At 62.2% G+C, this 54,924-nt stretch carries 53 protein-coding genes (1 of these 53 cut by a window edge); 31 read left to right on the forward strand and 22 right to left on the reverse strand.

What is annotated here, in order from left to right; translation table 11 throughout:
- Positions 1-140: 140 nt before the first annotated feature.
- From AC1Q64_RS04795 to AC1Q64_RS04845, 11 genes are all read left to right on the forward strand, one after another.
- Entirely contained in the window at positions 141-1,421 is a 1,281-nt protein-coding gene (locus AC1Q64_RS04795) for a c-type cytochrome (protein ID WP_492250639.1), read from the forward strand.
- A gap of 59 nt (positions 1,422-1,480) precedes the next feature.
- On the forward strand, positions 1,481-1,882 hold the full coding sequence (locus AC1Q64_RS04800; protein ID WP_492250640.1) for a thioredoxin family protein: 402 nt from the start codon (positions 1,481-1,483) through the stop codon (positions 1,880-1,882).
- Positions 1,883-2,083: 201 nt separating this feature from the next.
- On the forward strand, positions 2,084-5,449 hold the full coding sequence (locus tag AC1Q64_RS04805; protein ID WP_492250688.1) for an SNF2-related protein: 3,366 nt from the start codon (positions 2,084-2,086) through the stop codon (positions 5,447-5,449).
- A 289-nt stretch (positions 5,450-5,738) separates the two neighbouring features.
- Complete coding sequence (gene rimP, locus AC1Q64_RS04810) at positions 5,739-6,335, forward strand: ribosome maturation factor RimP (RefSeq protein ID WP_056063893.1); 597 nt, start codon at positions 5,739-5,741, stop codon at positions 6,333-6,335.
- 80 nt (positions 6,336-6,415) lie between these two features.
- Complete coding sequence (gene nusA, locus AC1Q64_RS04815) at positions 6,416-7,900, forward strand: transcription termination factor NusA (RefSeq protein ID WP_056063891.1); 1,485 nt, start codon at positions 6,416-6,418, stop codon at positions 7,898-7,900.
- A 24-nt stretch (positions 7,901-7,924) separates the two neighbouring features.
- Complete coding sequence (gene infB / locus AC1Q64_RS04820; protein ID WP_291434841.1) at positions 7,925-10,798, forward strand: translation initiation factor IF-2; 2,874 nt, start codon at positions 7,925-7,927, stop codon at positions 10,796-10,798.
- 18 nt (positions 10,799-10,816) lie between these two features.
- Positions 10,817-11,188 (forward strand): 30S ribosome-binding factor RbfA, encoded by a 372-nt coding sequence (gene rbfA / locus AC1Q64_RS04825; RefSeq protein WP_008904004.1) that lies wholly within the window; start codon positions 10,817-10,819, stop codon positions 11,186-11,188.
- Between the two features lie 3 nt (positions 11,189-11,191).
- Positions 11,192-12,193 carry a tRNA pseudouridine(55) synthase TruB gene (gene truB, locus AC1Q64_RS04830; protein WP_291434833.1) on the forward strand — a complete coding sequence of 334 codons (1,002 nt, stop codon included), beginning with the start codon at positions 11,192-11,194 and terminating at the stop codon, positions 12,191-12,193.
- Positions 12,190-14,013, forward strand: a complete 1,824-nt coding sequence (gene typA / locus AC1Q64_RS04835; protein WP_291434831.1) for a translational GTPase TypA — start codon at positions 12,190-12,192, stop codon at positions 14,011-14,013. Before truB ends, typA begins: the two co-directional genes overlap by 4 nt.
- Positions 14,014-14,104: 91 nt before the next feature.
- Entirely contained in the window at positions 14,105-14,980 is an 876-nt protein-coding gene (locus AC1Q64_RS04840) for a DMT family transporter (RefSeq protein WP_492250689.1), read from the forward strand.
- A complete protein-coding gene (locus tag AC1Q64_RS04845) occupies positions 14,977-16,071 on the forward strand; it encodes an enoyl-CoA hydratase/isomerase family protein (RefSeq protein ID WP_492250641.1) in 1,095 nt (364 codons plus the stop codon). The genes AC1Q64_RS04840 and AC1Q64_RS04845 overlap by 4 nt, the downstream gene beginning before the upstream one ends.
- Before the next feature lie 40 nt (positions 16,072-16,111).
- On the opposite strand, the gene AC1Q64_RS04850 is transcribed toward AC1Q64_RS04845, so the two are convergent.
- The 4 genes from AC1Q64_RS04850 to smpB all read right to left on the reverse strand — a co-directional run bounded on the left by AC1Q64_RS04850 (position 16,112) and on the right by smpB (position 18,624).
- Entirely contained in the window at positions 16,112-17,017 is a 906-nt protein-coding gene (locus tag AC1Q64_RS04850) for an anti-sigma factor family protein (RefSeq protein ID WP_492250642.1), read from the reverse strand.
- 24 nt (positions 17,018-17,041) lie between these two features.
- Positions 17,042-17,599: an RNA polymerase sigma factor gene (locus AC1Q64_RS04855; RefSeq protein WP_492250643.1), complete on the reverse strand. Its 558-nt coding sequence runs from the start codon at positions 17,597-17,599 to the stop codon at positions 17,042-17,044.
- A 34-nt stretch (positions 17,600-17,633) separates the two neighbouring features.
- A complete protein-coding gene (locus AC1Q64_RS04860) occupies positions 17,634-18,005 on the reverse strand; it encodes a COG4315 family predicted lipoprotein (RefSeq protein ID WP_492250644.1) in 372 nt (123 codons plus the stop codon).
- 145 nt (positions 18,006-18,150) lie between these two features.
- The gene (gene smpB, locus AC1Q64_RS04865; protein ID WP_056063871.1) at positions 18,151-18,624 is read right to left on the reverse strand and encodes an SsrA-binding protein SmpB; all 474 of its coding nucleotides are present in this window, start codon (positions 18,622-18,624) and stop codon (positions 18,151-18,153) included.
- 130 nt (positions 18,625-18,754) lie between these two features.
- On the opposite strand from smpB, the gene AC1Q64_RS04870 reads away from it, so the two are divergent.
- Both AC1Q64_RS04870 and AC1Q64_RS04875 read left to right on the forward strand, forming a co-directional pair.
- Positions 18,755-19,195, forward strand: coding sequence for a type II toxin-antitoxin system RatA family toxin (locus AC1Q64_RS04870; protein WP_146871889.1), 441 nt, complete (start codon positions 18,755-18,757; stop codon positions 19,193-19,195).
- Positions 19,188-19,553 (forward strand): RnfH family protein, encoded by a 366-nt coding sequence (locus AC1Q64_RS04875; RefSeq protein ID WP_291438033.1) that lies wholly within the window; start codon positions 19,188-19,190, stop codon positions 19,551-19,553. Before AC1Q64_RS04870 ends, AC1Q64_RS04875 begins: the two co-directional genes overlap by 8 nt.
- 42 nt (positions 19,554-19,595) lie before the next feature.
- Here the strand turns inward: AC1Q64_RS04875 and AC1Q64_RS04880 are convergent, their stop codons facing one another.
- On the reverse strand, positions 19,596-20,138 hold the full coding sequence (locus AC1Q64_RS04880; protein ID WP_291438032.1) for a DUF4124 domain-containing protein: 543 nt from the start codon (positions 20,136-20,138) through the stop codon (positions 19,596-19,598).
- A 108-nt stretch (positions 20,139-20,246) separates the two neighbouring features.
- Between AC1Q64_RS04880 and guaB the strand changes: the two genes are divergently transcribed.
- The 4 genes from guaB (at position 20,247) to guaA (ending at position 24,136) form a co-directional block, all read left to right on the forward strand.
- Positions 20,247-21,722 carry an IMP dehydrogenase gene (guaB, locus tag AC1Q64_RS04885; RefSeq protein ID WP_492250645.1) on the forward strand — a complete coding sequence of 492 codons (1,476 nt, stop codon included), beginning with the start codon at positions 20,247-20,249 and terminating at the stop codon, positions 21,720-21,722.
- Between the two features lie 93 nt (positions 21,723-21,815).
- Entirely contained in the window at positions 21,816-22,073 is a 258-nt protein-coding gene (locus tag AC1Q64_RS04890) for a type II toxin-antitoxin system Phd/YefM family antitoxin (RefSeq protein ID WP_492250690.1), read from the forward strand.
- Positions 22,070-22,504: a type II toxin-antitoxin system VapC family toxin gene (locus tag AC1Q64_RS04895; RefSeq protein WP_291438031.1), complete on the forward strand. Its 435-nt coding sequence runs from the start codon at positions 22,070-22,072 to the stop codon at positions 22,502-22,504. The genes AC1Q64_RS04890 and AC1Q64_RS04895 overlap by 4 nt, the downstream gene beginning before the upstream one ends.
- A 12-nt stretch (positions 22,505-22,516) precedes the next feature.
- Positions 22,517-24,136: a glutamine-hydrolyzing GMP synthase gene (gene guaA, locus AC1Q64_RS04900; protein ID WP_492250646.1), complete on the forward strand. Its 1,620-nt coding sequence runs from the start codon at positions 22,517-22,519 to the stop codon at positions 24,134-24,136.
- A gap of 155 nt (positions 24,137-24,291) precedes the next feature.
- Here guaA and AC1Q64_RS04905 read toward each other — a convergent pair whose 3' ends face one another.
- On the reverse strand, positions 24,292-25,200 hold the full coding sequence (locus tag AC1Q64_RS04905; protein ID WP_492250647.1) for a hypothetical protein: 909 nt from the start codon (positions 25,198-25,200) through the stop codon (positions 24,292-24,294).
- Positions 25,201-25,645: 445 nt separating this feature from the next.
- Between AC1Q64_RS04905 and AC1Q64_RS04910 the strand changes: the two genes are divergently transcribed.
- The gene (locus tag AC1Q64_RS04910; RefSeq protein WP_492250648.1) at positions 25,646-26,719 is read left to right on the forward strand and encodes a DUF6352 family protein; all 1,074 of its coding nucleotides are present in this window, start codon (positions 25,646-25,648) and stop codon (positions 26,717-26,719) included.
- A gap of 100 nt (positions 26,720-26,819) precedes the next feature.
- Here AC1Q64_RS04910 and putA read toward each other — a convergent pair whose 3' ends face one another.
- On the reverse strand, positions 26,820-30,572 hold the full coding sequence (gene putA, locus AC1Q64_RS04915; RefSeq protein ID WP_291438027.1) for a trifunctional transcriptional regulator/proline dehydrogenase/L-glutamate gamma-semialdehyde dehydrogenase: 3,753 nt from the start codon (positions 30,570-30,572) through the stop codon (positions 26,820-26,822).
- Positions 30,573-30,711: 139 nt separating this feature from the next.
- Here putA and AC1Q64_RS04920 point away from each other — a divergent pair, with 139 nt between their 5' ends.
- The 3 genes from AC1Q64_RS04920 (at position 30,712) to rlmD (ending at position 33,086) form a co-directional block, all read left to right on the forward strand.
- The gene (locus AC1Q64_RS04920; protein ID WP_291438026.1) at positions 30,712-31,185 is read left to right on the forward strand and encodes an Lrp/AsnC ligand binding domain-containing protein; all 474 of its coding nucleotides are present in this window, start codon (positions 30,712-30,714) and stop codon (positions 31,183-31,185) included.
- Positions 31,186-31,267: 82 nt separating this feature from the next.
- Positions 31,268-31,564 carry a hypothetical protein gene (locus AC1Q64_RS04925; RefSeq protein ID WP_099730513.1) on the forward strand — a complete coding sequence of 99 codons (297 nt, stop codon included), beginning with the start codon at positions 31,268-31,270 and terminating at the stop codon, positions 31,562-31,564.
- 58 nt (positions 31,565-31,622) lie between these two features.
- A complete protein-coding gene (rlmD, locus tag AC1Q64_RS04930) occupies positions 31,623-33,086 on the forward strand; it encodes a 23S rRNA (uracil(1939)-C(5))-methyltransferase RlmD (RefSeq protein WP_492250649.1) in 1,464 nt (487 codons plus the stop codon).
- Positions 33,087-33,164: 78 nt separating this feature from the next.
- Here rlmD and AC1Q64_RS04935 read toward each other — a convergent pair whose 3' ends face one another.
- On the reverse strand, positions 33,165-33,539 hold the full coding sequence (locus AC1Q64_RS04935) for a hypothetical protein (RefSeq protein WP_291438024.1): 375 nt from the start codon (positions 33,537-33,539) through the stop codon (positions 33,165-33,167).
- Positions 33,540-33,652: 113 nt separating this feature from the next.
- Positions 33,653-34,348, reverse strand: coding sequence for a Bax inhibitor-1/YccA family protein (locus AC1Q64_RS04940; protein WP_492250650.1), 696 nt, complete (start codon positions 34,346-34,348; stop codon positions 33,653-33,655).
- A gap of 222 nt (positions 34,349-34,570) precedes the next feature.
- On the opposite strand from AC1Q64_RS04940, the gene AC1Q64_RS04945 reads away from it, so the two are divergent.
- The gene (locus tag AC1Q64_RS04945) at positions 34,571-34,978 is read left to right on the forward strand and encodes a GlcG/HbpS family heme-binding protein (RefSeq protein WP_015014564.1); all 408 of its coding nucleotides are present in this window, start codon (positions 34,571-34,573) and stop codon (positions 34,976-34,978) included.
- A gap of 251 nt (positions 34,979-35,229) precedes the next feature.
- Here AC1Q64_RS04945 and hemP read toward each other — a convergent pair whose 3' ends face one another.
- The 9 genes from hemP to AC1Q64_RS04990 all read right to left on the reverse strand — a co-directional run bounded on the left by hemP (position 35,230) and on the right by AC1Q64_RS04990 (position 42,958).
- On the reverse strand, positions 35,230-35,454 hold the full coding sequence (gene hemP, locus AC1Q64_RS04950; RefSeq protein WP_492250651.1) for a hemin uptake protein HemP: 225 nt from the start codon (positions 35,452-35,454) through the stop codon (positions 35,230-35,232).
- A 318-nt stretch (positions 35,455-35,772) separates the two neighbouring features.
- On the reverse strand, positions 35,773-36,186 hold the full coding sequence (locus AC1Q64_RS04955) for an ExbD/TolR family protein (RefSeq protein WP_492250652.1): 414 nt from the start codon (positions 36,184-36,186) through the stop codon (positions 35,773-35,775).
- A gap of 3 nt (positions 36,187-36,189) precedes the next feature.
- Positions 36,190-36,906: a MotA/TolQ/ExbB proton channel family protein gene (locus AC1Q64_RS04960; RefSeq protein ID WP_056063831.1), complete on the reverse strand. Its 717-nt coding sequence runs from the start codon at positions 36,904-36,906 to the stop codon at positions 36,190-36,192.
- Positions 36,907-36,931: 25 nt separating this feature from the next.
- Entirely contained in the window at positions 36,932-37,615 is a 684-nt protein-coding gene (locus AC1Q64_RS04965; protein ID WP_492250653.1) for an energy transducer TonB, read from the reverse strand.
- 103 nt (positions 37,616-37,718) lie between these two features.
- Positions 37,719-37,991, reverse strand: coding sequence for a (2Fe-2S)-binding protein (locus AC1Q64_RS04970; protein ID WP_492250654.1), 273 nt, complete (start codon positions 37,989-37,991; stop codon positions 37,719-37,721).
- A 136-nt stretch (positions 37,992-38,127) separates the two neighbouring features.
- Positions 38,128-39,270 (reverse strand): alpha-hydroxy acid oxidase, encoded by a 1,143-nt coding sequence (locus tag AC1Q64_RS04975; protein ID WP_492250655.1) that lies wholly within the window; start codon positions 39,268-39,270, stop codon positions 38,128-38,130.
- Between the two features lie 115 nt (positions 39,271-39,385).
- On the reverse strand, positions 39,386-40,078 hold the full coding sequence (locus AC1Q64_RS04980) for a Fe2+-dependent dioxygenase (RefSeq protein WP_492250656.1): 693 nt from the start codon (positions 40,076-40,078) through the stop codon (positions 39,386-39,388).
- Positions 40,079-40,144: 66 nt separating this feature from the next.
- Complete coding sequence (locus AC1Q64_RS04985; protein ID WP_056063815.1) at positions 40,145-42,367, reverse strand: TonB-dependent receptor; 2,223 nt, start codon at positions 42,365-42,367, stop codon at positions 40,145-40,147.
- A 270-nt stretch (positions 42,368-42,637) separates the two neighbouring features.
- Positions 42,638-42,958 carry an SWIB/MDM2 domain-containing protein gene (locus AC1Q64_RS04990; protein ID WP_015014555.1) on the reverse strand — a complete coding sequence of 107 codons (321 nt, stop codon included), beginning with the start codon at positions 42,956-42,958 and terminating at the stop codon, positions 42,638-42,640.
- A 436-nt stretch (positions 42,959-43,394) separates the two neighbouring features.
- On the opposite strand from AC1Q64_RS04990, the gene rraA reads away from it, so the two are divergent.
- On the forward strand, positions 43,395-43,916 hold the full coding sequence (rraA, locus tag AC1Q64_RS04995) for a ribonuclease E activity regulator RraA (RefSeq protein ID WP_492250657.1): 522 nt from the start codon (positions 43,395-43,397) through the stop codon (positions 43,914-43,916).
- Positions 43,917-43,989: 73 nt separating this feature from the next.
- Here rraA and AC1Q64_RS05000 read toward each other — a convergent pair whose 3' ends face one another.
- Positions 43,990-44,901: a DMT family transporter gene (locus AC1Q64_RS05000; RefSeq protein ID WP_492250691.1), complete on the reverse strand. Its 912-nt coding sequence runs from the start codon at positions 44,899-44,901 to the stop codon at positions 43,990-43,992.
- 93 nt (positions 44,902-44,994) lie between these two features.
- On the opposite strand from AC1Q64_RS05000, the gene AC1Q64_RS05005 reads away from it, so the two are divergent.
- The 3 genes from AC1Q64_RS05005 to AC1Q64_RS05015 all read left to right on the forward strand — a co-directional run bounded on the left by AC1Q64_RS05005 (position 44,995) and on the right by AC1Q64_RS05015 (position 48,497).
- Positions 44,995-45,417 carry a gamma-glutamylcyclotransferase family protein gene (locus AC1Q64_RS05005; protein ID WP_291437645.1) on the forward strand — a complete coding sequence of 141 codons (423 nt, stop codon included), beginning with the start codon at positions 44,995-44,997 and terminating at the stop codon, positions 45,415-45,417.
- Positions 45,418-45,669: 252 nt separating this feature from the next.
- Positions 45,670-47,001 carry an isocitrate lyase gene (aceA, locus tag AC1Q64_RS05010; RefSeq protein ID WP_055402695.1) on the forward strand — a complete coding sequence of 444 codons (1,332 nt, stop codon included), beginning with the start codon at positions 45,670-45,672 and terminating at the stop codon, positions 46,999-47,001.
- A 188-nt stretch (positions 47,002-47,189) separates the two neighbouring features.
- Positions 47,190-48,497 (forward strand): DNA cytosine methyltransferase, encoded by a 1,308-nt coding sequence (locus AC1Q64_RS05015; RefSeq protein WP_492250658.1) that lies wholly within the window; start codon positions 47,190-47,192, stop codon positions 48,495-48,497.
- Here the strand turns inward: AC1Q64_RS05015 and AC1Q64_RS05020 are convergent.
- From AC1Q64_RS05020 to AC1Q64_RS05030, 3 genes are all read right to left on the reverse strand, one after another.
- Entirely contained in the window at positions 48,378-49,328 is a 951-nt protein-coding gene (locus AC1Q64_RS05020) for a response regulator (RefSeq protein ID WP_492250659.1), read from the reverse strand. The genes AC1Q64_RS05015 and AC1Q64_RS05020 overlap by 120 nt on opposite strands.
- Positions 49,325-51,652, reverse strand: coding sequence for an ATP-binding protein (locus AC1Q64_RS05025; RefSeq protein WP_492250660.1), 2,328 nt, complete (start codon positions 51,650-51,652; stop codon positions 49,325-49,327). Before AC1Q64_RS05025 ends, AC1Q64_RS05020 begins: the two co-directional genes overlap by 4 nt.
- A 521-nt stretch (positions 51,653-52,173) precedes the next feature.
- Complete coding sequence (locus AC1Q64_RS05030; protein ID WP_492250661.1) at positions 52,174-52,425, reverse strand: helix-turn-helix domain-containing protein; 252 nt, start codon at positions 52,423-52,425, stop codon at positions 52,174-52,176.
- A 203-nt stretch (positions 52,426-52,628) separates the two neighbouring features.
- Here AC1Q64_RS05030 and AC1Q64_RS05035 point away from each other — a divergent pair, with 203 nt between their 5' ends.
- The 5 genes from AC1Q64_RS05035 to AC1Q64_RS05055 all read left to right on the forward strand — a co-directional run.
- Positions 52,629-52,946, forward strand: coding sequence for a hypothetical protein (locus tag AC1Q64_RS05035; RefSeq protein WP_492250662.1), 318 nt, complete (start codon positions 52,629-52,631; stop codon positions 52,944-52,946).
- 53 nt (positions 52,947-52,999) lie between these two features.
- The gene (locus AC1Q64_RS05040) at positions 53,000-53,380 is read left to right on the forward strand and encodes a DUF4177 domain-containing protein (RefSeq protein ID WP_056645571.1); all 381 of its coding nucleotides are present in this window, start codon (positions 53,000-53,002) and stop codon (positions 53,378-53,380) included.
- A 38-nt stretch (positions 53,381-53,418) separates the two neighbouring features.
- Positions 53,419-53,826 (forward strand): hypothetical protein, encoded by a 408-nt coding sequence (locus tag AC1Q64_RS05045; RefSeq protein ID WP_492250663.1) that lies wholly within the window; start codon positions 53,419-53,421, stop codon positions 53,824-53,826.
- A 183-nt stretch (positions 53,827-54,009) separates the two neighbouring features.
- On the forward strand, positions 54,010-54,417 hold the full coding sequence (locus tag AC1Q64_RS05050) for a hypothetical protein (RefSeq protein WP_492250664.1): 408 nt from the start codon (positions 54,010-54,012) through the stop codon (positions 54,415-54,417).
- A gap of 152 nt (positions 54,418-54,569) precedes the next feature.
- Positions 54,570-54,924 carry the 5' portion of a hypothetical protein gene (locus AC1Q64_RS05055; protein WP_492250665.1) on the forward strand. Its footprint extends 155 nt past the window's final position, so 355 of the gene's 510 nt are visible here — the first part of the coding sequence; the start codon lies at positions 54,570-54,572; the stop codon falls past the right edge of the window.

The following is a 54,924-nucleotide window of genomic DNA, read 5'->3' on the forward strand; positions in this document are numbered from 1 at the left end:
TCCTCGCGTCTTGCCCCCCATTCCTTGTCGTGCTCCCCCCCCCCGGCCCGCACGCTGCCCGCCGCCATGCCGGCGCGCTGCGGCGGTGTGGCGGAGGTTCCCGTCGCTGCTGCAGCTGCACGCTGAGAAGGGATGCACCGATGAAACGCATCCTCTGGACCCTCTCTTCCGTGCTGGCGGCGCTCGGCATTGCCGCAGCGGTGCTGATCACCCTGAACCTGCGTGGCGAAGAGCCGCTGCCCGCCGCCGAGACGCTGCAATCCACGCCTGAGCTGGTGCAGCGCGGCGAATACCTGGCCCGCGTCGGCAACTGCATGGCCTGCCACACCACCCAGGGCGGCGCGCCGTTTGCAGGCGGGCGCGGCATCGAGACGCCGTTTGGCGTGGTGCACAGCTCCAACCTCACGCCGGACAGGGCGTTGGGCATTGGCAGCTGGACCTCGGCCGAGTTCTGGCGTGCCATGCACCATGGCCGCAGCAAGGACGGGCGGCTGCTGTACCCGGCCTTCCCGTACCCCAACTACACGCAGGTGACGCGCGAGGATTCGGACGCCATCTTTGCCTATCTGCAAAGCGTGCCCGCCTCTGCACAAGCCAACCGCGACCACGCGCTGCGCTTTCCGTACAACACGCAGGCGGCGCTGGGTGTGTGGCGGGCGCTGTTCTTTACCCCGGGGGCGCCCCAACCCCCACCGACGCAAACGGCCGAGTACAACCGTGGCGCCTATTTGGTCAATGGCCTGGGTCACTGCACGGCCTGCCACACGCCGCGTAACGCGCTGGGCGCCACGACCGACGCCAAGGCCTTTACCGGCGGGCTGATCCCCGTGCAGAACTGGTACGCCCCCGCGCTCAATGCGGCGGCCGAGGCGGGCGTGAAGGAGTGGGCGACCGACGACGTGGTGGCGCTGCTCAAGACCGGCGTGGCCCCGCACGGCTCGGTGCTGGGCCCCATGGCCGAGGTGGTGTTCCGCAGCACGCAGTACCTCACCGATGCCGATGCGCGCGCCATGGCCGTGTACCTGCAGGCGCTGCCGCAGCGAGACCGCAAGGCGCCTGCCACCGTGGCCGCACCCCCGGCCAGCGCGATGGCGCGGGGCGGCAAGGTGTACGAGCAGCAGTGCGCACAGTGCCACGGCGATCGGGGGCAGGGCGAGCCCGGCGCGTTTCCGGCACTGGCGGGCAACCGCGCTGTCACGCTGGCCGACCCGACCAACCTGGTGCGTGTGGTGTTGCAGGGAGGTTATCTGCCCGCCACCGCAGGCAACCCGCGCCCGCATGGCATGCCGCCGTTTCAGCAGATGCTGTCGGACGATGAGGTGGCGGCGGTGACCACCTTTGTGCGCAACAGCTGGGGCAACCAGGCGCCGGGTGTGGGTACCATCGAGGTCTATCGCGCTCGCGAGCGGCGCGGCATGTAGCGCCGGGCCATGGGCCAGCGCCAGCCGCTCCGTAGCGCTGCCCTTCAGGAGCCCTTTTGATGTCCAGTCCCGCCGCACTGCCCGAACCCACCCCCACGAGCCTTGGTGCCGCCACGCCCAGCGGCTGGTGGGCTGTGTGCCTGTGTGCAGCGTGGTGTGGCACCTGCGGTATTTATCGACCCTTGTTCGACGAATTGGCCCGTGCACACCCGGACGTGCGGTTTGAATGGGTGGACATCGAAGACGAATCCGATCTGGTCGGGGACCTGGACGTGGAGACCTTTCCCACCCTGCTGATTGCCGACGGCGAGCGGGCCCTGTTCCTGGGCCCGCTGTTGCCGCAGGCACCGGTGCTTACGCGGTTGTTGACCAGCCTGCAGGCGGCGGCGCCCGGTGGTGCCGGGGCGGGGAGCGAAGCGCAGGGCGTTTTCGACCGGGTGCGCGCAGCACGCGGCGCCTAGCGGGCGGTCTCGCGGGCTGGCAGTGGTGGTTGCCGTGCCACCGCCCATATCTGGACTGCTCTTTTTTTGATAGCTGATAGCGCATGATCTTCTAGCGCTACAGCCACTTTTTGCTCGAAATCTGTGTCCACACCCCATCCACCCTGGTTCCCGCTCAATTCGCTGCAGGCCCAGTGCGACAAGGGCGCCTGGGAGCGGGGCATGGAGCTGTACCGCCAGGCGGACGTGGTGCGTGTGGGCATTGCACCGCAGGCCGGGGGCCGCTGGGTCTTGGCGGGTGAGGTGCAGGGCAGCCTGCCCGACCCGTATGAGGTATCCGTGCAACTGGTTCTCGCGCCCAACGGGCAGGTCAAGCACTGGTCGGGCGACTGCAATTGCCCCGTGGGAGCGGATTGCAAACACGCCGTGGCCTTGACCCTGGAGGCTGCGCACCAGGACCCTGCGCTCAGCCCCTCGTCCGCACGGGCTGCAGACGCGCGCAAGAGCCAGCAGGACCGCAAGGAGGCCCTGGCGCGCGCCGAGGCCGAGGCGCGGCTGCTGCATTGGTTGCAGGACTGGGACCGGGCCCTCGGCAGTGTTGCCGCTGCACCCCAGGCCCTGGGCGGGCGGCCAGAGCGGCTTGAGCGGCCCGAGTGCTATCTCTATCTGGTCTCCACCGTAGGGCGGCCGCGCACCACCGTGCCGCAGCTGCAGCTGGAGGCCGTGGTCTCTTACCCCAAGGTTACTGGCGGCTGGGCCAAGCCCCAGCAGATCCGCACGCAGCCAGCACCGGGCCAGGCGGTGTACGACCGCGCCAGCGATGCCGACCGCCAGGTGCTGCAACTGCTGCGCGCCATGCCGCGCAGCGTGGGCTATTACTCGGCCTACAGCGTGGCGCCCATCGGTGTGCCGGAGGGCGCAGTGGGGTTGCTGGCGCTGGAGCAGGCGGCCGCCACGGGGCGGCTGTTTGTGGATGCGGGCGGGTCCACCGTAGGCACCCCCCTGCGCTGGGGCGACGCGCTGCCCATCGCGTGGGGCTGGAAGGCGTCTGTGCCTGCCCAGTGTGGCGAGAGTGTCTGGGGGCTGCAGGCCACGCTGCCTGGCGGCACCGCCATCCTGTGCGACAACCAGCCGCCCTTGTACCTGGACGCCGCCCACGGGGTCTGCGGCCCGGTGCACGCCGAGGGCCTGAGCCCTGCGCAGGTGGCCATGCTGCTCAAGGCGCCCGCGCTCAGTGCTGCGGCGCTGCAAAAACACCATGCCGATGTGGTCCGCCGCATTGGCGGGGTGTTGCCGTTGCCGCCGGCGCTGGGTCCGCTCACACAGGTGCGGGGGGTGAAACCCGTAGCGCGCCTGCATTTGGCCTCGACACCTGCTGACAAGGTGGTCGAAATGGGGCTCATCACCGCCCAATTGCGATTTGACTACCAGGGCCGTGTGGGCTGGTGGGCAGGGCAGGAGCTGGCGGTGCTGGTGCCCGGTGCTGACGGGGACCAGGTGCTGCTGCAGCGCGATGCGGTGGCTGAACGCAGTGCTGTCGAACGCCTGGAGGGTTTGGGCCTCCTGGCCACCGACGACGGCCTGTTCGGCATCCCTGGCGAGCGTCCGCAGGACGACTGGATGCACTGGGCGGACGACGGCTTTGCAGCGCTGCGCGACGCGGGGTTTGATGTCACTTTGGATGCTCCGTTGCATGGTTGGGTTCAGCATGCCGACCGGCTGGATGTGGCGCTGCAGCCAGAGGGTGACGACGCGACTACATCGCCCTGGTTTGCGCTGTCACTGGGCATGGAGATCAGTGGTGTGCGCCACAACATCCTGCCCTGGCTACCCGACCTGATTGCCGCCGCAGCGGCCCAGCCGCAGGACCCTGCGACGGGCCTGCCCCAGCTGCCTGCGCATGTCTACATGCCCTCATTGACCGGCGCCGGGTTTGTGCGCCTGCCCACCGACACCTTGCGGCTCTGGATGGCGGCGCTGCTGGATTTGGTGGGTGATCGCGCGCGTGACTTCAACGCCGACAGCCTGAAGCTCTCGCGCCTGGACGCCCTGCGTACCAGCGCAGCGCTGGGTGAGGGCGCGGTGTGGCAGGGCGCTGGTGCCTTGCGCGACATGGTGGCGCAGTTGCAGGGCGCTAGCGCCTTGCCCGAGGTGCCGCTGCCTGCCAGCGTGCGGGCCACGCTGCGGCCCTACCAGCAACAAGGTCTGAACTGGCTGCAGTTTCTGCGCGCCCACGGCCTGGCCGGGGTGCTGGCCGACGACATGGGCCTGGGCAAGACCCTGCAGACGCTGGCGCACATCCAGGTCGAAAAAGATGCGGGGCGGCTGACAGACCCTGCACTGGTCATTGCGCCCGTGAGCCTGATGGGCAACTGGCAGCGCGAGGCCGCGCGCTTTTGCCCAGGCCTGCGATGCTTGGTGCTGCATGGCGCGGGTCGCCATGCAGTGGCCGATGAAGTCACCGAACACGATCTGGTCATCGCTCCGTATTCGTTGCTGCAGCGCGACCGTGAGCGCTGGCTGGCACACCAGTGGCACCTGGTCGTGCTGGACGAAGCCCAGAACATCAAGAACGCCAGCAGCCAGGCTGCGCAGGTGGTGGGCGAGCTGCAGGCGCGCCACCGTTTGTGCCTGTCGGGTACGCCCATGGAAAACCACCTGGGCGAGGTCTGGAGCCTGTTCCACTTTTTGATGCCGGGTTTTCTGGGCAGCCAGCAGCGCTTCAAGGAGGTGTTTCGCACGCCCATCGAAAAGCAGGGCGACGGCGCGCGGATGGCCCAGTTGCGCGCGCGCATCACGCCCTTCATGCTCCGGCGGACCAAGGCGCTGGTGGCGGATGAGCTGCCGCCCAAGGTCGAATCGGTCATGCCCGTGGAGCTGACCGGCGCACAGGCCGACCTGTACGAAACCATCCGCCTGGGGATGGAAAAAACCGTGCGTGAGGCCCTGCAGTCCAAGGGGCTGGCCTCATCGCAGATCACCATCCTGGATGCGCTGCTCAAGCTGCGGCAGGTGTGCTGCCACCCGCAGCTGGTGCCGCTGGAAGCAGCCAAGGCCGTGGAGACCTCGGCCAAACTGGACCATTTGATGACGCTGCTGCCCGAAATGTTGGCCGAGGGGCGGCGCATTTTGCTGTTCTCGCAGTTCACCAGCATGCTCAGGCTGATCGAGACCGAGCTGAAAAAGCGCGACCTGCCCTGGGTCAAGCTCACGGGGCAGAGTCAAAAGCGCGACGCGATCATCGAGCAGTTCGCCAGCGGCCAAGTGCCTTTGTTTCTCATCAGCCTCAAGGCGGGCGGGGTGGGGCTGAATCTGCCGCAGGCCGATACGGTGATCCATTTCGACCCTTGGTGGAACCCGGCAGTAGAGAACCAGGCCACCGACCGGGCCCACCGCATTGGCCAGATGCAAAGCGTGTGGGTGATCAAGCTGGTGGCCCAGGGCACGATTGAAGAGAAGATTCTGGCGCTGCAGGAGCGCAAGGCCCAGCTGGCAAGTAGCCTCTACAGTGGTGCGGCCGCCCGCAAGGAGCCGCTGTTCACCGAAAGCGATCTGGCAGAACTGCTGCAGCCGCTATCACTGTCATAGCTGCTGGCGCAGGTTGCACAAGCGTGTGGTGCCATTGAGGCATGACACCGCCCGGCAGGCTGCATGGACACTGGCTTGAGCGCCCTGCCTGAGCGTGTTGACAACAGTTTTCCCTGCCTGCGCCTTTGCACATCAACACTTTGCACGCTACAATACGAATCTCACGACCAAACGGGCGGGTACCAACCGCCCGTTTTTTTTGGTCGAACGCTTTTGGAGCTCGAAGCTGTCGGGGAAGAGTCTCCGGGGGTTATCGGGTTTTTTGTTTTTCCGGGATTGAACTGAACACGTGGCATTGCAGCAAGTCGTTGAACAAATTGTGACGGGCCTGGGGTATGACCTGGTGGAGATCGAGCGCTCTGCCGGCGGCCTGTTGCGCGTCACCATCGACTTGCCCTGGGTGCAGCCGGCCGCTGACGCGCCCCAGCCCGTGATCGAACAGTTCGTGACGGTCGAGGATTGCGAGAAGGTCACCCGCCAGTTGCAGTTTGCGCTGGAGGTCGATGGCGTCGAGTACAAGCGCCTCGAAGTGTCGTCCCCCGGTATTGACCGGCCCCTGCGCCACGAGCAAGATTTTGTGCGCTTCGAAGGCTCGGTCATCGATATCACCCTGAAGGCGCCCATCGGCGCCGCAGCAGCGGGAGGGCAGGTCAACGCCACCCGCAAGAAATTTCGCGGCACGCTGGAGCGGGCCGAGGCCGGAGGCTGGCAGATCGTCTGGAGCGACGAGCCGCCGGTCAAGCCAGGTCAAAGAGTCAGCAAGAAACGCGTGCCCGCCCCATTGCAGGCGATGGGCTTCACCTTGGACGAATGCCGGGATGTGCGCCTTGCGCCCATCGTGGACTTCAAGGGGCGCGCAGGCAAGGCCGGGGCTGCGCCTGCCTGATTTGCTGCTGAAAAATGTGGGGTGGGTGGCCGCAGCGCGCAGCCCCCGCCCTCGGGTGATTGAAACAGGAGAGTCGTCGCATGAATCGCGAATTGTTGATGTTGGTTGAGGCCATTTCGCGCGAAAAGAACGTGGAGCGTGATGTGGTCTTGGGTGCCGTGGAGTCGGCCCTGGCCCAGGCTACCAAGAAGCTGTACCAGGGCGAGGTGGACATTCGCGTGTCCGTGGATCGCGACAGCGGCAACTATGAGACTTTCCGTCGCTGGCTGGTGGTGCCCGACGACGCTGGCCTGCAGAATCCTGAAGCTGAAGAGCTGCTGATGGATGCCAAGGATCGCATTCCGGACATCGAAGTGGGTGAGTACATCGAAGAGGGTGTCGAGTCCGTGCCCATCGGCCGTATTGGCGCCATGGCTGCCAAGCAGGTCATTCTGCAGAAGATTCGCGACGCCGAGCGCGAAATGCTGCTTAACGACTTCATGTCGCGCGGCGAAAAGATCTTCACCGGTACCGTCAAGCGCATGGACAAGGGCGACATCATTGTCGAGTCCGGCCGCGTGGAAGGCCGCCTGCGTCGCAGCGAAATGATCCCCAAGGAAAACCTGCGCAGTGGCGACCGCGTGCGGGCCATGATCATGGAAGTGGATCTGACGCTGCGCGGCGCTCCCATCATCCTGTCGCGTTCGGCCCCCGAGTTCATGATTGAGCTCTTCCGCCAGGAAGTGCCCGAGATCGAGCAAGGCCTGCTGGAGATCAAGTCCTGCGCTCGTGACCCCGGCTCGCGCGCCAAGATCGCCGTGCTGTCCCATGACAAGCGCGTGGACCCCATCGGCACCTGCGTCGGCGTGCGTGGCACCCGTGTGAATGCGGTGACCAACGAACTCGCTGGCGAGCGTGTGGACATTGTGCTGTGGTCCGAAGACCCCGCACAGTTCGTGATTGGCGCACTGGCTCCGGCCAACGTGTCCTCCATCGTGGTCGATGAAGAAAAGCACGCCATGGATGTGGTGGTGGACGAGGAAAACCTCGCCATCGCCATCGGCCGTGGTGGTCAGAACGTGCGCTTGGCGTCCGACCTGACCGGCTGGAAGATCAACATCATGGACGCCGCCGAAAGCGCGCAAAAGCAGGCCAACGAGACCGACACGGCCCGCAAGCTGTTCATGGAAAAGCTCGATGTGGACGAGGAAATCGCCGACATCCTGATCTCCGAAGGCTTTAACAGCCTCGAAGAAGTGGCTTACGTACCCCTGCAGGAAATGCTGGAGATCGAAAGCTTCGACGAAGACACCGTCAACGAGTTGCGTGCCCGTGCCAAGGATGCGCTGCTCACGATGGAAATCGCCCGTGAGGAAAGCGTGGAAGAGGTCTCCCAGGACCTGCGCGACCTCGAAGGCCTCACCCCCGAGCTGATTGCCAAATTGGCAGAAGGTGGTGTGCACACACGTGACGACCTGGCCGATCTGGCCATTGATGAACTGACCGACCTGACCGGACAGTCTGAAGAGGAAGCCAAAGCCTTGATCATGAAGGCGCGCGAACATTGGTTCGCGGGGCAAGAGTAAAGGTCAGGGAGGCACGAACCACATATGTCCAGTAACACTGTCGCCGAGTTCGCTACCGAACTCAAAAAATCGCCTGAAACCCTGCTCGACCAGCTCAAGGCTGCGGGCGTGGGCAAGGCTGCCCCCTCTGACGCGTTGACCGAGTCGGACAAGCAAAAACTGCTTGCTTACCTGCAGGCCAGCCACGGCACGGCCTCGGCCGATCGCAAGAAGATCACGTTGGTCAAGAAGTCCACCAGCGAAATCAAGCAGGCGGACGCTACAGGCAAGGCCCGTACGATCCAGGTGGAAGTTCGCAAGAAGCGCACTTTCATTCAGCGCGACGAAGGTGCAGAGGCCACTGCAGAGTCGCACGCACCAGCGGCGGTGGAAGAACCCGCTGTGTCGAGTGAAGACCTCGAACTGTCCCGCCGCGAGGAAGAAGCCCGCCGCCAGGCCGAGCTGATCCGCCGCCAGGAGGCGGAACTGGCCGAAAAACGTGCCGAGCGCGAAGCCCGCGAAAAGCGCGAGCGCGAAGCCGAAGAGCGCGCTGCCGCCTACGCTGCTCAGGAAGCTGAGAAGAAGGCTCAGGCCTCTGCGGTCAAGCAGGAAGCCACCCGCGAACAGGCTGCCGAAGCCGCTGCGCGCACGGCAGCACAGAACGAAGCCCGCGAAAAGGCTGCTGCCGAATCCAAGGCACGCTCTGATGAAGAAGCCGCCCGTGCGGCCGACTTGGATGCACGCCGCCGCAAGGCCGAGGCCGAAGCTGCTGCTATCCGCTCCATGATGGCCACGCCCAAGAAGGCGGTCATGGTGGCCAAGAAGCCCGAGGAACCCAAGCCAGTGGCCAAGCCTGCTGCTGTGGGCGACGCCAAGAAGGGCACCCTGCACAAGCCGGCAGTGGGCACTGGCGTGGCGCGCGCAGGCGCTCCCGCCGCTGCCGGAGCAGGCGCAGGTACGCCTGGCGCTGGCAAGGAAGTGAAGTCGGCCAAGCTGTCCTCCAGCTGGGCCAACGACACCGCCAAGAAGAAAGAAATCAAGACCCGTGGCGACAGCAGCGGCGGTGTCGGTCGCAACAACTGGCGTGGTGGTCCGCGTGGCCGCCGTGGCGACAACCGCGACCACCGTGATGATCACCAGCAGGCCGCACCGGTCGAGGCGCGCATCATCGAAGTGCATGTGCCCGAGACCATTACCGTGGCCGAACTGGCGCACAAGATGTCGATCAAGGCCAACGAGGTCATCAAGGCGCTGATGAAGATGGGCCAGATGGTCACCATCAACCAGCCGCTGGACCAGGACACGGCCATGATCGTGGTGGAAGAGCTGGGCCACAAGGCCGTGGTGGCTGCGCTGGACGATCCAGAAGCCTTCACCGACGAAGATGCAGGCCAGCAAACCGCAGAACTGCTGCCGCGCGCTCCGGTCGTGACCGTGATGGGTCACGTGGACCACGGCAAGACCTCGCTGCTGGACTACATCCGCCGCGCCAAAGTGGCAGCGGGCGAAGCCGGTGGCATTACCCAGCACATTGGTGCCTACCACGTGGAAACGCCACGCGGCATGGTGTCGTTCCTCGACACCCCGGGTCACGAGGCCTTCACGGCCATGCGTGCCCGTGGTGCTCAGGCCACGGACATCGTGATTCTGGTGGTGGCAGCCGACGACGGCGTCATGCCCCAGACCAAGGAAGCCATCAAGCACGCCAAGGCAGCTGGTGTTCCGATCGTGGTGGCCATTACAAAGGCCGACAAGCCCGATGCCAACTTCGAACGCGTCAAGCAGGAGCTGGTCGTGGAGCAGGTCGTGCCCGAAGAGTACGGCGGTGATTCGCCATTCGTACCGGTGTCTTCCAAGACCGGCATGGGCATTGACACTCTGCTGGAGCAAGTACTCCTGCAAGCTGAAGTGCTGGAGCTTCGCGCTCCGGTGGAATCACTGGCCAAGGGCCTTGTGATTGAAGCCCAGCTCGACAAGGGCCGCGGCCCGGTCGCGACGGTGCTGGTTCAATCGGGTACCCTGAAGGTCGGCGACATCGTGCTGGCAGGCCAGACCTATGGCCGCGTGCGTGCCATGCTGGATGAAAACGGCAAGGCTGCCAAGACGGCAGGCCCATCGATCCCTGTCGAAATCCAAGGTCTGACGGAAGTGCCACAGGCCGGTGACGAGTTCATGGTGCTGACGGACGAACGTCGTGCCCGCGAAATCGCGACGTACCGTGCTGGCAAGTTCCGCAACACCAAGCTGGCCAAGCAGCAGGCTGCCAAGCTGGAAAACATGTTCGCTGACATGACGGCGGGCGAGGTCAAGACCCTGCCCATCATCGTCAAGGCCGACGTGCAAGGCTCGCAAGAAGCGCTGGCTCAGTCGCTGCTCAAGCTCTCGACCGACGAGGTCAAGGTGCAACTGGTGTATGCCGCTGTGGGCGCCATCAGCGAGTCCGACATCAACCTGGCGATTGCCTCCAAGGCCATCGTGATCGGCTTCAATGTGCGCGCCGATGCCGGTGCCCGCAAACTCGCCGAAGGCAATGGTGTGGACCTGCACTACTACAGCATCATCTATGACGCCGTGGACGAGCTCAAGGTCGCAATGTCCGGCATGCTGGCCCCCGAGCAGCGCGAGGAAATCATCGGCACGGCCGAGATCCGCACCGTGTTTGTTGCTACCAAGATCGGTACTGTGGCGGGTTCGTACGTCACGTCCGGCATGGTCCATCGCAACGCCAAGTTCCGCCTGTTGCGCGACAACGTGGTGGTCTACACCGGCGAAGTCGACTCGATCAAGCGCCTCAAGGACGATGTCAAGGATGTCAAGGAAGGCTTTGAGTGCGGTATCAAGCTCAAGAACTACAACGACATCAAGGAAGGCGATCAACTCGAGTTCTTTGACATCAAGGAAATCGCCCGGACGCTGTAAAGCCACGGTGACGACGATATGGCTGCGAAGAAATCTTCCACCCCCAACCGCGCCTTCAAGGTGGCCGACCAGATCCAGCGTGATCTGACGGAGCTGATCGCGCGCGAGTTGAAAGACCCGCGCGTGGGCATGGTGACGCTGCAGGGCGTGGAGGTGACTCCCGACTATGCCCATGCCAAGGTGTTCTTCAGCCTGTTGACGGGCGACCCTGTGGAAACCCAGGCGGCGCTCAACCAGGCGGCTGGATTCCTGCGCAACGGCTTGTTCAAGCGCCTGCACATCCACACCGTGCCCACGCTGCACTTCGTGTTCGACCGCACCTCCGAGCGTGCAGCCGACATGAACGCCTTGATCGCCAAGGCGGTGTCTTCGCGCGCCAAAGAGGATTAGTCCATGCACGCGCCACGCACCAGGGTGCAGCGGCGCCCTGTGCATGGGGTGTTGCTGCTCGACAAACCGCTCGGCCTTTCGAGCAATGACGCCTTGCAAAAGGCGAAATGGCTGCTGCGCGCCGAGAAAGCGGGCCATACGGGCACGCTGGATCCGCTCGCCACGGGCGTGTTGCCTCTGTGTTTCGGCGCCGCCACCAAGTTCAGCCAGCTGCAGCTGGATGCCGCCAAGACCTACGAGGCGATTGCGCTGCTCGGCGCCACCACGACCACCGGCGATGCCGAGGGGGACGTGGTGCAACGCTGCGATGTAGATGCTGCCCAACTCACGCCAGAGCGCCTGGCGGCTGTGCAGCAACAGTTCACGGGTCCCATCCGCCAGGTGCCGCCGATGCACAGCGCGCTCAAGAAGGACGGCAAGGCGCTGTACGAATATGCACGCGCCGGTGTCACGGTGGAGCGCGAAGCACGGGACGTGATCATTCATGCCCTCAAGCTGACGCTGGTGCATACGGATCAAGCGCAGCCAGCTATTAAAATGATAGTGACCTGCAGCAAAGGCACCTACATCCGTACGTTGGGTGAAGACATTGGTGCGGCATTGGGCTGCGGGGCTCACCTGACCTTCTTGCGCCGCATCGACACTGGGGGCATTGGTGTGGAGCGCTGTGTCACGCTGGCCCAGCTGGAGGCCATGCCCGAGGCAGAACGCCTGGCCAGTCTGGAAGCGCCCGAGTCACTGCTGACACAACACATGCGTGTCACGCTGGACGGTGAGAATGCAGCCCGATTCCTGTCGGGCGTGCGTCGCCGTGGCAACTGGCCCGATGCCAGTGCCGTGGCGGTGTTTGGCGAGAATCCCCCGGCGCTGCTGGGGGTGGGCCACATCGTGGGCGGGGAGCTGGTGCCGGACAGGCTCCTGAGTCCGCTGGAAATTCAACAAATTTTGGAAAGCACGCCGCATTCCGCGTCCATGGCGCACAGCGGCATATTGGAAAAACTATGACTAAACAAATCCGCAATATCGCCATCATTGCCCACGTTGACCATGGCAAAACCACCATGGTGGACCAGCTGCTGCGCCAGTCCGGCACCTTCGCCGACCATGAAAAGGTCGTCGATACCGTGATGGACAACAACGCGATCGAAAAGGAACGCGGCATCACCATCCTGGCCAAGAACTGCGCCGTGAGCTGGAAGGGCACGCACATCAACATCGTGGACACCCCCGGCCACGCGGACTTCGGCGGTGAAGTGGAGCGTGCGCTGTCTATGGTGGACAGCGTGGTGCTGCTGATCGACGCGCAAGAAGGCCCCATGCCCCAGACGCGTTTCGTGACCAAGAAGGCCCTGGCGCTGGGCCTGCGCCCCATCCTGGTGGTGAACAAGGTGGACAAGCCCGGTGCCAACCCCGACAAGGTGGTGAACGCCGCGTTCGACCTGTTCGACAAGCTCGGTGCCACCGACGAACAACTCGACTTCCCCGTGGTGTACGCCTCGGGCATCAACGGCTGGTCGTCGCTGGAAGAAGGCGCACCTGGTGAGCAGTGGGGCCCCGACATGTCGGCCCTGTTCGACACTATCCTCTCGCACGTTCCCCCCAACACGGGCGATGCCAACGCGCCGCTGCAGTTGCAGATCTCTGCGCTGGACTTCTCCAGCTTCGTGGGCCGCATCGGCGTGGGCCGCATCAGCCAGGGCACTTTGAAGCCCATGCAGGACGTGGTCGTCATGGAAGGCCCTGATGGCAAGGCCGTGAAGGGCCGTGTGAACCAGGTGCTGACATTCCAGGGCCTGGATCGCATGCAGACCCCCTTGGCTGGCCCCGGCGACATCGTTCTGATCAACGGCATCGAAGACATCGGTATCGGCGTGACTGTGACCGACCCCGCCAACCCCGCGCCGCTGCCCATGCTGAAGGTGGACGAGCCCACGCTGACCATGAACTTCTGCGTGAACACCAGCCCGCTGGCCGGCCGCGAAGGCAAGTTCGTGACCAGCCGCCAGATCTGGGACCGCCTGCAAAAGGAACTGCAGCACAACGTGGCCCTGCGCGTGAACGAAACCGACGAAGAAGGCATCTTCGAAGTGATGGGCCGTGGTGAACTGCACCTGACCATCCTGCTGGAAAACATGCGCCGCGAAGGTTACGAGCTGGCCGTTTCCAAGCCCCGCGTGGTGTTCAAGGACATCGACGGCGTCAAGCACGAGCCTATCGAACTGGTGACGGCCGACATCGAAGAAGGCCACCAGGGCGGCGTGATGCAGGCCCTGGGCGAGCGCAAGGGCGAGCTGGTGAACATGGAGTCCGACGGCCGTGGCCGCGTTCGCCTGGAGTACCGCATTCCGGCCCGTGGCCTGATCGGTTTCACCAACGAATTCCTGAACCTGACGCGCGGCTCCGGCCTCATCAGCAACATCTTCGACAGCTATGAACCGCACAAGGGTGACATCGGCGGCCGCAAGAACGGCGTGCTGATCTCCATGGACGACGGTGAAATCTTCACCTACGCCCTGGGCAAGCTGGACGACCGTGGCCGCATGTTCGTGAAGGCCAACGACCCCGTGTACGAAGGCATGATCGTCGGCATCCACAGCCGCGACAACGACCTGGTGGTGAATGCCACGCGCACCAAGCAGCTGACCAACTTCCGTGTTTCTGGCAAGGAAGACGCGATCAAGATCACGCCCCCGATCGACCTCACGCTCGAATATGGCGTGGAATTCATCGAGGACGACGAGCTGGTCGAAATCACGCCCAAGTCCGTGCGCCTGCGCAAGCGCCACCTGACCGAAAACGAGCGCAAGCGCGCCTCCCGGTCCTGATCGGCGGAGCGTTCAGAGTAACGCTCAGAGCACGTTCAAAAAGGGGCCACTGCGACGCAGTGGCCTTTTTGCCGTCTGAATCCTGGAGCCTCTGTTGAAGTTGACACATTCCCGTGCTGTGGTGGTGATGGTGGCGGTGACCCTGATGTGGTCCATCGCCGGCGTAGTCACGCGCCACCTGGAACATGCTGCGAGCTTTGAGGTGACCTTCTGGCGCAGCTTTTTCACGCTGCTGTCGCTGCTGGTCATCCTGCCCGCGCTGCAGGGCAGGGCGGTGTTTGCCTCCATGCGCCACAGTGGCCGTGCGTTGTGGATCTCTGGCGTGTGCTGGAGCGTGATGTTCACGGCGTTCATGGTGGCCTTGGTGCTGATGCCGGTGGCCAATGTGCTGGTCACGATGGCAGTGGGGCCACTGCTCACCGCGCTGTTTGCCAGGGTGTTCATTGGCCACCACATCGCCCCGCGCACCTGGGCTGCGATTGCCGTGGCGGGACTGGGCATTGCGTGGATGTATGGTTCGCAAATGGCGGGCCTCCCTCTGGCGGGCACGCTGGTGGCGCTGTGTGTGCCGGTGGCCGCCGCCATCAACTGGACGGTGGTACAACATTCGCAGCGCCATGGTCATGCGGTGGACCTCGTGCCTGCGGTGCTGGTCGGCGCAGTGATTTCGGTGGTGGCCACGCTGCCGCTGGCGCTGCCTTTTCAGGCGTCGGCCCACGACCTGGGCCTGCTGGGGTTGCTGGGCGTGGTGCAATTGGCCATCCCTTGTGTGCTGGCTGTGCGCTGCGGGCGCGTGCTCAAGGCGCCCGAGATGGCGCTGCTAGGTCTGCTTGAAGTGATCTTTGGCATCTTGCTGGCATGGCTGGGCGCGGGCGAAAAGCCCGGCAGGGCGGTGCTGACTGGGGGCGCACTGGTGATCGGTGCGCTGGTTTTCAATGAACTGTTGGGTTGGAAGGAACAAAAATGACGGAGACGGTTGTGTCTGAAGTGTTGAGCGAAGTGCGTGGCCAGGTGGGCTTCATTACCCTGAACCGCCCGCGTGCGCTCAATGCCTTGTCGCTGGGTATGGTGCGTGACCTGATGGGCATCCTGCTGGCATGGCAGAACGATGCGCGGGTGCTGGCCGTGGCCATTCGTGGCAGCAACAAGGAAGGCCCGTTTGGTGCCTTTTGCGCAGGTGGCGACATCCGCTTTCTGCACCAGGCGGGCAGCCAGGGCAACCCGCTGATCGAAGATTTCTTCACCGAGGAATACGCGCTCAACCACCTCATCCACAACTACGCCAAGCCCTACATCGCCTTCATGGATGGCATCGTGATGGGGGGCGGCATGGGCATCAGCCAGGGCGCCGCCCTGCGCGTGGTGACCGAGCGCACCAAGATGGCCATGCCCGAGACGGCGATTGGCCTGTTCCCGGACGTGGGCGGGGGTTACTTCTTGAGCCGCTGCCCGGGCCGCGTGGGCGAGTGGCTGGCCCTGACGGGTGACACCATCGGCGCGGGAGATGCCATTGCCTACCAGCTGGCCGATGGCTGTCTGCCCTCAGACCGGCAGGCAGCGGTGTGGGATGCGCTGGCTACCCAAAGCTTTGCAGATGGCGCGGCCATCAAGGCCTATGTTGCTTCTCAATTTGTAGCATCTCAGGCAAGCGGTACTAGCGCTCTGGCCGATATTGACCAATATTTTGCGCTGCCAACCGTCGGCGAGATCGTACGGGCACTCGAGGCCGCCGACAGCGACTGGGCACGCACCACGGCCGCCACGCTGCGCAAGCGTTCGCCACTGATGCTGCATGTGGTGCTGGAGCAGATTCGCCGCGCCCGTGCGATGGGCCTGGCCGACGACCTGCGCATGGAGCGCGATATGGTGCGCCACTGCTTTTTCCTGCGCCCAGGACAGAGTGAGACCGTGGAAGGCATCCGTGCCCTGGCCGTGGACAAGGACCATGCGCCTCAGTGGAATCCGGGCCGCATTGAAGATGTGACGCCGGAGATGGTGGCACCGTTCTTTGCCAGCCCCTGGCCCGCACACGCCCATCCGCTGGCCCATTTGTCCTGACCGCATACGGACATGGTCGGGCCAGGCCCCCGGCGGCGCGTCAGGGGTTCAGCTGCTGATACACCGCTGTGGCCAGGCTCAATAACTCGGGGCGTGACAACTGTCCGCTCAGGGCGTAGCCAAAGCCGGCATCCGTCCAGTAAAAGCCCGGCACCGGGCCTTCGTGTGTGAACTGGAACGCGGTGGCGGGTGCTGCCGCCGGTGCCTCCGTGCGCGCTTTGGTGCCGCCCTGGTTGTCACTGGCAGGGTGGGACGGGGTGGGAGCTAGAGCGCCCAGGTACAGCGTGATTCGCTGGCCTGCGCTGTTCTGGTACATGAACTGCGCGCGCACTCCGGTATCACCGGGCAACAACCGGCCTCCCACCAGTTCATAGCCCTGGGCGCCCAGCACAGGGACTTTCAGCGGTCGGTCCAGCCGTTTGGACAGCCATTGCACCAGGTGGTCTTGCTGGGCAGCCGTGACCTCAACGGGGTGACGCACTTCGGGTTGGTACACCGCATGGGCCACCGAGGCCTGCTGTGCGAAGCGCTGTGCGGGTTCGGCTACCACCAGCGCGGCTCCTTGGCCAGTCGCCAGCGTTTTGCCGGGTAGCCCTGCGGGCCACTGGCTGCGGCCCGTCCAACCCAGCACAAAAGCCAGCAGGACCGATGCAGCCATGCCACCCCAACGCCACCACTGCGCCTGTTGCTCAATGCGGTCTGTGGCGCGCAATGCTGCGGCCAGCAAGGCATCGGGAACGGGGGCTTGGAGAAGGTCCTGATGGAGGGTTTGCAGCCGCTGCCGCTGTGCCTGCCATTGGGCCAGTGTGGCCTGAGCCTCCTCATCGTCCCGCAGTTGCTCGCGCAGCGCCTGTGCCTGTGCGGCCGGCAACTGGCCATCCACAAGGGCATGCCAAGCGCTGCTCTCGTCAGCGCGTGGTGGGTGGGCAGAGTGTGTCGGGTCCATGGTGGAGGATTGGGGTCAGGGTGACTATTTGAGGCGGCGCAGTGCTGGCGTTGGGCCTGCGGCTGCGGCTGAGCCTGCCTGGGCGGTCGATGAGGCCGGCGCGGAGCCTTGTGCTGGCTCGCGGTCCATCAGCACGCGCAGGCGCATGCGGGCCCGCGACAGGCGTGACATGACGGTACCCACCGGAATGCTCAGGATGCGTGCGGTGTCTTCGTAGCTCATGTCCTCCATCGCGACCAGCAGCAGCACGGCACGCTGGTCGGCGGGCAGGCGCTGCAGGCAGCGCTCCAGGTCCAGCGCGTCATCCGAGGGTGCGCGTGCTCCTGGCAGCTGGTCTTGAACCTCATCGATGTCCAGAGGGGGCAGCGCGGGCAACGCGCGGCGTTGATTGAGATACAGGTTGTGCATCAGGGTGAACAACCATGCGCGCAGGTCGCTGCCGGTGCGCCACAGCAGCCATTTGCTGCAGGCCCGCTCAAGCGTGTCCTGCACGAGGTCATCAGCCGCCCAGGCATCGCCCGTCAGCACCCGCGCGTAGCGGCGCAGGCCCGGCAGCTGTTCGATGACCTGGGAGCGATTCATGCCGTGCGGGGCCTGTGTTGCGCTGTGCGTGCTCTTACGGCCGTGCGGTGCGCCACACCTGGTTCACGCCTTCGCCCGTCTTGTCTCCGGGCTTGGTGTCCTTGATCCAGTAGTACAGCGGCTTGCCCTTGTAGGCCAGCTGGGTCTTGCCATCGTCGCGGGTGATGACGCTGTAGTCGCTGCCAGGAGCCTTGCTGGCCATCAGCGGTGGCCAGTTGGTGGCGCAGGGGCCGTTGCATACCGACTTGCCACTGCCCGCGGCATCGCGGTCAAACGTATAGAGCGTCATGCCGCCTGCGCCGACCAGTACGCCGTCCATGGTCTTCACGGGCGAGTCGTCCATGGTGGCGCAGCCAGCCAGTGCAGCGGCTGCGACGAAGGCGGCCATCGAGATCAGTTTCTTCATGGGTTTCTCCAGAGGGTGGTGCAGGCGGAGGCGAATGCTGCCTTGCACCCGGACAAACACATGGGCGTAGCGATTTATTCCACGGTGCCGCAAAAAAATCTCAAGCGCCGGGCAGGGTACACACAGACTGCATCGCGCGTCGGAATCAGCGGCTGCGACTCTTCATAGCGCGCTCCACCTCGCGCTTGCCTTCGCGGTCCTTGATGGTGTCGCGCTTGTCGTGCTCGGCCTTGCCTTTGGCCAGGGCGATCTCGCACTTCACGAAGCCGTTCTTCCAGTGCAGGTTGATGGGTACCAGCGTGTAACCCTTTTGCTCGACCTTGCCAATCAGGCGCTTGATGTCGTCCTTCTTGAGCAGCAGCTTCTTGGTGCGCGCCGATTCGGGGTTGACATGGGTGGACGCTGTCTTGAGTGGCATGATCAGGCAGCCGAGCAGATACAGCTCGCCATCGCGGATCAGCACGTAGCCATCGGTCAGCTGCACCTTGCCCTCGCGCAGCGCCTTGACCTCCCAGCCGTGCAGCACCATGCCCGCCTCGTGGCGCTCCTCGAAGAAGTAGTTGTAGGCCGCTTTCTTGTTGTCGGCAATGCGGGAGGTGGGATCGGGTTTTTTGGCCATGTAGATCAGATGCGGCGCCCTGCGGGAGATAAAAGGTCTCCCTACATACAATTGTGGCCGTTCAGAGACCCGTGATTCTAGTTTCCCCGGCCCGCCTTTCCCCTTCGAAAGCCCCGCGCCAGCTGCCTGCATGAAAACCGTCCACAAGTCCGTCCTTATTTGGTACAGCCCCGAAGAGATGTTTGCCCTGGTCACCGGGGTGGAGCACTACCCGCAGTTCCTGCCCTGGTGCGACCGCGCCGCTGTGCTGGAGCAGACCGGTGAGGGCATGACCGCAGAGGTGGGCATCGCGTTCAGCGGCATTCGCCAGACCTTTGTCACGCGCAATACGCACGAGGTGGGCAGGCGTGTGCAGATGCATCTGGTGAAAGGGCCGTTTTCGCGGCTGGATGGAGATTGGCACTTTCATCCCGTAGGAGACGGCACGCAGCGTGCGTGCAAGGTGGAGTTGATGCTGAACTATGGGTTTGACAGTGCCGCGCTGGCCACGCTGGTGGGGCCGGTGTTTGACCGCATCGCAGGGAGCATGGTCGATGCCTTCGTCAAGCGAGCGGAACAGGTCTATGGCTGAGGTGGGTGGAGGTGCCTCGGCGACCATCGCTATCACCGTCGTCGTCTGTCTGGCTCCGCGCGAGGTGCGCGAATGGGTGCTGGATCTGCCTGTGGGCGCTACCGTGGCGGATGCCCTGCACGCCAGCTGTGGGATGGCTGCGCTGTGTGCGTCGGAGGCGGGTGCTGCACCGCCAGTCGGTATCTGGGGCCGTGCTGCCAAACTGGATGTGGTGTTGCAGCCCCTGGATCGCGTAGAAATCTACCGTCCGTTGAAAGTAGACCCCAAGGTGGCGCGCCGGGAGCGCTTTGCCCGACAAGGCGCGCGCACTACAGGACTCTTTGCGCGCCGCCGACCAGGGGGCAAGTCGGGCTACTGATGCCGCTGTGCTGATCCGCGCGTTAGCGGAGCAGCATGCAGCTCAGCGTACGCAGTCGGCCGCAACAATCTCGTCGATGCGCTTGGCTTCGGCCGCGCGGGCCGGGCCGTCCAGGAAGATTTTTTCGCCCTGTGCATTGGCTTGTGTGATGGGCTTACCTGCATCGAACGCCGCTTTGGCTGCGCGTGCGCGGGTGCAGTTTTCGGCTTTGGCCTTGGCGATCTTTTCGTCCTCGGCCTTTTTCTTGGCAGCCTCTGCGGCCTCAGCCTGGGCTTTCTTCTCTTCCAGTTCCTTGTCCTTACCGGTACCTGCGGCGCTGGCTGCGGCCTTGGGTGCAGCGGCTACCGCTGGGGTTGCGCCCGGGCCCGGGGCTGCATCGGAGGCTGATGGTGCGGCCGGGGCCGCAGTGCGTGCCGGGCGGTTGCCCCCAGGCTGTTTCAGGATGCTTTTTTCGGGGATATCGGGTGGCGGCGGACGGTCACTGAAGACTTTGCGCCCGTCTTTGTCTGTCCACTGCCATTGCGCCGCCGCGCCCATGGCCCAGGTGCAGGCCACGGCCAGCAGGAGAAGCTTGTGCATTTTCATGCGGACAAGTTTATCCATGTGACTCACCCCCCGCCAGTGCGTTGAAGACGGGCGGGCGCGTTTTCACCACACGCGGCGCGGGTACAATCCGTCTTTTGGAGCTTTCTCATGCGCCTTCTTGGAAAAGCGCTCACCTTCGACGATGTGTTGCTGGTGCCAGCGTACTCCCAGGTCCTGCCCAAGGACACGTCCCTCGCGACGAAACTCTCCCGCAATATCCAACTGAACCTGCCGCTCGTGTCCGCCGCCATGGACACCGTGACAGAGGCTCGTCTGGCCATAGCCATTGCCCAGGAGGGCGGCATCGGCATCGTGCACAAGAACCTCACGGCGCAAGAGCAGGCTGCTCATGTGGCCAAGGTCAAGCGCTACGAGTCTGGTGTGCTGCGCGACCCGGTGGTCATCACCCCCGAGCACACGGTGCTGCAGGTGCTGCAGTTGTCCGAACAGCTCGGCATTTCGGGCTTCCCGGTGTGCGACGGCGGCAAGGTGGTCGGCATCGTGACGGGGCGCGACCTGCGGTTTGAAACGCGTTACGACGTCAAGGTCCACCAGATCATGACCCCGCGCGAAAAGCTCATCACGGTCAATGAAAAGGCCGGCACCACGCCTGCCGAAGCCAAGGCGCTGCTGAACAAGCACAAGCTCGAACGCATCCTGGTCGTGAACGACGCCTTTGAACTCAAGGGCCTGATCACGGTGAAGGACATCACCAAACAAACCAGCTTCCCCAACGCTGCCCGCGATGCCGCAGGCCGCCTGCGCGTGGGCGCGGCGGTGGGTGTGGGAGAGGGCACCGAAGAACGCGTTGAAGCGCTGGTCAAAGCCGGTGTGGATGCCATCGTGGTGGATACGGCCCATGGTCACAGCAAGGGCGTGATCGACCGCGTGCGCTGGGTCAAGCAGAACTACCCGCAGATTGACGTGATCGGCGGCAATATCGCCACCGGCGCGGCAGCGCTGGCGCTCGTCGAGGCCGGTGCCGATGCGGTCAAGGTCGGTATCGGCCCAGGTTCCATCTGCACCACCCGCATCGTGGCGGGGGTAGGTGTGCCCCAGATCATGGCCATCGACAACGTGGCCACGGCCCTCAAGGGCACGGGCGTGCCGCTGATTGCCGACGGCGGTATCCGCTACAGCGGCGACATCGCCAAGGCTTTGGCCGCGGGCGCCGGCACGGTGATGATGGGCGGCATGTTTGCAGGCACCGAAGAAGCGCCCGGCGAAGTCATCCTGTTCCAGGGCCGTAGCTACAAGAGCTACCGTGGCATGGGCTCCATTGGTGCCATGCAGCAGGGCAGTGCGGACCGCTACTTCCAGGAATCGAGCACCGGCAACCCCAACGCTGATAAGCTCGTGCCTGAAGGCATCGAAGGCCGCGTGCCCTACAAGGGCTCCATGGTCAGTATCGTCTACCAGATGGCTGGCGGCGTGCGTGCCTCCATGGGCTACTGCGGTTGCGCCACGATCGAAGAGATGAACAACAAGGCCGAGTTCGTCGAGATCACCACCGCCGGTATCCGCGAAAGCCACGTGCACGATGTGCAGATCACCAAGGAAGCGCCGAACTACCGCGCTGACTGATCGTTGTAAGCTGATCTGGCCTGATTGAAAAACTCTGGTCAGACTGATATAGTCTGGTCTGAATTCACCATTCAGGCCAGACTTTTTTATTTTATGCAGTCCGTCGGCATCTATGAAGCGAAAAGCAGGTTCTCTGCCTTGATCGAACTGGTCGAGCAGGGCGAGGAAGTGCGCATTACCCGCCATGGCAAAGAGGTGGTGCGTATGCTTCCCGTGCGCCGCCGCCCAGTGATTTCCGACGAGCAGATTGCGCGCGAGCTGGACCAGATGGACGCGCTGCATGCCAGCATTCAACCCGCAGGGTCATCGACGGTGGAAAGCCTGCGCCACACTGGGCGGAGTAAAGCATGACCGCCTTCGTGCTCGATGCATCGGTCACCGCCGCCTGGCTGCTGCCTGACGCGACCAGCGAACACACCCGCCGCCTGTACACCCTGATCCGCCGTGACGAGGTGGAGCCTCAGGCGCCCAACCTCTGGCACTGGGAGTGCCACAACATCCTGGCCAGTGGCGTGAACAGCGGGCGCATCCCCGCCACATCCGTCGAAGGCCTGTGGGGCGTGCTCGAAGCCATCCGCCATCGGGTGGAGCTGCACGAACTGGCGCCTGCCCAGCACAAAGCCGTACTCGACGTGGCACTGGAGACCGGCCTGCCCACCTTTGATGCGGCCTATCTGTGGCTCGCCCGCTCGCTGCGCTTGCCCCTGGCCACCTTTGATCCCAAACAGGCCGCTGCCGCACGGCGCAGCGGTGTCCCACTTCTCGATCTCTCACGCCTCTGACGGACCACCACCATGCAACACCAGAAAATCCTCATCCTCGATTTCGGCTCGCAAGTCACCCAGCTCATCGCCCGCCGCGTGCGCGAGGCCAATGTGTATTGCGAAGTGCACCCTTGCGATGTGACTGACGAATGGGTGCGCGACTATGCCAAGGACGGTTCGCTCAAGGGCATCATCCTGTCGGGCAGCCACGCCAGCGTGACCGAAGACACCACCGACCGCGCGCCGCAAGCGGTGTTCGATCTGGGTTTGCCCGTCTTGGGCATCTGCTACGGCATGCAGACCATGGCGCAGCAGCTGGGTGGCAAGGTGGAAACCGGCCACAAGCGCGAGTTCGGCTTTGCGGCTGTGCGTGCACGTGGCCACACCGCGCTGCTCAAAGACATCGCCGACTTCATCACCCCTGAAGGCCACGGCATGCTCAACGTGTGGATGAGCCACGGCGACAAGGTCACCGAGATGCCCCCGGGCTTCAAGCTCATGGCCAGCACCGACAGCTGCCCCATCGCCGGCATGGCCGACGAAGACCGTCGCTTCTACGCCGTGCAGTTCCACCCCGAAGTCACGCACACCGTGCAGGGCCGGGCGCTGCTGGACCGTTTTGTGCTCGGCATTTGCGGCACCAACCCTGACTGGGTGATGCGTGACCATATCGCCGAAGCTGTGGAGCAGATCCGCCAGCAGGTGGGTGATGAAGAAGTGATCCTGGGTCTCTCTGGCGGTGTGGATTCGTCCGTGGCAGCAGCACTGATCCACCGAGCCATTGGCGACCAGCTCACATGCGTGTTTGTGGATCACGGCCTGCTGCGCCTCAATGAAGGCGACATGGTCATGGACATGTTCGTCGGCAAGCTGCACGCCAAGGTCATCCGTGTGGACGCGAGCGACTTGTTCCTCGGCAAGCTGGCTGGCGTGAGCGACCCTGAGCAAAAACGCAAGATCATCGGTGGCTTGTTCGTGGATGTGTTCAAGGCCGAGGCTGCCAAGCTCAAGGCGGCAGGCAATGGTGCCAAGGGGGCCACCTTCCTTGCCCAGGGCACGATCTATCCCGACGTCATCGAATCCGGCGGCGCCAAGAGCAAGAAGGCCGTCACCATCAAGAGCCACCACAACGTGGGCGGCCTGCCAGAGCAGCTGGGCCTCAAGCTCCTGGAGCCCTTGCGCGACCTGTTCAAGGACGAAGTGCGAGAACTCGGCGTGGCCCTGGGCCTGCCGCCCGAAATGGTCTACCGCCACCCCTTCCCCGGCCCCGGCCTGGGCGTGCGTATCCTGGGCGAGGTCAAGAAGGAATATGCTGACCTGCTGCGCCGCGCCGATGCCATCTTCATCGAAGAGCTGCGCAACTTCCGCGACGAAGCGACCGGCAAGACCTGGTACGACCTCACCAGCCAGGCTTTCACCGTGTTCCTGCCCGTCAAAAGCGTGGGCGTGATGGGTGACGGCCGCACGTATGACTACGTTGTGGCCCTGCGCGCCGTGCAGACCAGCGACTTCATGACCGCCGACTGGGCAGAGTTGCCTTACGCGCTGCTCAAGAAGGTGTCAGGCCGCATCATCAACGAAGTGCGCGGCATCAACCGTGTGACGTACGATGTGAGCAGCAAGCCGCCAGCGACGATTGAGTGGGAGTGATGAGCCATAGGGCGCGGTAACTCGCTCCCTATATTGCCTCGTACGCCTCGTTTGCTGGTCATGCCCTTTGGTGAAGCAGTCTCACGCTCCTCCGCAAGCGCAGTCTGTGTTGCGGTCCTTCGGACTAGCAACAGGCGCAGACCGCCAGTGGTGCCTCAGGCTTTCACTTCGCCCGTCAGCCGGTCATAGATCCGTCCGTCGTAGTTAATGATGTTGCCGGTGGCCGTATCGAGTCGGCTCCGCTTGTAGGTTCCCGCGCCTTTGCCGTCCAGGCCGATGTAGTCGGCATTGGCATAGGCGACCCGATTGTTCTCGGCCACGATGCCCTCCTTGGTCCATTTGTTGCTCGTGAGCCATTCAGACACGTTGGTTCCTGTGGGCGGATTGATCTCCCCATTCATGCGCATTTTTGTCAGTGTAGGGTCCATGTTGAAACCCTCGGCGGCCAACAGGCCGCTGGGGTTCTTCCGGTAGTAGGCCGCTGTCTCCTCGGACATCTTGGAAAGGTCGCTTCTTACCAACGTCGATCCATCCGTTGGATATTTGGACAGATTGCCGCTTCGAATGGACTCGTAGTCAGCAGCGAACTCTGGGTGGTTCTTGAAGAACATGTAGCGCCCGACGACTGTATCGTCACCGCCGCTGAGGACCATCGCGTGCATCCTGATGTAGTCTGGTGGTTCGTAGTCTGCCGCAAAAGTGGCGCCCAGCCCTTTTTCCCATTGCTTGAACTCTTCCAGGTTCTTGAAAGGGACGGTGGCTACTGCTTTTTCGGCTGTCGTCGTGGAGCTCGTGGCTGCCGATGGGGTCGTACTCTTGGCATAGAGGTTCGTGGTGGACGTGTAAGCCGTTTTGTCAGAGGAGGTGGCGCCTGCCGCCGTGCCAGCTGCGGCGGACTGAGTTTCTGCAGACAGCTCCTCCAAAGTGGCTCTCAGCTCCTTGAGGAAGGTGAGCGGGTCCGCGTCGGAGTGGTTTTGAGCTGTGCGCTCCGCAGCGCGAGTTGCCAGGGCGCTGGACACCCCCATGGAGGTCAGGAGATTGGCGGCTTGAGAAATATCGAGCATGTGGGACTCCATCGTCGGTTGGTCGCTTGCGCAGGCTGTGGAAATAGCGAGCTTGGTTGATCATCCTTCAATCCCCAGCGTTCAATCACCGCGAAAGCAGCAGGAATCCCGGGCATTTCCTACCGATGGAGCCGTGGGTTAAGCGTGTATGCATCCCAATGAGCGCTGCGGCTTGGAATGTGGAGTGCGGGGCGTGAGCCAATGCGCCCGCTATGGCTATCTGTGCATTGGCTTTCTGAGCGCACAGCCAGGGTCTGCAGATGCAGGCGACGGGGGGACTCGAGCGTAGATTTCCCTAGTGCCGAACCTTGCTCGATAAGATCGAACCCTATTCGGACTGATTTTTGCCGCGGCCTGAAAACGAGCTTGTTCCCTCTGCCGCCTCCCCGATTCGTGATTCCCTATCTTTGTCCTGTTCGTCTTTTGAAGTGGCTCGTAAATCTCCATGCCTACCATTGTTCCTGATTTCTGGCCCAACAGCGGGCTGACGCACCTGGCGCGCAACGAGCGCGGGTGGCTGAGCGCCACGGATGCGTATGTTCGGCACCTGCTGAGCCGCCCGGAACTGGCGCTGGTGCTTGAGTCGTGCGCGGCTGAGGTTGCGTTGCACGAGGCGTTGAAGGCATCGCCTGCGCGCCGTGTGGCCCCGGAGGAGCTGGCCCAGATCCAGGACGACGACGCCCGCGAAAACTACACCGTGTTCCTGCGTTTTCGCGATGACCTGCTGGCCGCCGGCACGTTGGAGGCGTATTACCTGCAGCTCATGCGCAGTGGGGTGGTGAACGTGCCCGCCGTGTTCATTGACGCCGTGGTGCAGGCGCTGCTGCGCAACCTGCTGGACGACTGCAACGACGCCTTCGAAGCCCGCGCCGCCGAGATGCTGTTTCGCTCGCAGCGCATCACCTTGCAAGACGGGCAAATGCTGGCAGGCGACCGGGCCACGCTGGACATGCTCAACGAAACAGCGGGCCTGGGCGAGGTGGGACGCTTGCTGTTGCAAAGCGGTGCACTGCAGCCCACGGCGCAGGTCAAGGTGCTGTCGGCCGACAATGCGGCGCAATATTGGCAGGAGAGCGACCGCCACCACTTTCTGCTCGACCTGACCCATGAGCTGACGCAGGACCTGAGCCATGGCCTGACCTTCAAGATGACCCGCGCCCGATCCGGCCTGAAGGCGCTGGCGCGGGTGCTGGAGCGCTGGGTCGCCCACCTGCTGGGCGTGCAGGTGTTGATTGAGCCCGTGCACCAGGTCACCGACAGCGCATGGCGCTGGCATGTGGGGCTGGACGTGGAGTCCACCGCCATCCTCAATGACCTGTACCAGGACCGGTCGGTAGAGGTCGAGCGCATGGCGCGGCTGGTGAGCCTGTTCAAGCTTACCTTTGCCAACCCGGCCGAGATGCGCCCCGATGTGGCGGGCAAGCCGGTGTATCTGGGGTTGGCGACCAACGCCGAGGGGGTGGTGCGCATCAAGCCGCAGAACCTGTTGCTCAATCTGCCGCTGGCATCGGCATCTTGATTGCTATTGAATCAATAGCTGCTAGCGCATGAGAAATATGCGCTAGCGGCCAATTTGACTCAAATTTCTCCCTGACGGATGACAACCAAGTGCCGTGCGCTCATCCGATGGTCATCAGGCTCGCGTTTCCCCCTGCCGCCGCCGTGTTCACGCTCAACGCGCGTTCGATGACCAGGCGTTCCAGCGGGATGTCCGTCGCGCCGGGCTGGAGCGCAGTCACGCCCACGATGGGCCCGGTTCGGCGGGCGAGTGCGGTGCACACGGCCTGCAGCGAGGGGGCGTTGCCGTGGTGCAGCACTGCATCCAGCTCCAGCGTGCCGTCGTTCAGCGTGTTGTCTTGCAGCATGACTTGCGCTTGCACCAGCGAGGGCAGCAGCGTGCGCAGGTGGGCCTGGGCCGTGGGCCACAGGGCGGTGCCGCCGCTGGCAAGCACGGCGGCCGTCTGCACCAGCAGCTCGTCCGTGCTTTGCGCCAGACACAGCACGCGGGCACGGGGCGCCAGGGTGTAGACGTTGCGCTCCCCGGTGGGGCCGGGCAGGGTGCGGGCGGTGCCGCTTTGGGTTTGCTGGGCAAAGCGCTGGCAGGTGGCGGCCAGCGTAGCGTTGCCTTGTCGCTGCGCCCATTGCTCCAGCGTGGTCAGCGGTGCCAGCAGGCGCTCGCGCCGCTCGGTGTCGGGTGGGCTGAAGCGATCAGCTTCGGCAAAGGTGCGGGCCAGCGCATCGGCCGGGCGCTGCGAAAGCAGGCGCAGCAGGTACAGCGGCCCGCCTGCCTTGGGGCCCGTGCCGGACAGACCTTCGCCGCCAAAGGGCTGCACGCCCACCACGGCGCCGACCATGTTGCGGTTCACATACAGGTTGCCAGCATGGGCGCGGTTGACCACGCGGGCGATGGTTTCGTCGATGCGGGTGTGCACGCCTTGTGTGAGGCCGTAGCCGGTGGCGTTGATCTGGTCGAGCAACTGGTCCAGGTCGTTGCGCGCGTAGCGCACGAGGTGCAGCACGGGGCCGAAGACTTCGCGCTGCAGCTCGCCGATGTGGTTCAGCTCGATCAGCGTGGGTGGCACAAAGGTGCCCGGTGCGCTGACGCTGACGGCAGAAACGTGGTTCGGGTGCTGGAACACGCGGTGGCCTTGGGCCTTGAACTTCTCGATGTGCTGGATGATGCCCGCTTGTGCTTCGGCATCGATGACGGGGCCCACGTCCACACGCAGCGCTCCGGGGTTGCCCACACGCAGCTCGCCCATGGCACCTTGCAGCATCTCCACCACGCGGTCGGCGGCTTCTTCTTGCACGCACAACACGCGCAGGGCGGAGCAGCGCTGGCCTGCGCTGTCAAAGGCGGACGACACGGCGTCGCCCACCACCTGTTCCACCAGCGCGGATGAGTCCACGATCATTGCGTTCTGCCCCCCGGTTTCTGCAATCAGCGGGATGGGGCGGCCTGCGGCGTCCAAGCGACCTGCCACGGTGCGTTGCAGGATGCGCGCCACCTCGGTGGAACCGGTGAACATCACGCCCATCACGCGGGCGTCGCCGATCAAACGCGCCCCCACGGTTTCGCCCTGGCCGGGCAGCAGTTGCACGGCGGCGCGGGGCACGCCAGCCTGCCACAGCAGGCGCACGGCCTCGGCGGCGATCAGCGGGGTTTGTTCGGCGGGCTTGGCCAGCACGGGGTTGCCTGCGGCCAGCGCTGCCGCCACCTGGCCCATGAAGATGGCGAGCGGGAAGTTCCAGGGGCTGATGCAGGCGACTGGGCCGAGCGGGAGGTGGGTGGCGTTGTCGAAGGTGCTTTGCACCTGGGCCGCGTAGTAGCGCAGAAAGTCCACCGCCTCGCGCACTTCGGCCACGGCGTTGCTGGCGCTCTTGCCCGCTTCGCGCATCAGCAGGCCCAGCAGAGGCAACATGCGGGCCTCCAGCAGGTCGGCGGTGCGCAGCAGGGCGGCGGCGCGCTCGGCGGGCGGGGTGGCGGCCCAAGGGGCTGCTGCGGCCTGGGCGTGGGCCAGGGCCTGGTCGACGTCTGGGGTCGTGGCTTCTTGCACCTGGCCCACCACGTCGTGGTGGTCGGCGGGGTTGCGCACGGGCTGCATGGGGCCTGCGGGGGCATCGGCGCCCAGCAGGGGGGCGGAGGTCCAGGCATGGGTGGCAGTGGCTTGCAGGGTGGTGGCCAGCTCGGTCAGCGTGTTTTCGTTCGACAGGTCCAGCCCGCGCGAGTTGGTGCGGTGCACGCCATACAGGCCCTGGGGCGTGGCAATGCGGGGGTGGGGCAAGCCCGCAGTGCCTTCTGCCGCAGCTTGCTGGTCCACCACTTGCACGGGGCTCTTCACCAGCTCGTCCAGCGCAATCGTTTCGTCGGCAATGCGGTTCACGAACGAGGTGTTGGCCCCGTTCTCCAGCAGACGGCGCACCAGGTAGGCCAGCAGGGTTTCGTGCGTGCCCACGGGGGCGTAGATGCGGCACGGGCGGCCCAGCTTGCCCGCAGTGATGGCACCCACCACCTGCTCGTACAGCGGCTCGCCCATGCCATGCAGGCACTGGAACTCGTACTGCCCAGCGTAGTAGTTGCTGCCTGCCAGTTGGTAGATGGTGGCCACCGTCTCGGCGTTGTGCGTGGCGAACTGGGGGTACACGGCCTCGGGCGCGGCCAGCAGCTTGCGTGCGCAGGCGATGTACGAAATGTCGGTGTGCACCTTGCGGGTGTATACGGGGTAGTCCGCGAGGCCATCGACCTGGGCGCGCTTGATTTCGCTGTCCCAGTACGCGCCTTTCACCAGGCGCACCATCAGGCGGCGCTGGGTGCAGCGGGCCAAGTCCACCACGTAGTCGATGACGAAGGGGCAGCGCTTTTGGTAGGCCTGGATGACGAAGCCAATGCCGTTCCAGCCCGCCAGCGTGGGCTCGTGGCACAGGCGCTCCAGCAGGTCCAGCGACAGCTCCAGGCGGTCGGTTTCTTCGGCGTCGATGTTCAGGCCAATGTCGTACTGCTTGGCCAGGGCCGTGAGGCGCAACACCAGCGGGTACAGCTCGTCCATCACGCGGCCAAACTGTGAGCGGCTGTAGCGCGGGTGCAGGGCCGAGAGCTTGATGGAGATGCCCGGCCCTTCGTAGATGCCGCGCCCGGCAGAGGCCTTACCAATCGCGTGGATGGCTTGTTCGTACGAGGCGTAGTAGTGCGTGGCGTCTTCGCTGGTCAGCGCCGCCTCGCCCAGCATGTCGTACGAATAGCGAAAGCCCTCGGCCTCCATCGTGCGGGCGTTGCGCAGGGCCTCGTCAATGGTTTCGCCGGTCACAAACTGCTCGCCCATCATGCGCATCGCCATGTCCACGCCTTTGCGGATCAGCGGCTCACCGCCTTTACCGATCAGGCGGCTGAGCGAATTGCCCAGGCTGCCTTCGCTGTGTGTGGCCACCAGCTTGCCGGTGATCAGCAGGCCCCAGGTGGCGGCATTGACGAAGAGCGACGGGCTCTTGCCCAGGTGGGCATCCCACTGGCCGTGGCTGATCTTGTCGCGGATCAGCGCGTCGCGCGTGGCCTTGTCGGGGATGCGCAGCAGCGCCTCGGCCAGGCACATCAGCGCCACGCCTTCTTGCGACGACAGCGAAAACTCTTGCAGCAGCCCTTGCACGATGCCCGCGCGCCCGGCGCTGGCCTTGCGTTCGCGCAGTGCCTTGGCAATGCGCAGGGCCAGTTGCTCTGCCGACGCTGCCTGATCAGCGGGCAATCGGGCCTGGGCTAGCAGCGGGGCCAGGGCTTCGGGCTCGGGGCGGCGGGTGGCGGCGGTGATGGCTGCGCGCAGCGGGTTGTTCAGCGGCGTGCGGGGCGCAAAGTCTGCAAACGGGGCGGAGGGCTGCGTCATGGCGGTGTCTTTCAGGGATTTGGCGGTGCCCAACACGGGGGAAAGTGTTGGTTGGGCGCGTTATTGGCGATGATCCTTGGGTTGGTGATGAATAAATGTTCGAAAATTGGCATTAACACCGAATAAATAACTAATCAATATGCAAAATGAACCCGATCTGGACCGGATTGACCGCAAGATCCTGTCAATCCTGCAGGAAGACGGCCGCATTGCCAACCTCAAGCTGGCCGAGGCGGTGGCCCTGTCGCCCACCGCCGTGCTGGCACGGGTGCAGCGCCTCACGCGCGATGGCTTCATCCTGGGCTATGAGGCGCGGCTCAACCCACTCAAGCTGGGCGCGGGCATGCTGGTGTTTGTGGAGGTGCTGCTGGACCGCACCACGCCCAACGTGTTCGATCAGTTCAAGGCCGCCGTGCAGGTGCACCCCGAGATCATGGAATGCCACATGGTGGCGGGCGGGTTTGATTACCTGCTCAAGACGCGATCCGCCGACATGAACGCCTACCGCGTGTTTGCGGGCAATGTGCTGTGGCAGCTGCCCGGCGTGCGCGAGACGCGCACCTATGCGGTGATGGAAGAGGTCAAGCACACCAACCACCTGTACCTGCGCTGACCCCACACCACCCACCGGATTGGCGGTGCTGGCAGAAGCCCGCATAATTCTCGGCAGATCTGCTTGCATGAGGAGCTACACCATGACGACCGCTTTCCCCTATGCCGCCGCAGCCCTGGTGGCTGCCCTGTTCAGCCAGACGGCCGCTGCATCCTGCTACGTCGTCTATGGCCCTGACAAGGACATCGTGTACCGCGCCCCGGTGCCGCCGGTGGACATGTCACGGCAGATCCACGAAACCCTGCCCCTGGTGGCCCCGGGCTCGACGCTGGTTTTTTCGCCCGACAACTTTGGCTGCGAACTCACCATCAACAAGCTGCCACTGACTGCCGTGTCAGCGCCCGGGGGCATGCGGCCTGCGCGCGCTGACCGGGGCTGAAGCGGACAGTTCGCAGGGGTGCGGCCAGTGGGCGTGCCGCGCCTGAGACAATCGGGGGATGAGCGAACCGAAAGAACTATCCCCCTCGTTTGAACCCACCGAGCAGAATTCCCAAAGCGACCTGCCCGAAGGCTGGCTGCACGTGCAGTCCATGGACCTGGATGCCCAGGGCGTTGCCCGCAAGTCCGATGGCAAGGTGGTCTTCATCGATGGTGCCCTGCCGTTCGAGCTGGTCACCGCCAACACCCACCGCAAGAAGAACAACTGGGAGCAGGCCAGCCTGGTAGCGATCCACCGCGAGTCGTCCCAGCGCGTGCGGCCGGATTGCCCCCACTTTGGCCTGCACGCAGGCGCCTGTGGCGGCTGCAAGATGCAGCACTTGCACGTGGGCGCCCAGGTGGCCGTCAAGCAGCGGGTGCTGGAGGACAACCTCTGGCACCTGGGCAAGGTCAAGGCCGAGACTATGCTGCGTCCCATCGAAGGGCCCGCCTGGGGCTACCGTTACCGCGCCCGGTTGGCGGTGCGCCACGTGATCAAGAAGGGCCAGGTGCTGGTGGGCTTTCATGAGCGCAAGAGCCGCTACATCGCCGACATGCAGACCTGCAAGATCTTGCCGCCGCACGTCGATGCCATGCTGATGCCCCTGCGCGCACTGATTGCCAGCCTGGATGCCCGCGACACCTGCCCACAGATCGAACTGGCCTGCGGCGACACCGTGACCGCGCTGGTGCTGCGCCACCTGGAGCCGCTGAGCGCTGGGGACATCGCCCGGCTGCGCGCGTTTGCGGTGGAGCACCATGTGCAATGGTGGCTGCAGCCCAAGGGCCCGGACACGGTGAAGCTGCTGGACGAGGGCGGCGAGCAACTGTCTTACGCACTGCCGGACTTCGGCATCACCATGCCTTTCAAGCCCACGGACTTCACCCAGGTGAACCCGCACATCAACCGCGTGCTGGTGAGCCGCGCGCTGCGGCTGCTGGATGTGCAGCCGCACGAACGGGTGATCGACTGGTTCTGCGGCCTGGGCAACTTCACGCTGCCGCTGGCCACGCAGGCGCGCGAGGTGCTGGGCATCGAGGGCAGCGAGGCCCTGGTGGCCCGCTCGCGTGAGAACTATGCATTGAATCAGGCCCAGGCGCCAGACCATAAAGCGCTGGCAGCTACTGATTTTGTAGCGCGCAACCTGTTCGAGATGACGCCGGAGATGCTGGTGGCCGACGGCGCTGCTGACAAGTGGCTGGTGGACCCACCACGCGAAGGGGCGTTTGCGCTGGCCAAGGCGCTGGCGGACATCGAACAGGCCCGTATTGGCGCCGAAGGTGCGGGCCCCTTGCCTGCAGGGGCCGAAGGCTGGACGCCCCCGAAGCGCATTGTGTATGTGAGCTGCAACCCAGCCACCCTGGCGCGCGATGCCGGGCTGCTGGTGCATCTGGCCGGCTACCGGTGCACGGCGGCGGGCATGATCAACATGTTCCCGCACACGGCCCATGTGGAGAGCATGGCGGTGTTCGAGCGGGTCTGAGTCCGGTTGCCAGAAAGAGGCTTCAGGAAGGGGAGGGCGCAGCCCTCCGTCCCGTGGCCTTAACTCCCCCGCGCAATATCAGCTGCGGTTGCGGCTGGCTGCGGGGTCGCGGGGTTCGGTTTCGGTATCGGGTGCGCGTTCGCTGCGTTCGGGCTTTTCCACCTTGCCCAGCACCGAGGGCGTGCCCTCGATCTTGTTCTCACGCATGTAGGCGTCCATGTCCTTCCAGCCTGCAAACACCGAGGCCTTGGAGGCCTTGGGATTGAGGGCGTAGCAGTCTTCCAGACCCCGCAGTGCGTGGCGGCAGGCACCGCCAATGGCCTTGGCCTCGGCATCGCGTTGCGCCACGCGCGGGTCGGGGCCCAGGCCCGGGATCTTGTCGCAGCCTGCAAGCAGCAACAGGCCCGCCAAAACCATCAGGCGCAATGCGGTGGAGGGGCTTTGTGGATACATGTACTTGCATTATCGGCACACTGGCCGCGCTATTGAGGCTTGATCCTGGGGCGCCGCCCACAAAAAAGGCTCCCGAGGGAGCCTTTTGATGGAGGTCAAGGGACTGGCAGGGCTCAGTCGCGCTCGCCGCCCATGATGCCCAGCAGGGCCAGCAGGCTCTGGAACACGTTGAAGATGTCCAGGTACAGGGCCAGTGTGGCGCTGATGTAGTTGGTTTCGCCGCCGTCCATGATTTGCTTGAGGTCATACAGCATGTAGGCGCTGAAGATGCCGATAGCAAGCATCGAGATCACCATCATGCCCACGCTGGAGCCCACGAACACGTTGATGATGCCGCCTACCATGAGCACCAGCGCGCCCACCATCAGCCACTTGCCCATGCCCGACAGGTCGCGCTTGATGACGCTGGCCAGGCTGGCCATGACAAAGAACACACCGGCTGTGCCGGCAAAAGCCGTCATGATGAGGTCAGTGCCGTTCTTGAAGCCCAGCACCATGCCGATCATGCGCGACAGCATCAGACCCATGAAGAACGTGAAGGCCAGCAGCACTGGCACGCCAGCGGCCGAGCGCTTGGTCTTTTCGATGGCGAACATGAAGCCGAACGCGCCGCCCAGGAACACGATCAGGCCCAAGCCGCCCGTCAGCGAGCGGGTGATGCCGGTGGCCACGCCGATCCAGGCGCCCAGCACCGTGGGGATCATGCTCAGGGCCAGCAGCCAGTAAGTATTGCGAAGCACCTTGTGGCGCTCTTCCTGCGAGATGCCATAGCCCGCAGAGTGGCCCAGGGTGGTGACTTGGTCATTCATCTTGTGTCTCTCCTTGTTGGCCTGCACGACGCAGACATCACAAATTCTAGGTGGTGATGCTTTTTTGCTTTGCAATGACCGCACCCGGTCACCTACTTTTGGTAAGGATACTTTCACCCTGGCTGAGGGCAACGGCGCCGGGGATGCCGGTATGCTCGGTTCTCTTTGCGTGCCGGGGCGGCCTGTGCGGCCCGGTTTCCTCTCCCACTTTCGGATCCTTTCATGAAAACCAAGCACGAACTCGAACTGGCCGACGTCAAGGCCGTGGCCGCTGCCGCCGAAGCCGAGGCCCTCAAGAACAACTGGGCCGTGACCATCGCCATCGTGGACGATGGCGGCCACCTGCTGTGGCTGCAGCGCCTGGACGGTGCCGCAGCAGTGTCATCGCACATCGCTCCTTCCAAGGCCCGCACGGCCGCTCTGGGCCGCCGCGAAAGCAAGGTCTACGAGGACGTGATCAACGGCGGCCGTACCTCGTTCCTGAGCGCGCCCACCATTGACGGCCTGCTCGAAGGCGGCGTGCCGATCATGAAGGACGGCCAGTGCCTGGGTGCCGTGGGCGTGAGCGGCGTGAAGTCCACCGAAGATGCACAGATCGCCCGCGCGGGCATTGCAGCCCTGGGCCTCTGATTCGGGGGCTCCCGGCTGGGAGTGTGGTTGCTATTATTTTGATATCTGCAAGCGCATGTTCCACTAGCGCATGGGGCTGAAAACGCTTCAAAACCCTCTGGGAGCATGAAAAAACCGGCCTGTGGGCCGGTTTTTTGTTGGCAGGATCGGGGGCGGCAAAAAAAGCCTGGCTACGCGGGAGCAAACCCGTTGGCTGGCAAAAACGACCCTTGCGAGCTTGTTGCAAGCCCGGGAGTCGCCCCACGATGAAACTATTTGGTCAGGATGAGCTTGCCCAGCTTGGTGGCCTGCAGGCGGTACACCGAGCCGTTGTGGCTGATGGCGACGGTCTTGTGGCCTTGCAGCAGCACGCTGCTGTCCAGTGCAGCAGTGGCGCAATGCGTACCTGACGACGGGGCCTCGCCAGATGCCGATGCGTCTGCGGAGTCAGCCGGCACGGCGCGGCGGAGCGGGGCGGAGGTCAGGGAGGCTTGCATGGAGTTTTCCTGGGTCATTGCAGTGCGTTTTGTTAATGATAACGATTCGCAATTACAAGTCAAGCGAACGTTGTGTTTCTTTTTGTTCTTTGTTCAGCCCTATGGCGGAGGGCTGCGACATGGGCAACGGACTATGCGCCGTGGGCCCAGGGCCCAGGGCCCAGGGCCCGGGGCCCGGGGCGGCGGTGGGTGGGGCGCGAGCATCCCCCGGTTGCCTGGCATCTCCGGCAGTCCCCCAACACACCTTGCACACCATCATCATGATGGGCGCTCTGGCGGAGACGCGTGGGGGCGGGAAGGGCTACTTCTGCTGTGCCTTTACTGGCCCTGCGGGTCGGTCACAAACCCGATCTTGCGCACGCCAGCACGCTGCGCGGCGGCCATGGCCTGGGCGACAAATTCGTAGCGCACGTTCTTGTCGCCACGGATGTGCAGGTCCGGCTGGGGCTCCTTGGCGGCCTCGGCCTGCAGGCGGGGGAAGAGTTCTTCTTCCGACACCTGCGACTCGTTCCAGAAGTATTTGCCATCGGCCGACACCGACAGGCGCACGGTCTCGGGCTTGACGTTCTCGGGCTGGTTGGTGGCGCGGGGCAGGTCCACGTTCACCGCGTGTTTCATCACCGGCACAGTGATGATGAAGATGATGAGCAGCACCAGCATGACGTCCACCAGGGGCGTCATGTTGATCTCGTTCATCACGTCATCGGTGTCGTCTTGGGTTCCAAAGGCCATGGCTTAGCCGCCTTTCTTCATGGGCAGCACCTTGCCGGGCTCGCCAGCGTTCACGCGGGCGCCGGTCACAAAGTAGGCGTGCAGGTCATGCGCAAAGCTGTTCAGGCCATTCAGGATGGACTTGTTGCCGCGCACCAGCGCGTTGTAGCCCAGCACCGCAGGGATGGCCACGGCCAGGCCCAGCGCGGTCATGATCAGCGCCTCGCCGATGGGGCCGGCCACCTTGTCGATGGTGGACTGGCCCGAGGTGCCGATGGCCAGCAGGGCGTGGTAGATGCCCCACACGGTGCCGAACAGGCCGATGAACGGGGCGGTGGAGCCCACCGACGCCAGGATGGCCAGGCCCGAGGACAGGCGGGCGGTGAACTCATCGATGCAGTTGCGCAGGCAGCGGGTCACCCAGTCACTCACGTCCAGGCTGTCGTGCAGGTGGGCCTTGGTGTTGCGGTGGTGGGCAGTGGCTTCGCGGCCTTCCAGCGCCAGGTGGCGGAAGGGGTTGGTCGGGTCGGCGCCCAGCTTGGTCAAGCCCGCGGCAAAGTCCTCGCTGTGCCAGAAGTCCTGGGCGGCGCGGGCGTGTTTCTTGAACTTGATGATGTCCAGTGCCTTGATGAGGATGACGATCCACGAGGCCAGCGACATGGCCAGCAGCAGGATGGCGACGGCGCGGGTGACAAAGTCACCCTGGATCCAGACGTTGGCGATGCCGAATTGCGATTCCATGAAAACTCCCTGAGCGGTGATTGGTTTATTCGAGAACAAAGTTGACGGGGACGAGGTTCCACATGGCCTCGGGCACGCCGTTGCGTTTGCCGGGCACAAAGCGCCAGCGCATCACGGCGTCCTGGGCCTGGCGGTCCAGCCGGTCAAAGCCGCTGGACTTGTTGACCTCGACCTTTTGCGGCACGCCATCGGTGCCGATGAGCACCCTGAGCACCACCTTGCCTTGCTCGCCCATGCGTTTGCTGATGGCGGGGTAGCTGGGCTTGGGGTTGTTGAGATAGGCCGCGTCGCTGGACGGCAGCTCGATCTTGGGTGGTGCAGGCGGTGCCGGTGGCGCAGGCGCGGGGGCCGGGGGCGCCACGGGGGCCTCGATGGGCGGCGCGGGCGGCTGGGGCGTGGTGATGCCCGTGGGGGCATTGGGCGCCGGCGTGGGGTCGGCAATGGCCACGGGCATCGGTGCCGGGCGCGGCGCTGCCTTGGGAGCGGGCTTGGGTGGTGGGGGCGGTGCCGGCGGGGTGACTTTGGGCGGGGCGGGCGGTGCGATGAATTCGCTGAGCAGCTCGGCCGGCACGATCACTTCGGCCGCCTTGCGCACCAGGCCGGACTGCAGGGCCCAGATGCCCGCCACATGCAGCGCCACCACGGAGCCGACGATCACGGCATTGCGGCTCACACCGCCAGGGGGGGCGAAACGATCAGGGTGAGACATAAAAAGAAAGGAAGGGCAGCTCCGCCCCTAGCATAGGGCGGACGTTGCCGGGTAAACCCGGATTATTTGCGAAAGATCCACCAGGCCGAACCTGCGACCAGGATCAGGCTGCCTGCGAGGGTAGAGAGGAGTTCCATGACTTGCTTTCCAGGATGGAGCTGGCAAGCTGGATCGTCTGCGGCGCCGCATCGTTGCGCAAGGCGGCTACCGGGTTCGAGACATTGCACTGCGCCACCACGTCGCGGGCGCAGCTTTCGCAGCATCCGCATTGGGTGGCCACGCCCAGTTCGAACTGGATCTCATCGAAGCTCATGCCGGCACGGGCATGGCGGGCAATCTCACGGTCCGAAACCCGGCGGCAAACACAGACGATCATGGCGGCAGGCAGTGTGGCTGGCTGTTGAAAGGATGATTGAGATTATAAATACGAATCTATCGCATTTGCAATAAATCATTCCTGCCGACAGGGGGAAGGCGCACCTGCCCGTGTGGAGCTGCCGATACCCCGGGCCTCAGATCGCGCCCGCGGCGGGCTCGTCGTGGCCGTCCAACAGCGCGGAAGTCGCTTCGGCAAGGGTGGCGCAGCCGGTCAAGGCCATGGCGACCTCCAATTCGTCGCGCAGCAGGCGCAGCACATGGGCCACGCCCGCAGCACCTGCATTGGCCAGGCCCCACACGGCTGGGCGGCCCACCAGCACGGCGGAGGCGCCCAGCGCCATGGCCTTGAGCACATCGGTGCCGCGCCGGATGCCGCCGTCCACCAGCACCGGCGCCTTGCCCTGCACGGCTTGCACCACACGGGGCAGCGCGGTGGCGGTGGCAGGGGCCGTGTCCAGCGTGCGCCCGCCGTGGTTGGACACGATGAGGCCCGCAGCGCCCAGCGAAACGGCCTGGCGCGCGTCGGCGGGGTGCAGCACGCCCTTGAGCAGCACCGGAAGCCGGGTGATGGACTGCAGCCACGCGATGTCGTCCCATGTGGGCGCACGGTGGAGCAGGCCGTCGAACAAGGCGCTCTGGCCGGGGCCCAATGCGGAAGGGGCGGGTGCCTGCAGGCCCGCCAGGTTGACCGGGCCCACGCCGGGCGGCAGCCGAAAGCCCGCGCGCCGCTCCCGGTCGCGCACGCCGCTGGTGGGGGCATCCACCGTGAGCACCAGGGCCTCGTAGCCGGCCGCTTCGGCACGCTGCACCAGAGCCTGGGTGAAGCCACTGTCGGGTTGCAGGTAGAGCTGAAACCACAGCGGGCCGCGCCCTAGGTCGGGCAGGACGGCCTGGGCCACGCTCTCCAGCGACACGCTGGCCTGGGTGCTGAGCACCACGCCCGCGCCCAGCGCCGCTGCGGCATAGGCCATGGCCAGTTCGCCGTCGGGGTGCGCCAGGCGCTGGAAGGCCACGGGTGCGAGCAGGATGGGGTGCGCCAGCGTGCGGCCCAGCAGGGGCACCCGGGTGTGCCCACCCGCCAGCGGCCGCAGCACGCGGGGCCACAGGGGCAGGGCGTCCCAGGCGCTGCGGTTGGCGTGCAGACTGATCTCGTCGGCCGCGCCGCCACTGAAGTACGCCCAGGCGTTGTCGTCCAGCTGCGTGCGTGCGTGCAGCTCGTGGTCGGCCAGGGTGACCAGGCCCGGGGGGATGGTGTGGCGTGCAGGAAATTGGGTCATACAAACAAAAATAGCACCAAGCGCTAGTGGATCATGCGCTGGGTGCTATCAAAATAATAGTTCTTGCGGGGTGTCTCATACCCTCGGTCGCAGCCGTGGGGTAGGGGCCTGCGGTTCACACATCGGCCCACATGCGCAGCAGGTTGTGGTACGTGCCCGACAGCGCGATGGCCGACGGGTTGGTGTCGCCGTGTGTCTGGCGCAGCTTGAGCAGGGCCATGTCCATGTCGAACAGCAACTGGCGCTGCTCCAGCCCGCGCACCATGCTCTCCACCCAGAAGAAGCTGCTCACGCGGTGCCCGCGCGTGACCGGCGCGACCTGGTGCACGGTGCTGCTGGGGTACAGGATCATGTCGCCCGCAGGCAGCTTGATGCGCTTCTCGCCCAGGGCTTCGTCAATCACCAGCTCGCCGCCGTCGTAGTCCTCGGGCGGGGTGAGGAACAGCGTGCACGACAGGTCGCTGCGCACCCAGCAGCTGTCGGCGCGGGAGTGCATGACGGCGCTGTCCACATGGTTGCCATAGTAGTTGGCGCCATCACCGTATTTGTTGAACAGCGGGTTGTAGATGCGGCGCGGCAGCGCGGCCGAAAAGAAGAGGGCGTTGCGATTCAACGCGGCCTTGACCAGGCTCTGGAGCTGGGCAGACAGCTCGCTGGCTTGCGCGAGCTGCAGGTTGTTTTTCTGGTGCACCGCCTGGCCGCCCGCGCTGCGGGCGCCGTCCACCCAGGGGGCGTCGGCCGCCCAGAGCTTTTGCCGGAAGAACGAGACCTCGTCGGCGGTGAGAACGTCTTGGATGTGCAGGAACATGGAGCCATTGTGAACCGGCCCCGGGCAGTGCCGGGGCCGGTTCATTCGAGGGACTTCAGAGGTGCGTCAGAAGCGTGTCTTCAGCGTCAGCTGCACAGCGCGCGGGGCGCCGGGCGTGTAGAAGCCGCGGTACAGGCCTTCGGCATACGTGCGGTCGAACAGGTTGCTCACGTTCAGCTTCAGCGAGGTCTTGTCGTCAAACGCGTACTCGGCCATGGCGTCCACCACGGCAAAGCCGCTGGCGTACACGGCGCGAGAGCCTTCGGGGTTCTGCTTGGCGCGGTATGTCAGGCCAGCACCCACACGCAGCTTGGAGGTGACGGCGTAGGTGCTCCACACGCTGCCGCTGTGCTTGGGCGTGAGGCCGGGTCGGTCACCCTGCACCTGCGCTCCACCGCCGTTGGCGGCCAGCACCACGTTGCTCTTGTCGATCTTGGCCGACGGGATCCAGGTGTGGTTGAAGAACAGTTCCCACTTCGGCGTCAGGCGGCCCGCCAGGTTGAACTCCATGCCGGTGGCGTGGCGCTTGCCCGAGAGCAGTTCTTGCGCGGCAGCGGTGTCGGGGTCGGTGTTGCGCTCGTTGTACTTCTGGCTGTAGAAGGCGGCCACACCCAGCAGGGCGCGGCGCTCGAACAGCTCGAACTTGCCGCCGACTTCGATGTTGCGGCTCTTTTCTGGGTCGGTGTTGGCGGTGCGCGCCGTGGTGGTGCCGGGGTTGCCAAACTGGTAGGTGTCGCCCGAGGTGTTGTACGAAGTGCCGTACGACAGGTAGTACGAGGTCAGCTCGTCAGGCTGGAAGATCATGCCCACGCGGGGGCTGAACAGGCTGTCGGAGCGAGAGTTGCTCAGGCTGCCTGCGGCGTTGTGGTACGCGGCGCGGAAGTTGTCGTAGCGCAGGCCGCCGACCAGCTTGAGCGTGTCGCTCAGCGAGACCGTGTCCTGGAAGTACAGGCCCAGGTTGCGCGATGTGAACGTGTTCCACTGCACCGGCGCACGGCCGTCGGCCACCCACGCGCCGTCGTTGGGCGTGCCCACCGTGGTGGTGGGGCGGGTGGTGGTGTTGGCGTAGTTCTGGTTGCGCTTGGCGTCGTCGTCGTAATAGTCCACGCCGGTCAGCACCGCGTGCTTCTTGCCACCCCAGTTGTAGGTGTTGCTGTAGTCGCTTTGCACCTGCAGCACATTGCTCTCGCCCACGCGGCCCTTGGAGCCACGGGTCAGCACGGTGTTGCTGTTGATCTGGTCCAGCGTGATGGCGCTGTTCTGGAAGCCGATGGTGCTGGCCAGCAGGTCGCGCTCGTACTTGCCGTAGCGCAGGCGCGTGGTCAGCTCGCCGCTGTCGTCAAAGCGGTGGATGTGGCCCAGCGTGACGTACTGCGATGTGGTGTCGTTGTGGTCGCTGGCCAGGCCGTAGTACTTGCCGGCTTCCAGCGGCATGTTGATCTTGCCGTCGGCCGAGAGGCGCCAGGGGTGGTTGTAGAGCGGGCGGCCCTTGGATTCGAGGTAGTACAGCCCGACGGAGAACTCATCGCGCGTGCCGATGCCCCAGGCAAAGGTGGGTGCAATGCCGCGCTTGTCCTGCTTGGCGCCGTAGTTGTCGTACTCCTGCACCATGGCGTTCAGGCGGAAGGCCGAGTTCTCGCCCGTCACCCAGTTGAAGTCGCCGGTGGCGCGGTGGTACTTGCCGGTGCCCAGTGTGTAGCCGGCTTCGTGCTGGTCGATCAGCAGCGGGTACTTGTTGACCTGGTTGACCACGCCGCCGGTCGAGCCCTTGCCGAACAGCATGGAGGCCGAGCCCTTGAGCACTTCGATGCGGTCGTTGTTGAAGGTGTCGCGCTCGATCAGCGGGGCGTCCTTCATGCCGTCCACATAGATGTCGCCCGCCAGGCCCAGCGAGAAGCCGCGCAGGCGCACGTCTTCTTCACCGGTCTCGCCGGACTGGAAGGTCACGCCCGCCGTGGTGCGCAGCACTTCGCGGAAGTCGTCCTGGTTGCGGTCATTCATCAGCTTTTCGGTGAACACCGTCACGGACTGGGGGATGTCCTTGATGTCCTGCTTGCCCTTGCCCACGGTGGTCTTCTTGATGAGCAGGGTGTCCTTGCCCTGGACTTCAGCGGCTTCCTTCACCGTCACGGTGGACAGGGTGGTCTCGGATGTGCCGGTCTGCGCCATGGCGCCCATCGAGGCGGCCAGCATCAGCGCGCCCAGTGGCAGCAAGGCCCTGTCGGATTGCGAAGCCTGGGGCGACAGGGTGGCGGGAGAAGCAACGAATGCGGGAGAAGAACGCAGCATGCCGCTGCGGCGCTGGGCGCGAGATTTAGCCAAGAGGGCCTCCGTCAATAGGGGTGTGCAGGTGGCGCGCAGGGGCACCAAGAGCAGGCGAGAGGCAGTGGCTAGATCAACATGGCTGTGCGTCGTCGTGCAGCTTTATGTTACATCAAATGCGGGTCATTCTCATTTGCATTGATGCGGACGCGCCACACTTCGACAGGGTATGGGCGTAAAAAAACCGGCAGTGCCGGTCTTTTCGCGGGAGCGACGCGGGTCGCTGAGCGTCTGGTCTTATTTGACGTGCTTGCCGATCAGGCCAGCCAGTTCAAACATGGAGACCTGGGGCTTGCCGAACAGCTCTTTCAGCTTGGCATCGGCGTTGATGTTGCGCTTGTTGGTGGCGTCCTGCAGGTTGTTGGCCTTGATGTAGACCCACAGCTTGCTGATGATCTCCGTGCGCGGCAGAGGTGCCGAGCCCACCACAGCGGCCAGCGCGGGGCTGGGCGTGAGCGCCTTCATGAAAGCGGCGTTGGGGGTCCGCTTCTTGGCGGGTGCAGCGGCCTTCTTGGCTGCTGGGGCTGTGGTTGCCGGAGCTTTTTTTGCAGTTGCCATGTTGGGTTGTCCTTGTTGGGAATAAATTTTTACCAGCGAAAACGACGCTTTCCCACTGGCAGGCTGATGCTAATGGGAAAAAATCGCGTTTCCAAGGGAGAAACGGCTTTTTTTGCCTCGATTTGTAGCGGTGGCGCCGCGCACCATGCAGCAATGGGCCGCCAAGGCGCGCCAGGCTTGACAAAGACGCAGCAGAGGGTGGGTTCCAAGCACGGTGCCTCGGGGCATCTTCTTGGTGCGCGTGGGGCGCTACGTCTGGGGTGGGGGCTGCTGCAGCACAATCTTGCACAACGGATTTGCCCGTCAACGAACGCGGCTCGCCCGCAGGTGTGTGCCCCGGCGAGGGTGGGGCGTTCGGTGTTGGGTCCGTGCTCGCCCGTGCCGTTGTGGCGGGTTTGATTGTTGAAACCGTCTGATTGACTGAAAGGATCTTGGAATGGCTGCAGCTTCGCCTCTTCCCCTCACGCCGTTTGCTACCTGCGACTTTTGTGACGTCCACAAGGGCGACACCAGCGGTGCGTTCCGCGTGCTGCCCCCGGTGTTCCAGAGCTTTGGGGGCGTTGCCGCGTTCGCGGGCCCCGTCACCACCGTCAAGTGCCACGAGGACAACACCCAGGTCAAGGCGGCTGTTGAGTCCGCTGGCGAGGGCCGGGTGCTAGTGGTGGATGGCGGCGGTTCGCTACGCCGGGCCCTGGTGGGCGGCAACCTGGCGGCAGCCGCCGCCCGCAATGGCTGGGCCGGCATCGTGGTGGACGGCTGCGTGCGCGACGTGGCCGAGCTGAACGCGGAAGCCGTCGGCATCCGCGCGCTGGCGCTGATGCCGCTGCCCACCGAGCGCCGTGGCGAGGGGCAACGCGATGTGGTTGTGTCGATTCAGGGCGTGCCTGTGCGCCCTGGCGACTGGCTGTATGCCGATGCCGACGGCATCGTGGTCAGTGCGCAGCCCTTGCACGGCTGAGGCCGGGCCGGGCCTCGGCTTTAGCAGTCCCTCTCGCTGGGGTTGGTAGGGAGATGAGCCACGAGCGCGTGGATCAATCGGTACGGCTGTTCCGCCGCCCCACGCGCAGCGCCGCGCGCGAGGGCAGGGTGGCCAGCAACACGCTGGCCAGGGCGATGGCAAAGGCAACCAGTTGTATGCCCGTCAACGCCTCGCCCAAAAACAGCACACCCACCAGTGCAGCGCTGACCGGCAGCATGACCGAGAAGACACCGCCTTGCGCAGCGGGCACGGCCTTGAGTCCGGTCATCCACAGCCACACCGTCCACATGCAGGCGGCCAGCGCATAAAACAGCAGCAACACCCAGGTGCCCCAGCCCACAGAGGCAAACGGAAAGTCCAAGGCCAGGTACAGGCCAAATGGTGTCGTCAGCACAAAGCCCCACAAGTTGATGAGCGACGTGATGCGCTTGGGCTCCAGGCTGCCGGTCAGCTTCTTGCCGATCACGGTGTAGGCGGCCTCACAAATCACCGCACCCAGCAGCAGCATTTGGCCCCACCAAGCGTGGTTTGCAGTGTTTTTGGCTCCAAGTGCTGGTTCTATGTGCGCCGCGTGCTCTGGTTTTGATAGTGAAAACAGTGCAATGCCCAGCACCGCGCAGAGTATGGCCATCCAAGTGCGAGGCGTCACCCGTTCACCCAAAAATGCCCAGCCCATCAATGCCACGGCTGCTGGAATGGCTGCCAGGGTCACGCCTGCCGAGACAGCGTCGGTCAGGCTCACGCCGTAGATCATGCAGATCGTGAACAGAAAGTTGCCCAGAAAAGACTCCAGGAACAGCAGCCGTTTCGTCTGTGATGTGAGCGGCGGCTCGTTATCGGGTTTTTTGAGCCAGTGCAACATGGCGATGCCCCCGATGCCAAAGCGCATCCAGGCCAATAGCAACACCGGCAACACCGCCGCCAGCGGTTTGGACAGCGCGACATAGCTGCCCACCAGCGCCATGCTGAGGGCTAGGCACAAATAGGCGAAGGGGCGGTTGGGAGGGTTCGTATTCACTAGACTGGGGTGCTGTTCAACCAAAAAAGACTGCGCATCATGCCCGAGCCTTCTTCGCCTGCTGGCACCCCACGCCATGTATTTGTGTACGGCACTTTGCGCCGTGGCGGGACCAACGACATCACGCGCTTGCAGCCCGCTCCGCGCTGGGTGGGGTTTGCGCAGGTGCCTGGTGTGTTGTTTCATTTGGGGGCGTACCCGGGCATGACGCTGGGTGGCGATCAGCCGGTACATGGTGAGGTTTACGCCATCGAGCCTGCTCTGGAGGTGATTTTGGATGCCATTGAAGGACTGAGCGGAGACAGCCCGACGGACGAGTACCTCAAGCGGGAGACCATGGTGCAGCTGAAAGGGCAGCCGTTGCCTTGTCTGGTGTACGAGATCAATACCCGCTACACGGCGAGCGCACGCCGAATTGAGCATGGTGACTGGCTCCATGCAGTGGGCGCAGCGGCGCCCTAAATTTTCACCATGCGAAAGTATAATTTCTTGATATGGAATACGATAGATGTTGCATTGCCGCAATTTTTCTCGATATGAGAAATCAATTTCTATATTGAGAAATCACGTGGTTAAGTGGTTGTTTTGAAACAAGAAAATTTATCTCTTCTATAAGACATAAGAGCTTGCGCAAGTCTTATAGAAGACTTAAAGTTGTCTTCAAGGGCGGCACACAGCAGCCCGGCGTTTTCAACCAACCCCTGGAGTGATCTCATGCCCCAATCCCTCAACGAACAACTGAGCCGCGAACAGCAAATTGCCGCCCTGGAAAAAGACTGGGCGACCAATCCCCGCTGGAAGGGTGTGAAGCGCGGCTACTCCGCTGCAGACGTGGTGCGCCTGCGCGGTTCGCTGCCCATCGAGCACACGCTGGCCAAGCGCGGCGCGGAAAAGCTGTGGGACAAGATCAACGGCGGCGCCAAGAAGGGCTACGTCAACGCCTTTGGCGCCATCTCTGCTGGTCAAGCCATGCAGCAAGCCAAGGCAGGCCTCGAAGCCGTGTACCTGTCGGGCTGGCAAGTCGCCGCTGACGGCAACACGTCAGAAACCATGTACCCCGACCAGTCGCTGTATGCCTACGACTCGGTGCCCACCATGGTTCGCCGCATCAACAATACCTTCAAGCGCGCCGACGAAATCCAGTGGGGCCGTGGCATCAACCCCGGCGACAAGGAATTCATCGACTACTTCCTGCCCATCGTGGCCGACGCGGAAGCTGGTTTTGGCGGCGTGCTGAATGCGTTCGAACTGATGAAGAACATGATCCAGTCGGGCGCTGCCGGCGTTCACTTCGAAGACCAACTGGCTGCTGTTAAGAAGTGCGGCCACATGGGTGGCAAGGTGCTGGTGCCCACGCAGGAAGCCTGCGAAAAGCTGATCTCTGCCCGTTTTGCTGCCGACGTGATGGGCGTGTCCACCATCGTGCTGGCCCGTACCGATGCAGAAGCCGCTAACCTGATCACGTCCGACCACGACGCCAACGACAAGCCTTTCCTGACCGGCGAGCGGACGCAAGAAGGCTTCTACCGCGTGAAGAACGGCCTGGAACAAGCCATCAGCCGTGGCGTCGCCTACGCTCCCTACGCCGATCTGGTGTGGTGCGAAACTGGCGTGCCAGACATCGGCTTCGCCCGTGAATTTGCGCAAGCCGTGCACGCTGCCTGCCCCGGCAAGCTGCTGTCGTACAACTGCTCGCCATCGTTCAACTGGAAGAAGAACCTCAACGACAAGCAGATCGCTTCGTTCCAGGAAGACCTGTCGGCCCTGGGCTACAAGTACCAGTTCATCACGCTGGCCGGTATCCACATCAACTGGTTCAACACCTTCCAGTTCGCCCATGCATACGCCCAGGGCGAAGGCATGAAGCACTACACCGAAATGGTGCAAGAGCCTGAATTCGCGGCACGCGAAAAGGGCTACACCTTCGTGTCGCACCAGCAGGAAGTGGGCGCAGGCTACTTCGACGACGTGACCACGGTGATCCAGGGCGGCTCGTCCTCCGTGAAGGCCCTCACGGGTTCGACCGAAGAAGAGCAGTTCCACTGATCTGAAGTCCCCAAAGTGGGAATAATAAAAAAGGCCACCCTGCGGGGTGGCTTTTTCCATGGTTGATTGGTGATTTGCATCTGATGGCAGCGGCAGTTCGGTCTTCGGTAGACTCAGTTTCAGTTTGCCGGCATTTCTTTGGGCCCAATGTCCTGGACATGTTTCAAGGTAGGGTGTAATACTGCGGAATGACTCCAACTTGCCTTGATCTTTTTTCTGGATGCGGTGGCCTGTCGCTAGGCTTGGGCGCTGCGGGCTTCTCCACCCTGTTCAACGTCGAAGCACATCCCGATGCGTTTTCCACCTATCGGTATAACTTGCTTGACAAGGGGTGCGGGAGGCACCTTTGGCCGGATTGGCTGGAGAAGAGAGCGTGGTATGCGGAGGAGTTGCTTGCTAAACACACCGCAGAAATAGCCGCACTACATGGAAAGGTCGATTTAATTGCGGGTGGGCCGCCATGCCAAGGATTCAGTATGAATGGACTGCGGCGCCCGGATGATCCGCGCAGCCGCATGGTTGAAGTCTACTTAGATTATGTAGAACTCGTTAAGCCTCGACTTGTGCTCCTTGAAAATGTAGTTGGATTTCATTCCATGAAGCATCGAACGGGGGGGACATATAGTGACTATGTTGTAAAAGAACTGGATAGACTTGGTTATGACACTTGGTTTGATATCCTCAAGGCTGCAGACTGGGGAGTTCCGCAGCGTAGACCGAGATTTATTCTAATTGGTGCGCTTAAGGGTTCTATACCCGGTATAGATCCGATGCAACGTATGCGCGTTGGGCGGAAGATGTTTTTAACCTTAAGGAAACTTGGCCCAGATTACACTACAGCTCGAGCTGCAATTTCCGATCTGGAAGAAGGAGAGGGCGATTTGAAAATTGATCCGGAGTGGGGTAAGCTCGGATTCAAAATGCTAAATCGTGCCAACGCCGCAGCGAGTCCCTATCAAGAGTTAATGAGAATGGACTGCGTGGACCAGCCTCGCGATATGCGCTTACCGCGCCATAGTCCTGTTTCTGTGGAGCGCATGCAGGATATATTGAATAGTTGCGAGCGTGGAGTATGTTTAAGAATTGAGGACAGAGAGCGTTTGGGAATCAAGAAGCGGGCGACGACGCCTCTCGATCCGGAGGCTCCCGCACCAACTATTAGTACATTGCCGGATGACTTTATACACTATTCTCGTCCGCGATCTATGACTGTACGTGAACATGCACGTCTGCAATCTTTTCCTGATTGGTTTTCGTTTCAAGGACCATATACAACAGGTGGAAAGCGGCGCAAAGATTCATGTCCTAAATTCACTCAGGTGGGAAATGCAGTGCCACCACTTTTGGCGGAGGCACTTGGCGAAGTATTAATTGGGCTATTGGCCATTCAGCGGCGTAACGAGGCCACTGATTTCGCGAATTGCGTCAATGTATATAGCGAAGGTCCTGCGGATATCGGGAAAATCATCAACACTGATTTCGTTGCTGCCTTGTAATAGCCATCCGGCTTCGCCCTTAACTTCGATAACATGCCCAAGAATATTGCGCTTTGTTAAGACATGTTGCACATACTGAGAGCTGTTTCTTCGTAGTTCTCGTAGTCTCTCCACTTGTGCATGATTCATTCCAAAAGTGGCAGGGTCAGCGACGGCAATTTGAGTCAAACGACGAAAATGGCTAAAGAGTTTCGCGCTGTCAACAGCCCTGGTATCTAAGCGGCTGGCTAGGTTTCCTTTGGTGGATTCTGTGTAATTTGATTTCATCTTTTCGATAAAATCAAGAACCTCGTCATCTAAATCGGATGTTTTTTCGGCACATTTGGCGTCGCGATCGCACATTGATAGCATCGCTGTTTTCATCAGATCGTCGCACTCAGCAACTACCCTCATTGCGAGTCCTCTCATTCCGGATAGTCTGTCCAGTGCACGTGCAGTTTGATCTATAAGCTCACCCGTGCGTTGTATGAAACGCTGATGGTCACGAAGGCTGCAATACACTCCCTCAACTTCTTGCGCCGCGATTAGCCTGCGAAGTTCACTTTCTTGAACACTTCCGGAGTAAAAAAGTATGGTGATGGAGGGGAATAATTGACGTACTTTTGGTGCTAATTCATCGCCGTTCTCGTCTCTTAGGCGGTAGTCAAGAAGAATAATGTCATATCGATGATATAGGGCATGTGTCTTTGCTAAATCTTCGATCTCATTTCCATTTGGAATTACATCGATGCGAGCAATGAACCCTGCATCACGAACTCGACGCTTTAGGTTTTGTTCTTCTTCTGGACTGTATGAGTCTTCTATCCAAAGAATGCCGAAATCAAGATTCATGACTCCTCCCCCGAAAATACGATTTCAAAATCAGCTCTGCTGCCGTCGCCGATCATTTCTATAGTGCCGCCCATTGCCTGAATGATGTGGCGAATGCTGTAAAGCCCTAGTCCAGTCCCATTTGTGGAACCCGAATATCCGCGCTCAAATAGTTTGGAAGGATCTACCTTTCGCTCATCGATCCCAAGACCGTTATCGCTAACCTTTATGGATACCGAATTCTTCCCTTTTTTTGTTGCTTTGAATTCAATTTTTCTCGCTTTTGCTTTTCTGGCATTGTCAAGTAAATTGTCAATTACCACTGCAATGTCGACGGGTGAGAATTCTCTGTAAAGATTTAGTCCGGAGGCGTCGAAAGTGGCGGTTGGCATGCCTGGCACTCCGGTTAATCGAACTTCAAAATATTCTTGAAAAAATTGCAATAGATCGCCACGAACTTTGTCGGTTTCCAGATCTATTCTAATATTTGGAGCAAATGAAAGAATAACTCCAAGTCTGTCGCCTGACAATGTCGCTCCCGCGATTGATGAAGAAAGGCGACGTGAGGATTGACGAATGGAAGCAAGCAGGTCCTCTATATCGTCTCCATCCTTAAGACTGCCCGGATTATTTGCTGCAGATAGAATAACCCGGGTCTCATGAGCTGCATTCGTTATGGCGGACCGAATGTGCCCTAAATGGATTGTGGCTTGATGCATCAGCAATTGAATGCGATCAACATCCACATCCAAGCTGCTCCCTAGAAAAGCCGCTTGTTTCTCCAGCAGTGCGATACGTGCATCTGAGCGATGCCGCTCTTCTAGTGCTCGCTGAGCAACCTCTCTTGCTTCTTCTCGTGAAGCTTTGAGCTCTTCAATACGCTTTCGGGCATCTTCAATTTGCTTCAGTAAGGTGCTATTGCCGCGGCTTTCCGCTACTTCCGACATGGCTTTGAGCAAGTCATTCGTAACTTGGTCCGGGTCATCCGGTACTCTAACTATATCTTCATCATAGTAAATAATTTCTATGTCTTTTGCTCGAGCAAAATTCCCAATGATCGTGAGAATTCTTTCTCGTGCCTTGTCTGTTTCTAGTCCATCCGGCGTTTCCCGATTCTGATCATGCTTATCCTTCCAGTTAACGCCAACTACGTAGCGCTCAAGCCGAAAGATCATGTGCTTTCTGATCGCCTCAAACAATGCACGACTACGAGCGTCTTCGACAAGTCCCGAATCTCTGCTAGAAACTTCACGAAACATTTTTGGTCTTGCTGAAACATCAACACGTCCAATAATGTCGCGAGTTCCTAGGTATCGCGATTGCCCTTGCTGTTTTCTTCTATTCAATCCCAATGTGTCATCAAACTCTTCGCCAATTGGAAATATTCTAAATCTATTGAGAAAGAGAAAAACGCTTCCAAATTCAATGGGTCGAACCCCCATGCGTACTGTAAATGTGTGTTTTGCAGCTCTGTTTAAAAAATATATTTGCCCCTCAACTCGACAGTCTTCAAGTTCCTGGTAGATAGACCGTTCTCGAATAGAGTAAATTTTTCTCCCTCGATCAAAGAGAGTTGTATTGATGTACCCATTTTCGATGGTTACCCAAATTCGACTAGTTTTTTCCAAAAGAATTTCGGAAATTTCGTTGCCAACTTGCCCGTCAACGCCATCAATTGGTATGTTGGAATTTTCTACAAGCCAAGTTGAAACTGTGACGTTGGTGGTTGTTCCGAATGGGTCAATTAGTTTTGCCAGATCTCTTCGAAGTCTCTTTATCGTATCTTCGTCCCAAGAATGTCTAGTGTTCTTTATCACAAGAACTGTGCCATGCTCGGAAGGTGGCTTTGCATTATAGATTTTTGGAAATGATTTCGTGGAGCTCAGTTTTACGCCGATGTCTTGAAATTCTTCGGTGCTGTCTTGCTCAAATCGAGTCCAATCGACATCGAGTTTTGAAATGGTTCGAGAATTCGCTCTAAGGCTAAAGAGCTCCAGTTTTTCGCCTAAAGTATCACACGCAAACCGCCCTATCCCTTTACTTCCAGCGAATTGTCCAGCCGGCTTTATCTTGTCGCGATAGCTATCTGGTGGAGTTTGTGCTTTTTCTGAATATGCCACAAAAAGCCACTTCTCATGAATATCAGTGCGTGACATCCCGAATCCATCATCGACAATTGTTATTGTGCGATCTTCGGGGCAAAATTCTATATCTATTCTTGTAGCGCTGGCGTCGAAAGAGTTCTTTACTAGTTCAAATATCGCCACATATTCATTGGTGACCAGGTCGCGTCCGATGATATCTTTTAGGTGGGAGCTGACTCTAAATTTTTCTGCGGTGATCATTATTTATTTTCCTTGTGAGTAATATCGAGAATCGCTCGCACCAGAAAATTTGTTAATATTTAAATATAATGAAATGGCGAAAATCATTGTGCCATTTTTAAATTTAATATTGATTGTATCCCCGATAAAGCTACTGAGGTGGCATGAAGTGGCGCTTGGCCACCTCTCTTTATCTTAGCGTAGTAGTACTGCGAGCATTCACTTAGAGCCGCTTGCAGCGTCTAGCCCATTCCACGCTCTGATCCCCTTAGGAGGTGCGAGAAGTGCCTCACCATCGGCTAGCTGTGCCATTGCGATTCCTGAGTTAAAAAACAGCACTGAAGTTGTGCAATTAGGCGTGTTCAGCGCCCCTTGCGGGCGCTCATCATCCGATATGGAGGCGTTCACACTTGTGCGCGCAATTGCCTCATGCTTGCTGCCAATGTCTTCGTCCACGAGAGGGCCTGCATGTCCTCGCATTTGTGAGTTGAATCTTTTCTACTCCAGATGCGTGGTGGAGACCATTTACCGGACTAATACTATTAGTCCAGCGTGGGTCGGCTGGTTGCTCTGATGCGCCGCTCGACTTCCTTGAGCACGTCGGATGGCAAGGTATCCAACGCCTCGCAGAGCTTGAACACCATCCGTACGCTGGGACTGTTCTTACCCAATTCGATCAACGAGATGTAGTTGCGATCGACATCCGCGCGCAGTGCCAAGTCAGTTTGACTCCACTTGCGTCGTGTTCTCAGGCTCCTGAGCGCCTGTCCGAATGCCTGATCTGGTTCCACCATCTTTGCTCAATAAGTTGAGCAAGGGTGAAGCAGTGCGCCATCCATTTTGCAGCATATATGCGGCAAAATTCATTGACAGCTTTTTCTACACGCAGATTTCTTTGATTCATCACTTCTAGGAGGACCCCCAGAGCATCTCAATCACTGGCCGTACAGGCTGCCACCCGATCCAACCCATCCCAGCAAAGCACCGATCCACACCCATGCAACTCGTGAACCCAATCGTTTCCATCACCCTCATCGCTGTCTTTTCCCTCACCGGTTGCTCCGGACCCAGCCGCGAAGAACTTGCCCGCGTCAAATCCGAATGCGCCAGCTTCCACAAACAAGAGCGCGCCAAGTACGGCGCCATCGTCAAACCCATCGACCACTGGACCAAGGATGGCCACATCGTCGTGGAGCTGTCTGAAAAGGCCAGCGAAGACGCGAGCAAGTACACCAGCCACCTGTGCGTGTACGACAAGGACAAGGGAAGCATTGCGTTGCCCAGCGTGTTCGAGCGGTCTCGCTGGAGCAAGTAGTCACCAACCAGTATCCTCAACCAACATCCACCATCAATTTCAGGAGGGAGTCCATGGAATACGAATACAAGGTAATCGACGTGGCCGACGGTGCCATCAGCTCAGCCCTGCTGGGCGAAGGCCGCATCGAAACCGGCGTGCTGGAGGCCTACATCAACGCCATGGCCTCCGAGGGCTGGCGCATGGTGTTCATGACCAAGGTAATGCAGCGCCACCTGCTGGTGTCCGACCGAGAAACCCTCATGGTCACTTTCGAGCGCCGTGTCCCTGAGTCAGAAAGAGCCGCCCGTGCCGCCCGCTGCATCGATGACGTCATCGCAGCCGAAGAGCAAGCCAAGCGGGTAGGGCGCAAGGCCGTCGCTGGTGCTGCAGGCGCAGTCCTGGGTGGCGCCGTCCTGCATGCCATCGCCGACCACCTGCAAGAGGGTGAGTAGTCGCCTGGATCGTCAACATCCCATTCATGAGGAGACCTATGGACTTGAACGAACGACTGGCGGCAAGGCGCAAAGAACTGGCCGAAGAAGCCGAGCAGGCTCGCAGGGAGGCAGATAGGGCACGCCAGGCTGAACTGGAAGCCGCCCGCCAGGCTGCACAGGCCAAGGCAGCAGCGGAACCACCCTTGCCGGACCCCATGACCTTGCAGACACCCGCAAAGAAAGCCGTGGACATAGATGAAGGGGTGGAGTTGCTCAAGGATGCCGTCGAACGCACCACCAAGAAGCAAGTTGCCATCTTCTGTGCCATGGCTGTGCTCGCTCTGATCGGCCTGAGCAAAGACATCCTGATGGCGGTCTTCTGGGCTGTGTGTGCACTCGGGTACATCGCCTTCACGCTCGGAACCCACATCGAGGACATCAAAAAGTCCAGCATGCCGGAATAAACGCCAACCCCGCCACAGCTCCCCCCTGCAACCGAAAGACCCGGGGACGCTAAAGCAGAGAACTACCCTCTAGGAAATCGACCAACTCAACCCGTGATCTATCGCACCCCACCGGGCGCCCCTGGAGCAATCCTCGGGCGCTTTTTCTTTGTCTGACCACTTCATCAAAAAGGAAAGCGGCCTATGCAAACCTACCGAAACCATGATGCCTTGAATCGACTGGCAAGTACCGAGAATGCTCTGGGCCTTCACACCCTGGTGGCGGAACGGCTCTCAGAAGAAGCCTTTACCGAGATGAACGACTGGGCATCGTTGCTGCATGTCGTGGTGATGGACCCGGAAGACACCCCCCATGCCCTGGAGCAGCAACTGGGCTTCACCATCCTTCATAACCGCTGGAATGGACTGGCGAACGATCACCCCGACTTCACTCCGTCTTGGGATGCCCTGGAGGTGTACGAACACTGGTATGTGCTGACCTTCATCCTGAGCGACGACGGTTTCGGCATTGTGGTGTTCATGCCCCGGGGCATCCCCCATGCACTAGCGTTGCTCTGCGATCGCTATGCCCGGGAGGGCCACCCCCGATGACAAAGCAAGCACTACTGCAACACCTGCTGGAATCACTTCACAGCGACCAACAAGCCACCTTCGGGTGGCATTTTTTTGCCCACCTAAAACTGAGAAAAACCGCGTATCTGAAATGAGGAATGTTCCTCGACAACCCATCAAAAGGACCACCAATGACAGATGCCAATCAACCCGATACCACTCCAGAAGTCATCACCATCACTACCCTGCGCACCGACCAGTGCCCCTCCTTGTCCGGCCGCTCCACGCTCACCTACGAGCTGGGAAACGACCCCGAAGGCCGCCTGCACCTGCGTGTGACCCACAACCCTGGCAAGGGGCACCACAACCCTTCCTGGATCGCCTATGACGCTGTAGAGCCTTTGTTGATGGCGGCGACCACGCTGTCGGCATCGGCCCTGGCAAAGCTCTTTGCGGGCACCTCGGTGAACACCGCTGGCTTTGTGATGGCGGTTCTCAAGCACCTGGGGATTCTGCAAGCAGTGACGGACAAACGGCATGCCTACC

The organism is Acidovorax sp. GW835-FHT14G06, from assembly GCF_058793595.1.

What these genes read in the sequence shown, in the direction of transcription:
- AC1Q64_RS05015 (WP_492250658.1), top strand. Translation starts at nt 47,190, where the DNA reads ATGACTCCAACTTGCCTTGATCTTTTTTCTGGATGCGGTGGCCTGTCG.
- AC1Q64_RS04905 (WP_492250647.1), bottom strand. Translation starts at nt 25,200, where the DNA reads ATGCTCGATATTTCTCAAGCCGCCAATCTCCTGACCTCCATGGGGGTG.
- AC1Q64_RS05000 (WP_492250691.1), bottom strand. Translation starts at nt 44,901, where the DNA reads ATGGCGCTGGTGGGCAGCTATGTCGCGCTGTCCAAACCGCTGGCGGCG.
- AC1Q64_RS04965 (WP_492250653.1), bottom strand. Translation starts at nt 37,615, where the DNA reads ATGTCTCACCCTGATCGTTTCGCCCCCCCTGGCGGTGTGAGCCGCAAT.
- AC1Q64_RS04975 (WP_492250655.1), bottom strand. Translation starts at nt 39,270, where the DNA reads ATGACCCAATTTCCTGCACGCCACACCATCCCCCCGGGCCTGGTCACC.
- AC1Q64_RS04890 (WP_492250690.1), top strand. Translation starts at nt 21,816, where the DNA reads ATGCAGTCCGTCGGCATCTATGAAGCGAAAAGCAGGTTCTCTGCCTTG.
- hemP (WP_492250651.1), bottom strand. Translation starts at nt 35,454, where the DNA reads ATGCAAGCCTCCCTGACCTCCGCCCCGCTCCGCCGCGCCGTGCCGGCT.
- AC1Q64_RS04955 (WP_492250652.1), bottom strand. Translation starts at nt 36,186, where the DNA reads ATGGCCTTTGGAACCCAAGACGACACCGATGACGTGATGAACGAGATC.
- aceA (WP_055402695.1), top strand. Translation starts at nt 45,670, where the DNA reads ATGCCCCAATCCCTCAACGAACAACTGAGCCGCGAACAGCAAATTGCC.
- AC1Q64_RS04805 (WP_492250688.1), top strand. Translation starts at nt 2,084, where the DNA reads ATGGAGCTGTACCGCCAGGCGGACGTGGTGCGTGTGGGCATTGCACCG.
- AC1Q64_RS04880 (WP_291438032.1), bottom strand. Translation starts at nt 20,138, where the DNA reads ATGAAAATGCACAAGCTTCTCCTGCTGGCCGTGGCCTGCACCTGGGCC.
- guaA (WP_492250646.1), top strand. Translation starts at nt 22,517, where the DNA reads ATGCAACACCAGAAAATCCTCATCCTCGATTTCGGCTCGCAAGTCACC.
- AC1Q64_RS04990 (WP_015014555.1), bottom strand. Translation starts at nt 42,958, where the DNA reads ATGGCAACTGCAAAAAAAGCTCCGGCAACCACAGCCCCAGCAGCCAAG.
- AC1Q64_RS04870 (WP_146871889.1), top strand. Translation starts at nt 18,755, where the DNA reads ATGAAAACCGTCCACAAGTCCGTCCTTATTTGGTACAGCCCCGAAGAG.
- AC1Q64_RS04855 (WP_492250643.1), bottom strand. Translation starts at nt 17,599, where the DNA reads ATGAATCGCTCCCAGGTCATCGAACAGCTGCCGGGCCTGCGCCGCTAC.
- nusA (WP_056063891.1), top strand. Translation starts at nt 6,416, where the DNA reads ATGAATCGCGAATTGTTGATGTTGGTTGAGGCCATTTCGCGCGAAAAG.
- AC1Q64_RS04845 (WP_492250641.1), top strand. Translation starts at nt 14,977, where the DNA reads ATGACGGAGACGGTTGTGTCTGAAGTGTTGAGCGAAGTGCGTGGCCAG.
- AC1Q64_RS05005 (WP_291437645.1), top strand. Translation starts at nt 44,995, where the DNA reads ATGCCCGAGCCTTCTTCGCCTGCTGGCACCCCACGCCATGTATTTGTG.
- AC1Q64_RS04925 (WP_099730513.1), top strand. Translation starts at nt 31,268, where the DNA reads ATGACGACCGCTTTCCCCTATGCCGCCGCAGCCCTGGTGGCTGCCCTG.
- AC1Q64_RS04980 (WP_492250656.1), bottom strand. Translation starts at nt 40,078, where the DNA reads ATGTTCCTGCACATCCAAGACGTTCTCACCGCCGACGAGGTCTCGTTC.
- rraA (WP_492250657.1), top strand. Translation starts at nt 43,395, where the DNA reads ATGGCTGCAGCTTCGCCTCTTCCCCTCACGCCGTTTGCTACCTGCGAC.
- AC1Q64_RS04945 (WP_015014564.1), top strand. Translation starts at nt 34,571, where the DNA reads ATGAAAACCAAGCACGAACTCGAACTGGCCGACGTCAAGGCCGTGGCC.
- AC1Q64_RS04895 (WP_291438031.1), top strand. Translation starts at nt 22,070, where the DNA reads ATGACCGCCTTCGTGCTCGATGCATCGGTCACCGCCGCCTGGCTGCTG.
- AC1Q64_RS05030 (WP_492250661.1), bottom strand. Translation starts at nt 52,425, where the DNA reads ATGGTGGAACCAGATCAGGCATTCGGACAGGCGCTCAGGAGCCTGAGA.
- AC1Q64_RS04935 (WP_291438024.1), bottom strand. Translation starts at nt 33,539, where the DNA reads ATGTATCCACAAAGCCCCTCCACCGCATTGCGCCTGATGGTTTTGGCG.
- rlmD (WP_492250649.1), top strand. Translation starts at nt 31,623, where the DNA reads ATGAGCGAACCGAAAGAACTATCCCCCTCGTTTGAACCCACCGAGCAG.
- AC1Q64_RS04800 (WP_492250640.1), top strand. Translation starts at nt 1,481, where the DNA reads ATGTCCAGTCCCGCCGCACTGCCCGAACCCACCCCCACGAGCCTTGGT.
- putA (WP_291438027.1), bottom strand. Translation starts at nt 30,572, where the DNA reads ATGACGCAGCCCTCCGCCCCGTTTGCAGACTTTGCGCCCCGCACGCCG.
- AC1Q64_RS05025 (WP_492250660.1), bottom strand. Translation starts at nt 51,652, where the DNA reads ATGATCACCGCAGAAAAATTTAGAGTCAGCTCCCACCTAAAAGATATC.
- AC1Q64_RS05050 (WP_492250664.1), top strand. Translation starts at nt 54,010, where the DNA reads ATGCAAACCTACCGAAACCATGATGCCTTGAATCGACTGGCAAGTACC.
- AC1Q64_RS04860 (WP_492250644.1), bottom strand. Translation starts at nt 18,005, where the DNA reads ATGAAGAAACTGATCTCGATGGCCGCCTTCGTCGCAGCCGCTGCACTG.
- guaB (WP_492250645.1), top strand. Translation starts at nt 20,247, where the DNA reads ATGCGCCTTCTTGGAAAAGCGCTCACCTTCGACGATGTGTTGCTGGTG.
- AC1Q64_RS04940 (WP_492250650.1), bottom strand. Translation starts at nt 34,348, where the DNA reads ATGAATGACCAAGTCACCACCCTGGGCCACTCTGCGGGCTATGGCATC.
- AC1Q64_RS04910 (WP_492250648.1), top strand. Translation starts at nt 25,646, where the DNA reads ATGCCTACCATTGTTCCTGATTTCTGGCCCAACAGCGGGCTGACGCAC.
- AC1Q64_RS04875 (WP_291438033.1), top strand. Translation starts at nt 19,188, where the DNA reads ATGGCTGAGGTGGGTGGAGGTGCCTCGGCGACCATCGCTATCACCGTC.
- infB (WP_291434841.1), top strand. Translation starts at nt 7,925, where the DNA reads ATGTCCAGTAACACTGTCGCCGAGTTCGCTACCGAACTCAAAAAATCG.
- typA (WP_291434831.1), top strand. Translation starts at nt 12,190, where the DNA reads ATGACTAAACAAATCCGCAATATCGCCATCATTGCCCACGTTGACCAT.
- truB (WP_291434833.1), top strand. Translation starts at nt 11,192, where the DNA reads ATGCACGCGCCACGCACCAGGGTGCAGCGGCGCCCTGTGCATGGGGTG.
- AC1Q64_RS04970 (WP_492250654.1), bottom strand. Translation starts at nt 37,991, where the DNA reads ATGATCGTCTGTGTTTGCCGCCGGGTTTCGGACCGTGAGATTGCCCGC.
- AC1Q64_RS05020 (WP_492250659.1), bottom strand. Translation starts at nt 49,328, where the DNA reads ATGAATCTTGATTTCGGCATTCTTTGGATAGAAGACTCATACAGTCCA.
- rbfA (WP_008904004.1), top strand. Translation starts at nt 10,817, where the DNA reads ATGGCTGCGAAGAAATCTTCCACCCCCAACCGCGCCTTCAAGGTGGCC.
- AC1Q64_RS05035 (WP_492250662.1), top strand. Translation starts at nt 52,629, where the DNA reads ATGCAACTCGTGAACCCAATCGTTTCCATCACCCTCATCGCTGTCTTT.
- AC1Q64_RS04985 (WP_056063815.1), bottom strand. Translation starts at nt 42,367, where the DNA reads ATGCTGCGTTCTTCTCCCGCATTCGTTGCTTCTCCCGCCACCCTGTCG.
- AC1Q64_RS04795 (WP_492250639.1), top strand. Translation starts at nt 141, where the DNA reads ATGAAACGCATCCTCTGGACCCTCTCTTCCGTGCTGGCGGCGCTCGGC.
- AC1Q64_RS04850 (WP_492250642.1), bottom strand. Translation starts at nt 17,017, where the DNA reads ATGGACCCGACACACTCTGCCCACCCACCACGCGCTGACGAGAGCAGC.
- AC1Q64_RS05040 (WP_056645571.1), top strand. Translation starts at nt 53,000, where the DNA reads ATGGAATACGAATACAAGGTAATCGACGTGGCCGACGGTGCCATCAGC.
- AC1Q64_RS05045 (WP_492250663.1), top strand. Translation starts at nt 53,419, where the DNA reads ATGGACTTGAACGAACGACTGGCGGCAAGGCGCAAAGAACTGGCCGAA.
- smpB (WP_056063871.1), bottom strand. Translation starts at nt 18,624, where the DNA reads ATGGCCAAAAAACCCGATCCCACCTCCCGCATTGCCGACAACAAGAAA.
- AC1Q64_RS04920 (WP_291438026.1), top strand. Translation starts at nt 30,712, where the DNA reads ATGCAAAATGAACCCGATCTGGACCGGATTGACCGCAAGATCCTGTCA.
- AC1Q64_RS04960 (WP_056063831.1), bottom strand. Translation starts at nt 36,906, where the DNA reads ATGGAATCGCAATTCGGCATCGCCAACGTCTGGATCCAGGGTGACTTT.